Here is a 56,195-nt window from a genome sequence, read left to right as displayed (position 1 = left end):
GTTTTCTGAATCCCCCGCCCCTGACAACTTGGACAAGGCTCACAGAGCACCTGTTCCAAACTTTCGCGGGTACGTTTGCGGGTCATCTGCACCAAGCCCAGCTCGGTGATGCCAATGATGTTGGTTTTGGCGTGATCGCGTTCGAGCTGCTTTTCCAGGGTCCGCAGTACCTGGCGCTGATGATCCTCGTCTTCCATGTCGATGAAGTCGATGATGATGATCCCGCCCAGATTGCGCAGGCGCAGTTGCCGGGCAATCGCCGTGGCCGCCTCAAGGTTGGTCTTGAAGATGGTTTCCTCAAGGGTCCGGTGTCCGACAAAGGCCCCGGTATTGACGTCGATGGTGGTCATCGCCTCGGTCTGATCGATCACCAGATGGCCGCCGGACTTGAGCATGACCCGCCGCTCCATGGCCTTCTGGATCTCATCCTCGACCCCATACAGGTCAAAGATCGGTCGCTCGCCAGGATAGTGCTCGAGCTTTTCCTCGATGCCCGGCATCAGCTCCTGAACGAACTGCTCGATCTTCTGGAAGGTTTCCCGCGAGTCGATCCGGATCTTCTCGATCCGCGGATTGACCAGATCGCGGAGGGTGCGCAATGCCAGGGCCAGATCCTCGTACAGCACCGAAGGTGCCGGGGCCTGGCTCATCTGCTGGGAGATCTGCTGCCAAAGCCGGCGCACATAGCGGATATCGACCAGGATATCTTCCTCCCGCGCAGCCTCGGCAGCGGTACGCAGAATGAAACCACCGGCCTCTTCCACGCCTTCATCTTCGACACAGTGGGCAACGATCTGCTTGAGCCGCTCACGCTCGGCTTCATCTTCGATTTTCAGCGAAATCCCCACATGCGGGGTCTTGGGCATATACACCAGATAACGCGAAGGTACCGACAAGTGGGTGGTCAGCCGTGCGCCCTTGGTACCGATCGGGTCCTTGGTCACCTGCACCACCAGCGACTGGCCCTCATGTACCAGCGAACTGATCGGCTCGACCGCCGGCCCTTCGCGCTCGGAGATTTCCGAGGCATGGATAAAGGCTGCGCGTTCCAGGCCGATATCGACAAACGCGGCCTGCATGCCGGGCAGAACCCGCACGACCTTGCCTTTGTAGATATTGCCGACGATACCACGACGCAGGGTTCGCTCGACATGGACCTCTTGCAACACCCCGTTTTCGACCAGGGCCACCCGGGTTTCCATCGGGGTGACGTTGATCAGAATTTCTTCGCTCATAGGCTCTCCCGCTCAATTCATACTGGCAGAATACCGGTGAATCGAGCTGTGCAACAGCGATCACTGAGATAGAGTCAGCCAATCAACCGATTCGTTGAAGGCGGGTTGGGAGTTCAGCCGGCCGCCGGGGCTAGGGTCTGTTGACGTTTCATCGCAAGCCGCGTTGCTGCCAACAGGCAACCCCGAACTGGGCCAGTAATTGTGCAGTTTCCATCAAGGGCAATCCGACCACAGCGCTGTAGCTGCCGTCGATCCGCTCGACAAAGACCGCCCCCAGTCCCTGAATGCCATAGCCCCCGGCCTTGTCGCGCGGCTCGCCGCTGGCCCAGTAGGCCTCGATCTCGGCCTCGCTCAGACCCCGGAACCAGACCCGGGTTTCCACCAACTGGCTCAGGCAGCGCCCGTGCTGGGCCACGGCGACCGCCGTGAGCACCCGGTGCTCACGCCCGGATAGCGCCCGCAACATCTCCAGCCCCTGCTGGCGATCGACCGGCTTGCCGAGAATCTGCTCGCCCAGCACCACGGCAGTATCCGCCGCCAGCACCACCGCGCCATCGGCAACCTGTGCCAGCCCGGCTTGAACCTTGTCGGCCGTCACCCGTAACACATAGACCTCAGCCGACTCGCCTGCCAGTTGCTGCTCATCCACTGAACATACCAGCCGCTGGCAAGGCACACCGATCTGGGCCAGCAGTTCACGCCGGCGCACAGAAGCAGAGGCCAGGTACAGGGGTTCAGTAGACATGGAAGCGTTTACGCAGCACCGACAGGACCGACGACACCCAGGGCCAGAGGAATACGCTGACCAGCGCCGGCATCAGGAACAGCAGGGTCGGCGGCCGGTTGCCGCTCAGGCTGTTGAGCCACAGCAGAACCATCTGGGCGATGCCCAGAACCGGCAGCATCACCAGACTCTGCTGCCACAACGGGAAACGCCGGATACGCTGATGCAGCAACAGCACCAGCCAGGCCACCAGGGTCATGACCAGTGCATGCTGGCCAAACAGCTCGCCGTACAGTACATCGGTCGCCAACCCACTGACCCAAGCGGTCAGCAGACCGACCCGGTGAGGCAGGGCCATCACCCAGTAGGCCAGCACCATCGCCAGCCACATCGGCCGCCCCAGATCCAACGGCGAGGGCATCGGCATGATGCTCAATAGCAGAGCGGCGAGAATGCTCAAGGCGATCAACAGACTATTGCGCATCGCCATTCTCCTCTGAAGCCTGGTCGGCCGCGTCAACTGCTACCGGCTCGGCAACCTGCTCGCCCTCATCCTGTGCGCCATTCTTTTCTTGCTCACTCGCCAACTCCAGCGCAGGCAGCACTTCGCCATAGGCACTTTCCGGGCTGAATACCAGCAACATGTAACGACTGCGATTGAGCTGCGCAGTGGGCGCCACCTTGACCTCGGCAAACGGATGCCCAGGATCGCGATCCACAGCGACCACCCGGCCAACCGGGTAACCGGCCGGGAAACGCTGCCCCAGACCGGAGCTGACCAGAATGTCGTCGACCCGAATATCGGCGGTATCGCCGACATAGCGCAATTCCAGATATTCGTTGTTGCCGGTCCCGGCGGCGATGGCACGCAAGCCGTTGCGGTTGACCTGCACCGGCAGACTGTGGGCGGCGTCGGTAATCAGCAGAACCCGGGCGGTATGCGGCATGACCTCGACCACCTGGCCCATCAGGCCGCTGGCGTCCAGCACTGGCTGGCCAAGGAACACGCCATCGCGCTCACCCTTGTTGATCATCAGGCGCTGGGTAAAGGGATTGGGGTCGACACCGATCAGTTCAGCCACCAGCACCCGCTCATCTACCAGCGAGGAGGAATTGAGCAGTTCACGCAGACGCACGTTCTGCTCGGTCAGCGAGGCCAGCTTCTGCAGTTGACGCTGAATCAGCAGCGACTCGGCGCGCAGCCGTTCATTCTCGGCAATCAGCTCGGCCCGGCTGGAAGTCAGTTGGTGAAAGGTATCCCAGGTCCGGGCCGGGACTTCAGCCACGTAATACAACGGCGTCAGCAGCAGGCCAAGCTGAGCGCGCAGCGGTTGCAGCGCCGCGAACCGAGCGTCGATAACCATCAACACAACGGACAGCACCGTCAGTGCGAACAGCCGTACGCCCAGTGACGGTCCCTTGATGAATAGCGGTTTAATGGCGGGTCTCCCATTGCGCCACGGGTTGACAACCACAAGTCCGGCAGACTGCCACCAGGCGAGCCTGCCGGATCACAGCGAATCACTCGGTGGAGAGCAGGTCCATGCTGTGCTGATCCATCATTTCCAGTGCCTTGCCACCGCCGCGGGCAACGCAGGTCAGCGGATCTTCGGCGACGATTACCGGCAGGCCGGTTTCCTGCGCCAGCAGCTTGTCCAGATCACGCAGCAGCGCCCCGCCACCAGTCAGGATCAGCCCACGCTCGGCGATATCCGAGGCCAGTTCCGGCGGCGACTGCTCCAGTGCGCTCTTGACTGCCTGGACAATGGAGGCCAGCGACTCCTGCAGCGCTTCCAGCACCTCGTTGGAGTTCAGGGTGAAGCTGCGCGGCACACCTTCAGCCAGGTTGCGACCACGGACATCAACCTCCAGCACATCGCCGCCGGGGTAGGCCACACCGATTTCCTGCTTGATCCGCTCGGCAGTGGATTCACCAATCAGGCTGCCATAGTTACGCCGCACATAGGTCACGATCGCCTCATCGAAGCGATCACCACCGACCCGTACCGATTCGGCGTAGACCACGCCGTTGAGCGAGATCAGGGCAATCTCGGTGGTACCACCACCGATATCGACTACCATCGAGCCGCGCGCCTCTTCTACCGGCAGACCGGCACCGATCGCCGCAGCCATCGGCTCCTCGATCAGGAACACCTCGCGGGCCCCGGCGCCCAGCGCCGATTCACGAATCGCCCGGCGCTCGACCTGGGTCGACTTGCACGGCACACAGATCAGTACTCGCGGGCTGGGCTGAATGAAGCTGTTTTCGTGAACCTTGTTGATGAAGTACTGGAGCATCTTTTCGCAGACGCTGAAGTCGGCGATCACGCCGTCCTTCATGGGCCGAATGGCCTGGATGTTGCCCGGGGTACGGCCGAGCATGCGCTTGGCCTCGGTGCCGACAGCAACCACGCTTTTCTGGTTGCCGTGGCTACGAATCGCGACCACTGAAGGCTCGTCAAGAACGATGCCGCGATCGCGGACATAAATCAGGGTGTTGGCCGTGCCCAGGTCGATGGACAGATCGCTGGAAAACATGCCACGAATTTTTTTGAACATGGGTAAACAGTATCCCGAGACGCGTAAAGAAAAATAATAAATTGTAGGGAAACACGGATAAGCTACCTGATAAGCAGCACAGACCAGCAGCGATCACTCACAAAGACAGCGGCAACCCGCATGACTGGCCGGACAATATCACTCTCACAGGTAACTGATCGGTACTTCCGGAAGTGTCGCAACTCTAACAATGGCGGGGTTTTTGGGCAAGGCGCGGATGTGGTAAATTCGCCCCTTTGTCCGGTTTCCCCGCGCCATTACGGCCGATATCGGTAACATCCGCGCCAATTGACCGGAATCATTCCCGGCTTCATGGAGAACAGCACATGGCCTTTGACCGCTCCGATGTGGAAAAGATCGCCCATCTGGCCCGCATCGCCATCAGCGAGGACGAGATCCCCGCCACCACTGCCAAGTTGTCCGGCATTCTCGGTCTGATCGACCAGATGCAGGCCGTGGACACTACCGGCATCGAGCCGCTGGCCCATCCTCTGGAAACCACCCAGCGCCTGCGTCCGGACAGCGTGACCGAGCAGAATCAGCGCGATGCCTACCAGGCCATCGCTCCGGCGACCGAAGCCGGGCTGTATCTGGTACCCAAGGTGATCGAATAATCCGTCGCGACGAGAGCTTCCCCATGCATGAGAAAACCCTGGCCGAGCTATCCCAGGCCCTGCGCAGCAAGGCGATTTCCAGCGTCGAGCTGACCCAGCACTACCTCAAGCGCATCGAGCAGTTCGATGGCGCGCTCAACAGCTACATCACCGTAACCCCGGAACTGGCCCTGGAACAGGCCCGTACCGCCGACGCGCGAATCGCCGCCGGTGACGCTGGCCCACTGACCGGCATTGCCCTGGCACACAAGGACCTGTTCTGCACCCAAGGCGTGCGCACCAGTTGCGGCTCTAAGATGCTCGACAACTTCATTGCCCCCTACGAATCCACCGTGACCCAGCGTTTTATCGACGCCGGCACAGTGATGCTGGGCAAGACCAACATGGACGAATTCGCCATGGGCTCGTCGAACGAATCGAGTTTCTATGGCCCGGTGCGCAACCCTTGGAACAGCGAACACGTCCCCGGTGGCTCATCCGGCGGCTCGGCGGCTGCCGTGGCCGCCCGGCTGTGCGCAGCGGCCACCGGTACCGATACTGGCGGTTCGATCCGCCAGCCGGCTGGCTTCACCGCCCTGACCGGACTCAAGCCGACCTATGGTCGGGTCTCGCGCTGGGGCATGATCGCCTACGCCTCGAGCCTCGACCAGGGCGGCCCTATGGCCCGCAACGCCGAAGACTGCGCCCTGTTGCTGCAGGCCATGGCCGGTTTCGACCCTAAGGACTCGACCAGTGTCGATGCGCCGGTGCCGGACTACTCGGCCAGCCTTAACGACTCACTCAAGGGTTTGCGCATCGGCCTGCCTAAGGAATACTTCAGCGCCGGGCTGGACAGCGCTACCGCCGCCGCTATCGAAACCGCCGTCCAGCAGTTCCAGGCCCTGGGTGCCGAGATCAAGGAAATCAGCCTGCCCAATGCCGAGCTGGCGATCCCGGCCTACTACGTAATCGCCCCGGCCGAGGCCTCGTCCAACCTGTCACGTTTTGACGGCGTGCGTTTCGGCTATCGCTGCGACAACCCGGCAGATCTGACCGACCTCTACACCCGCTCGCGCGGCGAAGGCTTCGGCGCCGAGGTCAAGCGGCGGATTCTGGTCGGCACCTATGCGCTGTCGGCCGGCTACTACGACGCCTACTACCTCAAGGCCCAGAAGATCCGCCGGCTGATCAAGAACGACTTCATGGCCGCCTACGAGCAGGTCGACGCGATTCTCTGCCCAACCTCACCAACCCCGGCCTTCCGCATCGGCGAGAAAATCGACGACCCGGTCAGCCTGTACCTGACCGATATCTACACCATCACCGCCAACCTCGCCGGCGTGCCGGGCATCGCCCTGCCGGCCGGGTTCGCCAATGGTCTGCCGATTGGCATGCAGTTGCTCGGGCCCTACTTCAGCGAGGCGCGCCTGCTGAACATTGCCCACCAGTACCAGCAGCACACCGACTGGCATACCCGCGCACCCGCAGGTTATCGAGAGGACTGAGGACAGACTATGCAATGGGAAATCGTCATCGGCCTGGAAATCCACGCCCAGTTGACCACCGCCTCGAAGATCTTCTCCGGCAGCGCCACCACCTTCGGTGCCGAGCCTAACACCCAGGCCAGCCTGGTTGACCTGGGCATGCCCGGCAGCCTGCCGGTGCTCAATGCCCAGGCGGTGAAGAACGCAATCAAGTTCGGCCTGGCGGTGGATGCCGAGATCGGCATGACCAACGTGTTCGCGCGCAAGAACTACTTCTACCCTGACCTGCCCAAAGGCTACCAGATCAGCCAGATGGAACTGCCGATCGTCGGCAAGGGCCACCTAGATATCACCCTGGAGGATGGCACGGTCAAGCGCGTCGGGATTACCCGGGCACACCTGGAAGAAGACGCTGGCAAGAGCCTGCACGAAGACTTTCACGGCATGACCGGCATCGACCTGAACCGCGCCGGCACTCCGCTGCTGGAGATCGTCTCCGAACCGGACATGCGCAGCGCCAAGGAAGCGGTGGCCTATGCCAAGACCATCCACTCGCTGGTGCGCTATCTGGGCATCTGCGACGGCAACATGGCCGAAGGCTCGCTGCGTTGTGACTGCAACGTCTCGGTACGACCCAAGGGCCAGACCGAGTTCGGCACCCGCTGCGAGATCAAGAACGTCAACTCGTTCCGCTTTATCGAAAAGGCCATCAACCATGAGGTGCAGCGCCAGATCGACCTGATCGAGGACGGCGGCGCCGTGGTCCAGGAAACCCGCCTATATGACCCGAACAAGGACGTCACTCGCTCCATGCGCAGCAAGGAAGAAGCCAACGACTACCGTTACTTCCCCGATCCGGACCTGCTGCCGGTAGTGATTGAGCCGGCGTTCATCGAGGCAGTGCGTGGCGAGTTGCCGGAACTTCCGGCGCAAAAGCGCGAGCGTTTCGAAAGCCAGTTCGGCCTGTCGGCTTACGACGCCAGCGTCCTGTCGGCCCAACGTGAATTGGCTGACTACTTCGAACAGGTCCAGCAGAGCTGCGGTGACGCCAAGCTGGCGGCCAACTGGGTCATGGGTGAGCTGTCCAGCCTGCTCAACAAAGCCGATCTGGAGATCGATCAGTCGCCGGTCAGCGCCACACAACTGGGCGGTCTGATTCAACGGATCCAGGACAACACTATCTCCGGCAAGATTGCCAAGATGGTGTTCGAGGCACTGGCCAATGGCGAGGGCGACTCGGCCGATGCGATCATCGAAGCCAAGGGGCTCAAGCAGGTGACCGACAGCGGCGCCATCGAAGCCATGCTCGACGAGGTGCTGGCCGCCAACGCTGCTCAGGTCGAACAGTATCGCGCCAGCGACGAGGCCAAGCGCGGCAAGATGTTCGGCTTCTTCGTTGGCCAGGCGATGAAAGCCTCCAAGGGCAAGGCCAACCCGCAACAGGTCAACGAGTTGCTGAAGAAAAAGCTCGAAGGCTGAACCGTAGGCGTCCGGGCGTGGTCACAGATCACGCCACGGCACTGGCTCATTTAAGGTAGGAGGCTGTCATGCGCCGGACTGCGCTGCTTGGTGTGCTGTTAACCCTGCTGGCCTGCACCAGTGCGCCAGCTGTGGCCAGCCATGGCAACAGCATTGAGGCCGACTGGAGCGAAGTCGGCAAGGCCTCGTTCTACTCTTCCCGCCTGCACGGCCGCCGCACCGCCAGCGGCGAACCCTACGACCAGGGCAGCATGACCGCCGCCCACCCGAGCCTGCCGTTCGGCACCCTGGTGCGGGTCACAAACCTCAACAACGGCCGCAGCGTGGTGCTGCGGATCAATGACCGTGGACCTTTTGTCGGTGGCCGGGTGATCGATGTTTCTCGGGTTGCCGCCGAACAGCTCGGCATGGTCCGCGCCGGCAGCGTCCGGGTCCGGGTCGAACTGGAGAACGAAGACACGCTCTGACCCCCTCCGGTCTGCCCCTTAGTATCTGCCCGCTATACTGAACGCAACGTTCACTGGCCGCGCCCCCAGCGGAACGGCCCGGCATGCCAAGGATTTTGCAATGACCGACAAACCGCTCTGGAAGACCACCATTCTCGTTCCGGTATTCGCTCCGGCCGTCATCGTCGCCCTGCTGCTGGTGATTGGTACCATCAGCAACCCGGACCAAGCTGGCAAGGCGTTCTCTGCAACGCTGGCCTTCATCACCGAAACCTTCGGCTGGTTCTACATGCTGGCGGTGGCGATCTTTCTGGTATTCATCGTCGGTATAGCCTGCACATCCTGGGGCAATATCAAGCTCGGCCCCGACCATGCCGAGCCGCAATACAGTTTCCCGGCCTGGTTCGCCATGTTGTTCTCAGCCGGTTACGGTATTGCCCTGCTGTTTTTCGGAGTTGCCGAACCGGTACTGCACTACGCATCGCCGCCGGCCGGCGCGGCTGAAACCGTTGACGCGGCCAAGCAGGCGATGCAGATCGCCTTCTTCCACTGGGGCTTCCATATCTGGGCGATCTACGGTCTGGTGGGGCTGGTACTGGCCTATTTCTCGTTTCGCCACGGTCTGCCACTGTCGATCCGCTCAGCGCTCTATCCATTGATCGGCGAGCGTATCTATGGCCCGATCGGCCATGCAGTCGACGTGTTTGCCATTCTCGGCACCCTGTTTGGCATTGCCACCACCCTGGGGTTGTCAGTGGCCCAGATCAATGCCGGCCTGAACTATCTGTGGGACAGCATACCGGTGAGTGTCACAGTACAGATCATCGCCATCGCGGCCATCACCGCCCTGGCATTGATTTCGGTAGTGGCCGGCCTGGACAAGGGCGTCAAGCGGCTATCGATTCTCAACATGGTGTTGGCCGTATCCTTGATGTTGTTCGTGTTCGTGGTTGGCCCCAGCATCATGATCCTTGAGACCTTCCTGCAGAACACCGGCAGCTACCTGAACCACATCGTCGAGCGCACCTTCAATCTGCAGGCCTATACCCGTAGTGACTGGATCGGTAACTGGACCCTGTTCATCTTTGGCTGGACTATTGCCTGGGCACCATTCGTCGGCCTGTTCATCGCCAAGATCAGTCGCGGCCGGACAATTCGCCAGTTTGTTTTCGGCGTGATGCTGGTACCGACCATGTTTACATTTTTATGGTTCTCGATCTTCGGCGACACCGCTCTGCACCTGATCATGAACGAAGGCTACACCGCTCTGATCAGCGAGGTGCAGAACGATACTGCAATCGCCCTGTTCAAACTCTACGAGCGCCTGCCGCTAACGTCGATCGTGTCCTTCATCACCGTAGTGCTGATTATCACTTTCTTCGTCACCTCTTCGGACTCAGGCTCACTGGTGGTCGACTCGCTAGCCTCTGGCGGCGCACTGCAAACTCCGGCCTGGCAACGGGCTTTCTGGGCGATTCTAGAAGGCGTGCTGGCCTCGGTCCTGCTGCTGGCCGGTGGGCTCAGCGCATTGCAAACCATGACTATCGCCAGCGCCCTGCCATTCGCCATCATCATGCTGATCGCTGCGACTGGGATGTGGCGCGCGCTGACCATCGAAGGCCACCGTGACGCCAGCCTGCAGTACGCCATGCAGAGCGGTCGCCACAGCAGCGGCCGCGATCCTGGCCACTGGAAGAAACGACTGGCCGGTATGCTGCACTTTGCCAGCCGCGAGCAGATTGAAAGCTTCATCTCGGGCACTGCGATGAAAGCCATGCAGCAGGTCAGCCGAGGTCTGCAGGAGCAGGGCTGGCCAGCCAGCGTAAGCTTCGATCAGGAACATTGCCGGGTCTATCTGGAAGTCAGTCGCGACGACGAGCTGGATTTTATCTACGATATCCGTCTGCGTGACTACGCCCGGCCCAGCTTCGCCTTCCCGGAACAGGATCGCAGTCCCGCAGGCGACGCCCACTACTACCGCGCCGAAGTGTTTCTGCGTCGGGGCGGACAGTCCTACGATGTGCATGGTTACGATGAGCAGGAACTGATTGGCGATCTGCTCGATCAGTTCGAAAAATACCTGCATTTTCGCCACATTTCCCCCGGCACCCTGCCGTGGAACATGGCCGAACATGATGAGATGCTGCAACCTGCCGAGTTGCAGCCGGATCACAAAGACCCGGGTAGTTGAAGGCCGGCCGCCGCCTCGATCAGCAGGCGGCGGCCATCAAGGTGTTGCGGGCCGTGCTCAGCGTTGCAGTATCTCGACGATGGTGGGGTCCTGAAACACCCGGGTCAGCGCGTCACTCATGACCTCTGTCACCAATCGGGTATTAGTCGCCTGATTGGGTGCATAACCGAACCGGTGCTGGGCCGAAGCGCTGTAACGTCCCTGGTACTGCTGATTACTCGAGCGAGCCTCGGCGGCAAAAGTCGCGCTGATATCAGCCTGGGTCACATAGGCGCTACTCTTGGGCGACTGATAACGCAAGTCAGCCAAGCTGACCGTCAGGCGGTTGGCGTTCGGCGTACCTTCGGGCACCACATTAAAGCCGAGTTGACGCACAGCCTGTTCAACCTGATGACGCACCTGCCCCAGGCTCTGCTCATTGATGGTGATGTTGCTGGAGTCGGGGTAGATCCCACCCCGGGTACCAAGCACCTTTGAAGGACGGGTATCCTGCACCACCACCACGACCGGCTGCTGCCGGGCGACTGGGTTGAGCGGCACCTGCACTTGCGGCTGCACATTCAGTTGTTGCGGGCTATGGGCACAGCCCACCAGCACCAGGGCCATCGCGGCCACTACCAGCATCCCCAAACGACCAAACATGAATCAACACTCCTGCATCAAGTTGAGGTAACACCATAAAACCTGCTTTGTGCCTGCGGTTTGACTCATCCGAGGCCAACACGGTTCCACCGCTCTCACCGTCATCAACTTGCAATGCCCCGCATCGATACTGGCGGCATTACCTGATCAGGGGAGATGGGCTGATGATCGGTTTACTGTTGCGGCGCGCACCGATGCGCCACTTTGCCCGGCTCGACAACCAGGGCCGCTGCCAGTCGCTGTGGCAACTGGCCGAGCCACCCGACAGCGGGCACTGGGTCGAAATCACTCACAGCGATCCTCGCTGGCTTGGCCAGACCATACCGCCCGACGCCCTGGCGCCGATGCCTGGCGCCCGGCGCCAGCGGCAATCCTGGCAGGCCCAGCCAGTCTGAACCTCAGCGAGCGCCTGCCGCCTCCAGTACTGTCACATAGTCACCGCCCAGGGCGTGCTCACGGACATGCTGAAGGAAAGTCCGGCCTTGGCCGTCGGTGGCATTGAGATCATGTCCCGCCGCCTTGAACATCACCAGAAAACGCTCAAAATCATCCACCCGCAGGCCGCGGTAGGCCCGGGTCAGGATATGCAGTTCTACCGACTCGTCTGCCGCATAGGGCCGAGCCTGCAGAAACGCGGCAACCTGCTCGTCGCTCATCTCCTCGCCAATGACCTTCTTCTTGTCCTTACGCACGCCACACCTCATTCGCAGATTCGCCAAAACGCCATTGTACCCAGCCGCCCTAACAGCCGCTAGCGACTGACCGGTCCGCCATGCACATCGGCCCAGACCGTGCCGTTGCCATGGAAGCGGGCTTGTACATAGCTCGGGCCGGCCTGATCCAGAACCCGCAACAGGGTATCGATATAGCTGAGCGGATAACTCAGATGCAGGGTCTGACTGCGACTATCGAGCCGGGTCGGGCGGGTTCGGGTGCCTGCATCAACAAAGCTGATTTCGGCCCGCCGGACCGGGCTGCCCGAAATCAGTGAGCGCCCCTCCAGCAACAGCCAGACTCCATGCCCGGCGCCCACCTGGGTTGCTCCCGGGCGCTGTTCCGTACCCACAGTCAGGCGATAGTGTTCAACCTGGAACAGCATCTGCTCGGGCTTGTCCCGGCGCACGCCGTAAACATCCTCAGGCATGAACTCGTCATGCGGCAAACTGACCGGATTGGCCAATACCGCACTGCCGAGTACACTCAGGAGCATTCCAACAAAGTAATGGCGAATGGTACGCACGGGCTTTTCCTCGTTGCCGGGCCGTGAATCACTCCGCTGTATTAGCAGTAAGTCGAGTTGTCATTCAAGCCCCATCGCCGCACAGTCCCTTTGATTCCCTCTGGAACAGGATGCCCCATGGCGACTCCCCGGCGTTTTGCCTTGCCGTTGTTCAGTGCCCTGCGTGACAGTTATCAGGGCTACGGGCTGGCTGCCCTGCGCGGTGACCTGCTGGCCGGAATCACGGTCGGGATCATCGCCATTCCACTGGCCATGGCGCTGGCCATCGCGGTCGGAGTGGCGCCTCAGCATGGTCTCTATACCGGAATCGTTGCCGGCCTGATCATCGCGGTGACCGGAGGCTCGCGTTTCAATATTTCCGGCCCTACCGCCGCCTTCGTGGTGATTCTGCTGCCCATCACCCAGCAATACGGCCTCGGCGGCCTGTTGCTGGTAACCATCATGGCCGGCCTGATTCTGATGACCCTGGGGCTGGCCCGACTTGGCAACCTGATCCAGTTCGTACCCTACCCGGTGGTGATGGGCTTTACCGCTGGTATCGGGATCGTCATTGCCATCTTGCAGGTCAAGGACCTGTTCGGCTTGCAGCAGGTTGGCCAGCACAGCCATACCCTGGAACAGTTGCAGGCGCTGGTTTCGGCCCTGCCAAGCCTGCAACTTGGGGATACCCTGGTCGGTCTCAGCACTCTGGCGGTTCTGATTCTCTGGCCACGCCTGACCAAACGCATCCCCGGCCACCTGATCGCTCTGCTCGCCGGCTCGCTACTGGCCGCCAGCCTGCTGTACTGGGACATTCCAGTGGCAACCCTGGGCTCACGGTTCAGCTACGAAGTCGATGGCGTACTGCATGCCGGCATCCCGCCCTTCGCCCCCCAATGGGTACTGCCCTGGCAGTTGCCAGGCGCCGACGGTCAGCCCTTGCTGGTTAACTTCGCCCTGCTACGCGAATTGCTGCCCTCAGCCCTGGCAGTGGCCATGCTCGGGGCCATCGAATCGCTGCTCTGCGCGCTGGTCGCCGACGGCATGGCCAATACCCGTCACGATCCCAATGCCGAATTGATGGGCCAGGGTTTGGGCAATCTGGTCGCCCCCTTCTTCGGCGGCATCACCGCCACCGCGGCCATCGCCCGCACCGCCACCAGCGTCCGCAGCGGCGCACGCTCGCCCCTGGCGGCAGTGATCCACGCACTGGTCATGCTACTGGCAGTGGTGTTGCTGGCTGATCTGTTCGCCTACCTGCCAATGGCCTCGTTGGCCGCCATGCTGCTGATGGTCGCCTGGAACATGAGTGAGGCTCCCCATGTTCTTCATGTACTGCGCATTGGCCCACTCCAGGACGTGGTGGTACTACTGGTCTGCCTGCTGCTGACCGTACTGTTCGATATGGTGCTGGCTGTAGGGGTTGGCCTGCTGCTGGCCTCGGCGCTGTTCATTCGCCGCATGGCCGGGCTCAGTCGTGGCCAGGCACTGCCCTTGCAGCGCCACCAGGCGCTGGCGAACCTGCCGGACAGCGTGGCGCTGTATCGAATCGACGGGCCGCTGTTCTTTGCCGCCGCCGACAAGGCGCTGGATGCGATCAGCCGCTTCGATGACCGGGTTGTACATTTGGCTCTGGACATGCAGGCGGTACCAAGTATCGATATGAGCGCGCTGGTCCTGCTGGAGAAAGCCCTGCAGGACCTGCAGCGGCGTGGCATCAGAGTCTACCTGATCGGCGTACGGGCGGAACTACGCCTGAAACTCAAACGCGCCGGGCTGGGTGCCAGGACAGGAGAACGTTACTACCTGGCCACCCCGGAGCGGGCGGCGCAGAAAATTCAAGAGTATCTGGCTCAGGACTAAACGCCCTGGGCCAGACCAGCGCAAGTCAATGTCCCTTGAGCGCGAAGATCCCTGCCGCGTTGCGCCAGTAGCCCTTGTAATCCAGGCCGAAACCGAAGATGTAGCGGTCCTCCACCTCCAACCCGGTAAAGTCGGCGCGCATGCCCGGATAGGCCTTGCGGTCGTGTTTTTTGTCCAACAACACAGCAGTCAGCACCTGCTCGGCACCGGCATCCTTGCAGTATTCGACGATCGCCGCCAGGGTATGCCCCTCATCGAGAATGTCGTCGATGATCAGCACCGTGCGACCCACCAGCGAGTGTTCGGCCTTGGCTTTCCAGAACAACTCACCGCCGGACAGCTTGTTGCGATAGCGGGTGGCATGCAGATAGCCCACTTCCATAGGGAAATCCAGCCGGGTCAGCAACTGTCCGGCAATGATCAGCCCGCCATTCATCACGCTATAGACAATCGGATTGCTGTCGCCCAGAGCCTGGTTGATTTCAGTGGCCATGCTTGCCATGGCCGCCTCGACCTGCTCCTGACTGAACAGGCAGTCGGCCTCGGCCATTACCTGCTTGACGTGTTCCAGATCGATCGACATAGCTAAACTCCGGGGAAGGTCTGAAAAAGGGGCGAAAAATACTGATCTTGTCGCAGAAACGCAAGTATAGCGGGACTTTCCCGACAGATAGACGGGTGACCGCAGTGGCTCATTGGTTTAACCTATGGCGATTTTGTCTGCGCCCTGCATGAGAGCCCGTCTGCATGAATATCAAAGAAATTCGCCATCCGCTGATACGCCACAAGCTCGGACTAATGCGCCGCGCCGACATCAGCACCAAGAACTTCCGTGAGCTGGCTCAGGAAGTAGCTGCCCTGCTGACCTACGAGGCCACCCAGGATATGCCGGTTGAGACCCACAGCATCGAAGGCTGGTGTGGTCAGGTCGAAGTGGAAAAGCTGTCCGGCAAAAAGGTTACCGTGGTGCCGATCCTGCGCGCCGGCCTGGGTATGCTCGATGGGGTACTGAGCCTGATTCCAAGCGCCAAGGTCAGCGTCATAGGTCTGGTTCGCAACGAGCAAACCCTGGAAGCCGATGCCTACCTGGAAAAGCTGGTCGGCGAGCTGAACCAACGCATGGCGCTGATCATCGACCCGATGCTGGCCACTGGCGGCTCCATGGTTGCGACTATCGACATGCTCAAGCGTGCCGGTGCCCGGGAAATCCGCGCACTGGTACTGGTGGCTGCGCCTGAGGGTATCGAGCGGGTCAACGCTGCCCATCCCGATGTACAGATCTACACTGCCTCAATCGATCAACGCCTGAATGAGCACGGCTACATCATTCCAGGCCTGGGCGATGCCGGGGACAAGATCTTCGGCACCAAACAGAAGGACACGCACTGATGCAGGACCTCGAAACCCACGGCTGGCGCACCGCCCTGGCCGGCTCGCAGATGCTGTTCGTGGCGTTTGGCGCGCTGGTGCTGATGCCACTGATCACCGGCATGGACCCCAGTGTCGCCCTGTTCACTGCCGGCCTTGGCACCCTGCTGTTCCAGTTCACCACCCAGCGTCAGGTGCCGGTGTTTCTGGCTTCCAGCTTCGCCTTTATCGCCCCGATCATGTACAGCAACCAGACCTGGGGGCTACCGGCCACCTTGGGCGGCCTGCTGGCGGCCGGGATGGTCTACATACTGCTGAGTCTGCTGGTTCACCTGCGCGGCCCCGGCTTCATTCAGCGTCTGTTGCCACCGGTGGTGGTTGGCCCGGTGATCATGGTGATCGGCCTGGGGCTGGCCTCGGTGGCAGTTAACATGGCCATGGGCAAGAGCGGCGACGGCGCGACGCAACTGGTGGATTACAACCTGGCAATTCTAATCGCCCTGGCCTCTCTGGTAACCACCATCGTGGTGGCGGTCTTCGCCAAGGGGCTGTTTCGGCTGGTACCGATTCTGGCCGGGGTCGTGGTTGGCTACGGCCTGTCCTGGGCCCTGGGCATCGTTGATTTCAGTCAGGTCAACGAGGCCAACTGGCTGGCCATGCCCGGCTTCGTCACTCCTGAGTTTCAACTGGCGGCAATTCTGTTCATGATCCCGGTGGCCATCGCTCCGGCCATCGAACATATCGGCGACGTGCTGGCGATCGGCTCGGTCACCGGCAAGGATTACATCCGCAAGCCAGGTCTGCAGCGCACCCTGCTGGGTGACGGGGTGGCTACCTCGGCTGCGGCCCTGCTCGGCGGGCCACCAAATACCACCTACTCGGAAGTGACCGGGGCCGTGATGCTGACCCGCAACTTCAACCCCAATGTGATGATCTGGGCTGCGGTGTTCGCCATCGGCCTGGCCTTCGTCAGCAAGTTCGGCGCAATACTGCTAAGCATGCCGGTACCGGTCATGGGCGGCATTCTCTGCCTGCTGTTCGGCTCGATCGCAGTGGTTGGTATCAACACCCTGATCCGCCATCAGGTGGACCTGAGCCAGGCCCGCAATCTGTGCATCGTCTCGGTCACGCTGGTGTTCGGGATTGGCGGCATGGTGATCGGCAACCAGAGCATCAGCCTGCAGGGCATCAGCCTGTGCGGGGTGGTGGCCATCGTGCTCAACCTGATCCTGCCCCAAACCAGCCCCGCGGCAGAGACCAAGCCCGGCGAAGAGGCAGCCTAACGGCGCCAGCACTTCGGCTCGGTCGGCGTTCGCCGGCCGAGCTGATCCAGCCCATAGTGGGCACATGCATCCTGCGCCATCATCCCGCCAGGGGTAGCGATGGCTCTCAGCTGAAAAGTCTCTGCCGTTCGCTCCAACTGAATATTGAATAGCGCCGGACCTGACGCCGGACTCTGACTCACCAATCCGACGACCTGACCGCTATCATAACGGCCATGGCGGGTGTAATGACGCTCCAGAAGCTGGGCGTTTTCCAGTAGCAGGGCACCCACTTCGGCACGCCGGGTCTGACGTACGTGCTCCTGATACGAGGGATAGGCCAGACTGGCCAGAATCGCCACGACCACCAGCACAATCAACAATTCCATCAGGGTGAAGCCTGTCGTCCGCGTCGGCACAAGAACCCCCTACATCAGTTGGCGCCAGAGCGCCTGGGTAAAGCGGCAGTTGTTGGTCAGCCGCTGCCGGGCCAACCCGCCACTGCCCGGCGTTATTACCTGCTGTTCGACACAGGCTGGCCGCCGATGCTCGCTAAGGCATGCACTGGCCCGCTCCGGGCACTGACAGGTTTCACGCCGGTTGTCGCAAAACAGCCCCTGACCACCACCCGAGACCGGTTGCCCGGTTTCATCCAGCGCCAGATCCGGCACATCGAGCAACAGGATCTCGCCAGGCAGGCCAACCCCCTGCTCCAGCCCGGCGATGGCACTACCGGTTTCATCACCGTTTTCATCACCCTGCCCATCAGTAGCGCTGCCGAGCAGCGCTGTGGGCAGCATTGCCCCCGAATAAAGATCCAGAACCATCAACCAGCCGCCCGCCTCGCTGAGACAGGCATCCTGCCCATCGCTGCGCAGGTACGCGGTAGTGAACAAAACCCGCCCCGCGCTCACCTGCGCCGTACGCGTGACCCGCTCGCCCGCGCCCCCCAGCGGCAAATACCAGCCACGCTGAGTACTCCAGTCAACCCGCTCCTGACTGACCTGACGAGACTGCCCCTGGGCGGTATCGAACTCATCAGTGATGCGCTGGGCCAGCAGATCCGCAGGACCAATCGCCGGCTGCCCGCCCGGCCGATCCCAAATCGCATAAAACGCCTGCCCTTCGAGATCCGTGCGATCAGCCGCTTCAAGGAACTTGCCGGTACCAAACAGCAGCAGATGACCACCTTGCGGATGCCTGACTGCTACCGGCACCACGCTAATCGGCTGACCGGCGGCAGCCTGGAATAAAGGCTCGCCTGCGAACGCCACCCGCCAGCCCGCTGCGCCGCCGCTCAGTTCGAACTTCCACAACCGGCCCTGCAGGTCACCGGCGTAGGCCACCTGCACCTGCCCTTGGGCATCATGCACCAGCACCGGGGCCGACAGCCCATTAGCCCCCGCCTCTCCGACGTCCAGCTGGCGTAGCAGCTGACCATCATCCAGCGCCAACACATACAGGGCGGCCTGAGCCCGACGACTGCCGTAGCCATTGCCACTGATCACCACCCAGCGGCCATCCAGATAAGCAACCTGAGGCTGGCCATAGCTATACCCCAGATCGGCATAAGCGGGGTCACTGGCATGCACATCCCACAACCCGCCCAAGGCGCCGGCACCACGTGCCTGATCGAACAGGCGCACTGCCGACAGGCCCTGACCACCCGCGCCCATGCCGGCGACAGCGACTGTGGACCACTGACCGGCAATCTGCGCATCGGCCAGGGTGATCGGCCCATCCATACCGGAGCGGTGTTCAGCACTATGGCCATAATCGACCCGCGCCCGCTGCTCCAGCCCGGTAATCGCAGCCGCTGGCAGGTAAGCCAGCTGTGGATTGCCGGTCTCGGCATCAAGAACATGAAGAAAACCGTCATTGGCGCCCAGCACCAGGAGCGAGGTCATACTGGTCTGCTTGAATTGCCAGTAGCCGGTGTAACCAGCAACCCCGTAATCGTGGGCAACCTGTGCCGGGGCGGCGTAGCGCAACTCAGCATTGATTACATCCCCCAGCAGCCGCTGCCGTGGACGCAGTGACGCTACTGTCTCGCCCCTGGCCCAGTCCAGTAGGGCCTGATCTTGCCCGGCTGGCAATCCGGCCCGCTGTGCGGCCTCGCTCAGTTGCTGGCGCTGAGCCGGCCCGAAACTATCGGCGGTAAAAGCATCCAGAGGCACCGCCGCGCCAGCGAGCGCACCCACGGCCTGACGCCAGGTCTGGTACAGCCGGGGCTGCTGTATCGGGGTCAAACGCTCATCGCTGCTCCATAGTCGCCGCCCCAGTTCGCCGCCCTGCTCCAGGGCATAGGCTTCGACTCGGCCACTCCAGTCTTGCCGATCGAAGCTGGTGCGAAACAGCCGACTGTCAGCCAGCAACTCACCCGTGCTGAGCGCAGCCTGGCTGGTCGCCGTCGTGCAGCCCGTCAAGGGGCCACTCAACGGGTTGAAGGCCTGTGCCGGCCAAGGTATGGCCATCCCCACCAGCAGCCCTAGCCAGCCAGCCGCCAATCGGCGAATCAACCCTGTCTCAGATTCCTCCACCAAGGACATACATGCTCTCCAATACAATCCGTGTATTGCCACTGAGCCCAACCACCACGACCCGATACAGGTGGGCGGGCGCCTCGCCCGGCGCCTTAACTGGCACCAGACTTTCCCCCAGGCTGTAAACCTGATACCAGAGCTGCACGCCATTGACGGACTGATCATGCTCCAATTGCCGCCAGCCAATGCCGGCCAAACCCTGGGCATCCAGATCCAGCACTTGCGGGGCAAGTTCACAGGTTTCCGCCTGACAGGGGGCCGGCAGGGGCCGGTTATTCAGCACCTCCGAGCGCAGCAACTCCTCTACCCGGCGCAGGCCCGCCTCGGCAGCCTGAAACCCGTCATGCCGTTGTCTGCTATTGGCGGCCATGCGTTCCTGCAAGGTCGACATCTGAATGCCGGCACTGCTGATCAGGCTCAACAACAGCAAAAACACCAGGCTGGCCACCAGTGCCGCGCCGCGCTGACGCGGTCCTGCGCCCATACCGGCATCCACTTCACAGCACCAGGTTGCGGATAGCTACCACCATCCGATAGTCCTGTGCCCGAACTCGACCCGCATCCGGTGCCTGCGGGTTATCGCTCAGGCGCAACGCCAGCCGCACGCTGCGAATCCGCGCCAGATCCGTGCTGGCCAGTGTGCTGACATACTGGCCGCTGACCGCCGAGTCCTCAGCACTAGCAGCCAAACCAAAGCTGAACTCAAGGCTGACCACGCCTCCCAGCAGGGTCTCGAAGTTGCCGCTGCCATTGAGCCGAGACTGCACCTGATAATTGCGTAACCGATACTCCTGCAGTCGTACCGGTATCACCATGTCACCGGGCTGAATATCGAGACTGGCATCCTCGACCAGGCGAAAATCGTTGCCGTCCCGACAGTTGCTCGCAATCAGCCAGCGGGCGTTGTAATCCTGCGGGCTGCGCACACTCGGGCTGGCAAACAGTTCGCCGGTGGGGTCAGCGGTGATCAGCGACAGCACCTCGCCATCGAAACGAATCGGAGTAGCGAACTGCGCCGGTACCCAGGCACGCTGCTCATCCGGCAAACGCGTCAAGTCCAGGCAACCATACATGCCGACCATGCGCAGCTCACGCGTCAGTCGATTGAGAATGAAACGCGCATCCTCCTGAACCCCAGCAGACAGACGCTGCACCTCGAACGATTGCTTGCTGGCGACAAACAGCTGGACCACACCAAGCACCAACACCACACCAAGCACCATGGCAACCAGCAATTCGACCAGCCCTACCCCAGACTGGCGACTGGACAGGCAAGCTCGCCTACTCACAAACCTATCTCACTGGAGACGACAAACCGGGTATCGGTCTGGCCGGCCACAATACGCGTTTCGGACCAGGCGATAGTCACAATGACCCGCGCGCCCTGACGCTCAACCGTAGCGGTACCACCAGGCAAAAGGCAGCTTACAGCTTCATGCAGGTCGGCCAGATCACGGGCCAGAATATCCTGCGCGAACGCAGGCACCCGTTGGCAGTCACCACTGATCTGGGTGACATACTGGTCAAGCTGCTGATAGTTGGCCCGCATCCGATCAAGGATGTCATAGGCAATGAAACTGGCCAGAGTGCTATGCGCAGCACTGGCATTGAAGCGCAAGGCATTCAGTTGCAGTGATGCGGCCCCGAGCACTCCGATGGCCAAGACCAGTACGGCGATCAACACTTCCAGCAGACTGGAGCCGCGCTGGCAGGATAGACATGACATGATGACCCAGCCTCCCCGTCTGATGACCTGGCCAGATGCCAGATCAAGGCTCGGGGAGACTAGAAGCAAGCCAGGGGGCTGACTATCCCCCAAACAGGCGAGACACTATTGATACATGTCTCAAAACAGAGATTTTTTAGCTCACCACCCGCAATGACTGCCCGGCGAAAAAACCCGCCAGATTCTCAGCCATCTGTCCGACAATGCGCTGACGCGCCTCACGACTACCCCAGGCACTATGCGGCGTGATCACCAGGTTGGGTAATTGGGCATCGAGCAGTGGATTGCCATTGACCGGTGGTTCCTGAACCAGCACATCAGTAGCGGCCCCAGCCAGATGACCACTGCGCAGGGCAGCCAGCAACGCCGCCTCATCGACAATTCCACCGCGGGCGGTATTCACCAGCAGACTGCCGGGCTTCATCCGCGCCAGAGCGGCGGCGTCGATCAGGCCACGGGTCTGCTCAGTCAAGGGGCAATGCAGACTGAGTACATCAACCTGTTCCAGCAGCTCGGCCAGCGCCAGCCGCCCCGAATTCTCCCGCCCCGGCAAGGCTCCCACCAGCACACGCATACCGAAGGCTTCGGCCAGCCGGCCCACCGCCTGGCCCAACTCGCCGTAACCGAGAATACCTAGAGTACGACCGTGCAGCTCGCCAATCGGAAAGTCGAGCAGACAAAACTGGCTGCTGCGCTGCCAGGCCCCCTCGCGTACCGCCTGACGATAGGACTCGAAGCGGGTGATCAAGACCAGCATCAGCATCAGGGTGTGCTGAGCCACCGAGGGCGTACCGTAACCCCGGCAGTTGCATACCGTGATACCGCGGCGCCGGGCGGCGTCCAGATCGACATTGTTAGTGCCGGTTGCGGCCACCAGGATCAGCCTCAGATTGGGGCAGGCCTGCATCACCGCGTCATCGATCACCACCTTGTTGGTGATGACCACCGGGTGCCCGGCAATGTGCTCAAGCACCTGTTCCGGAGCTGTTGCGGGGTACAGTTGCAAGTGCCCGGCCTGACGCCGTAGCGGGTCCAGGTCGAGGTCGCCGAGATCGAGAGACGCATGATCGAGAAATACAATCGAATCGAGTTCAGACATGAATCTGTATCTACCTTGCGGGGGACAAGCTCTCTAGAATGAGGACTTTGCCGGGAGACGTCCATGTATTTGAATGAGTTTTTGCTGGTGGCGCTGGTCCATCTGCTGGCGGTAATGAGCCCTGGGCCGGACTTTGCCGTGGTAATTCGCAACAGCGTTGGTGCCGGTCGCCAGGCCGGCTTGCTGACCGCCGCGGGGGTCGGCAGTGGCATCCTGCTGCATGTCGGTTATTCGCTGCTGGGTATTGGCCTGATCGTGTCGCAGTCGGTCTGGCTGTTCAACCTGCTCAAATGGCTGGCCGCCGCCTACCTGCTGTATATCGGCATCCGTGCCCTGCGGGCCAAACCCCAACTGCTGCCCGACGGCCATACTCCTCCGCTGGCCATGGCGCCCGGCAAGGCCTTCATCAACGGTTTCATCACCAATGGTCTGAACCCCAAGGCCACCCTGTTTTTCCTGTCCCTGTTCACCGTGGTGATCAATCCGCAGACCCCACTGGCGATCCAGGCCGGCTACGGGCTGTATCTGGCACTGGCGACCGCCGCCTGGTTCTGCCTGGTGGCCCTGCTGTTCAGCCATCACAGTGTCCGCCGGGGTTTTGCCCGACTGGGCCACTGGTTCGACCGGTTGATGGGCGCCATCCTGGTCGGTCTGGGCCTGCATCTGGCCTTGTCCGAATGGCTTCGGCGTTAGTGTCCCGTAACTAGCAACACTCAGGCCGCTCGCGGCGTGGTCCGACACCACTGGGCCAGGGTTGCAACCCACTGCGGGTGGTCGTTCAGACAGGGGACCAGCACCAGCTCCTGGCCGCCCGCTTCAATAAACTGTTCGCGGGCCCGGTCGCCAATCTCCTCCAGCGTCTCGATGCAGTCGGCCACGAACGCCGGACACAGCACCAGCAGGCGCTTGACCCCCTGTGCCGCCAACTCGTCGATCCGGGTTTCGGTATAGGGCTCGATCCACTTGTCCCGTCCCAGCCGCGACTGGAAAGCCTGCGACCACTGCTCCGGCGCCAGCCCCAGGCGCTGGGCAAACTGCTTGCTCACCGCTGTGCACTGGGCCCGGTAGCAGGTTGCATGGGCCGGTGACGGACGTTCGCAACAGTCGGGAGAGGCCAGGCAATGTGAGCCGGTCGGGTCGGCCTTCTTCAAATGCCGCTCCGGCAAGCCATGGTAACTCAGCAGCACATGGTCGAATGGCTGCTCGAAGTAGGGTTTGGCACTGGCCACCAGCGCCTCCAGATAGTCGGACCGGTCATAAAAGGCCGGCACCACCGTCAGAGTCAACGGCAATTGATGCTTGGCAATGACCCGCTGCGCCTCTCGAACTGAAGTGGTAATGGTACTGTCGGCATGCTGAGGGTATTGCGGCATGAACAATACCTCGCGCACCCCAGGCTGCTGCGCCAGTTTCAGCAGGCCCTGCTCAATCGAAGGCTGGCCGTAACGCATGGCCAGTTCGACCGGCATATCCAGTTGCGCCTGCAGCGCCTGCTGCACCCGGCGACTGATCACCACCAGGGGCGAGCCTTCATCCCACCAGATCGAAGCATAGGCCTCGGCCGAGGCCTTGGGTCGGCGCAGCAGAATCATGCTGACCAGCAGGCGGCGCAACGGCCAGGGCAGGTCAACTACCAGAGGGTCCATCAGAAATTGATTGAGATAGCGCCGCACATCGGCCACCTCGGTACTGGCAGGCGAGCCGAGATTGACCAGCAAGACCCCACGATCAGACATGTAACCTCTTCCCCAACATCAAGATGAATGCAAAATATCCGTCAGCGCCTCGTCGAGGTGCTGATAACGAAAGTCAAAACCCTGCTCCTGTGCCCGCTTGGGCAAAGCATTCTGCCCAGTCAGCAGCAACCGTGACATTTCCCCCAACCCCAGCTTCAATACCGGAGCCGGCAGCGGCATAAAGGCCGGGCGCTTCAGGGCCCGGCCCAGGCTGCGGGCAAACTCACGATTGGTCACCGGGTGCGGCGCACTGCCATTGAAAACCCCACGGCACTCGGGATTGCTCAGCAGCCATACGATCAGTTCGATCAGATCAGCCCGGTGAACCCAGGGAATATACTGCCTGCCGGAACCCAGCGCGCCACCCAGCCCCAGCTTGAACGGCAGCAACAGACGCTTGAGAAAACCACCGTCGGCCGCCAGCACCAGGCCGGTGCGCAGCAGGCAAACCCGCACGCCATAGGCCGAGGCCCGCCGCGCCGCCGACTCCCAGGCATCACAAAGCATATGGGTGTATTCAGGATGAGCAGGGCTGTCTTCCGTCAACGGCTGGTCACCACCATCGCCATACCAGCCGACTGCCGAGCCACTGATTAACACCTCGGGCTTTTGCGCCCGCGCGCCCATCCAGGCCACCAACTGTTCAGTCAGGGTCACTCGGCTGGACCAGAGTTCGGCCTTGCGCTTGGCGGTCCAGGGCCGGTCAGCGATCGGCGCCCCGGCCAGATTGACGACCGCATCGAGATGTTCGCCATCCAGTTGCGCCAGGCTCGATACCCCACGAACCTGAGCCCCACACAGCGTGCCCACCTGATCCGCCCGACGACTCCAGACACTCACTTGGTGACCATCCGCCAACAGTCGCTGACAGAGCGCTCGTCCGATCAAGCCGGTGCCACCGGTAATCATTATGTGCATAGCCCACCCCCATCCTCGGCGTGACAGTTGGTTCATCAAGCTTAACAGCTACGACTGCATTCGGCTTGCAGGCTGGTTCCAGATCGGGGATGCTATACAGACCGCGTGCGATGTACAAGTTCTGTCCAACAGATAGGCACCATAGCGAACCTCTATCAGTCATCCGCCCCGATCACTTCCTCGCCTGCACGGATACCATGGCCATGACCCACAACCACAATATTGCCATCATTGGCGCCGGCCTGGCTGGCATCAGCGCCGCACAGGCCCTGACCCAGTCCGGTCACCGCGTCACCCTGTATGACAAGAGCCGCGGCAGCGGTGGGCGCATGTGCAGCAAACGCACGACTGAAGGCGATTTCGACATAGGCGCACAGTACTTCACCGCGCGCGACAGCCAATTCCGTCAGGAGGTCAAACGTTGGCTGGATCAGGGCTGGGTCACCGAATGGAACCCGCGTCTATACCGCTACGACGACAACGGCCTGACACCGTCGGAGGACGATCAGCAGCGTTTCGTCGGCACGCCACGCATGACCGCCTGGTCCCGCCACCTGCTCGAAGGTCTGGAACTGGTTGGTGAAACACGCATCGTCCGGCTGCACCCCGAGGCCGACCGCCAGTGGCTGCTGGTCGACGAGCATGACCGCCATTACGGCCCCTACGACCGGGTCGTGATCGCCACCCCGGCCCCGCAGGCCGTGCCGTTATTGGAAGCCGCGCCACAACTGGCGCAGACTGCCGCACAGGTTCAGATGGAAGCTGGCTGGGCCGTGGCCATGGCCTTTGAACAGCCGCTCACAACCAGCGTCGATGCCTGTTTTGTACGCACCGGCCCACTCGACTGGGTCGCCCGCAACAGCAGCAAACCCGGCCGGGCCGGGCTCGACACCTGGGTAGTGCAGTCCACCGCGAGCTGGGCCGAAGGTCACCTGGACCTCAAGCCCGAAGCAGTCACCCAGCAACTTGGCCAGGCTCTGGCTGAGGTTCTGGGCCTGCACCTGCCGCCCCCGGTGCAAAGCCACGCCCATCGCTGGCTGTATGCCCGCCCCAATGGCGAATACAACTGGGGAGCACTGGCAGCCCCGGAACTGGGCGTCTATGTCTGTGGCGACTGGTGCCTGGGCGGACGGCTGGAAAATGCCTGGCTGAGCGGACTACAGGCGGCTCGCACCCTGACCTGAGGCAGCATAGAAAAACTTGTACAAGATGACAGAGTGATGCACACTAAAACTTATACAAACTAAGCAATACGTATAAGTTTGAGGTTCCCATGCGCACTGTCAGTCGCACCATCCCCATAGGCATCAGCGCCTGCCTGGTTGGGCAACCGGTTCGCTTCAACGGTGGCCACAAGCATTCGTCGCTGTGTACCGCTCAACTGGGGCCAGCCTTCACGCTGGTCCCGTTCTGCCCAGAGGTTGCGGTCGGGCTCGATACTCCGCGCCAACCCATCCGCCTGGTCGGCGAGCCTCAGGCGCCGAGAGTACTTGGCAGCCAGGATCCTACGCTTGACCTGACCGAACCCCTACAGCGCTATGGTGCCCAGGTAGCCGCCAACCATCCGGAACTGTGTGGTTTCATCCTGATGCAGAAATCTCCCAGTTGCGGCCTGCAACGGGTCAAGCTCTATCAGGCCGATGGCCAGTTGCAGCCCAAAACCAGCAGCGGCGCCTTTGCCAGCGCGCTACGCCAGGCCAACCCCTGGCTGCCGATCGAAGAAGAAGGGCGACTGCACGATCCGGTACTGCGCGAAAATTTCATCACCCGGGTTGAAGTCTATGCCCAATGGCGCCAGCAACTCGAGCCGCAGCTCAGCGCCGCCGCTCTACTGGCCTTTCATGCCCGGCACAAATATCTGCTGCTGGCCCATCACCCCGAAAGCTACCGCCGCCTTGGTCAACGTCTGGCCAACCTGCGCCGGGCCGACCTGGGCGCGACAGCACAGGCCTATTTTCAGGAGTTGATGGAAGCACTCAGCCGCCCGGCCAGTCGCCAGCGCCACAGCAACGCCCTGGAGCATATCGCCGGGCATTTCAAGCGCGCCCTGAATCCGGCCGAGAAACATGAACTGGCGGAGCTGATCGGCCATTACCGACAGGGCCTGGTTCCGCTGGTGGTGCCAATCACCCTGCTCAAACACCACCTGCTCAAGCACCCGGACAGCTACCTGCAACAACAAAGCTATCTGCAGCCACACCCACCCGAACTCAGCCTGCGCAACGCGATTTAAGCCGGAGACGATGATGAACGCCATTCAGCTGTGCTGGCTGCGCAACGACCTGCGCTGCACCGATAACCAGGCACTCTGGCACGCCAGCCAGCAAGGCCCGGTGGTGGCGGTCTGGCTGATCAGCGGCGACACCTGGAAAGCCCATGACGACGCACCGGTCAAGATCGACTTCTGGTTGCGCAACCTCAGGGAGCTGGGCCTGAGTCTGGCCACCCTGAATATCCCACTGCGCATCATTGATGTCGGCACCTGGAGCCATTGCGCCGAAGCGCTGCTTGAGCTGGCCAGCCAGCTCAATGCCCAAGGCCTGTTCTTCAATGACGAATACGGAATCCACGAACAGGCCCGCGATGCCGAAGTCGAACGCAAGTTTCAGCACGCAGGGCTAGATTGCCGGCGCTTCACCGACCAGTTGCTGTTTGCTCCGACCAGCCTGAAGACCCAGGCCGGCACCCCGTTCAAGGTCTTCAGTCAGTTTCGCCGCCAGGCCTATGCCCAACTGCACAGCCACCTTCCAGCCTGCCTGCCGGCGCCGCAGCGCCAGTGTGCGCTGCCGCTGACCAGCGACACGCCACCAGCCCAACTGGATGACTTCCCTGCGGCCAGCCCCTTGCAGCAACAGCTCTGGCCAGCCGGCGAGGCAGCGGCCCAGCAGCGGCTTGAGCAGTTCTGTCATGACGCACTGATGGACTATCACGCAACCCGCGACCGGCCTGACCTGCAAGGCACCAGCCAGCTGTCACCCTATCTGGTCAGCGGCATATTATCCGTGCGCCAATGCCTGCACGCAGCCTTGCGGGTCAATCAGGGCGAATTCGCCAGCGGCTCGCCCGGTGCCGTGGCCTGGATCAACGAACTGCTGTGGCGCGAGTTCTATAAATACATCCTGGTTAACTTCCCTCGGGTATCGCGCCACCGGGCCTTTCGCCCGGCCACCGAAGCCATCCCCTGGCGTAATGATCCGGCCGCCCTGGAGGCCTGGCAACAAGGCCGCACCGGCTTCCCGATAATCGATGCAGCCATGCGTCAACTGGCGACCACCGGCTGGATGCACAACCGGCTACGGATGCTCTGCGCCATGTTTCTGAGCAAGAACCTGCTGCTTGACTGGCGCAGCGGTGAGCGCTGGTTCATGCGTCAGTTGATCGACGGTGATCTGGCAGCCAACAACGGCGGCTGGCAGTGGAGCGCCTCCACCGGTACTGATGCCGCGCCCTACTTCCGGCTATTCAACCCGATCAGCCAGGCCCGCAAGTTCGATCCCCAGGGCGATTTCATCCGCCAGTGGGTCAGCGAGCTGGCCAACACCCCAACCGTCAGCATCCATGCGCCGCAGCCCGACAGCCTGTTGAAAGACAACGACTACCCGGCGCCGATCATTGATCTGGCCAGCAGCCGTGAACGCGCGCTGACCGCCTTCCGGGAGCTCGCTACCCCATGAACACGCACTCGGCCTTCGCCCAGCAGTTTGCCGATACCTTCGCGCGCCTGGATCGCGACAACCTGCATTTGCTTGAACAGATCTACAGCGAGGATCTGCACTTCAGCGACCCCCTGCACGAGTTGCACGGGCTCAGCGCCATGCGCCACTACTGCGAAGCGCTGTATGCCAATGTCAGCCTGATCAGCTTCGAGTTTCAGCAATGCCATGAACTGACCCAGGATCAGGCCGTGCTGCGCTGGATCATGACCTACCAGCACCCGCGCCTGGCCGGTGGCCGACCGATCCAGGTACCCGGTTGCAGCTTTATCGAATACCACGACCTGCGGGTCCACCGACATGCCGACTATTACGACGCCGGGGCCCTGCTGTACGAGCACGTGCCGCTGCTTGGGCGGGTTATCCGTTATTTGAAAGCGAGACTGATATGACTCAGCAACGGGAGAAAGTCTGATGCGTATCGCCATCGTGGGCAGTGGTATTGCCGGGCTGGCTTGCGCTCATCTGCTGGCACGCCGGCATCAGGTCCAGGTTTTTGAGGCCGCTGAACGACTGGGCGGACACACGCATACCGTCACGATTGAACTGGACGGGCAACGCTACGCAGTCGATACCGGCTTCATTGTGTTCAATGACTGGACCTACCCAAACTTTATCCGCTTGCTGGAGCAGCTCGGCGTTGCCTCACAACCAACCGAGATGAGCTTCTCGGTACAGGACCCACTCAGCGGTCTGGAATACAACGGGCACAATCTCAATACGCTGTTCGCTCAGCGGCGCAACCTGCTATCACCCGGTTTTATCGGCATGCTGCGCGACATTCTGCGCTTCAATCGCCAGGCTCCATACGATCTCGAACAAGGGCTGCTAAGTACGACCACGACCCTCGGTGACTACCTGCGGGCAGGCAATTACGGCCAGCGTTTCATCGATCATTACATCGTGCCGATGGGCGCGGCCATCTGGTCGATGCCACTGGCCAGCATGCTGGAGTTTCCGCTGTACCTGTTCGTTCGGTTCTTTCGCAACCACGGCCTGCTGTCGGTCAACCAACGCCCGCAGTGGCGGGTGATCAAAGGTGGCTCAAGCGCCTACCTACCGGCCCTGACCAAGCCCTTTCACGACACTATTCAACTCAACTGCCCGGTGCGAACAATCCGCCGGGACGCCAAGGGTGTAACCCTGATCAGCGTGCGTGGCGAGGAGCGCTTCGACAAGGTGGTGCTGGCCTGCCACAGCGATCAGGCCCTGGCCCTGCTGGAGCAACCCAGTCAGGCTGAACAGAGCATTCTCGGCGCCATCCCCTACGCCGACAACGACGTGGTGCTGCATACCGACACCCGGCTGCTGCCGCGCAATCGGCGCGCCTGGGCCAGCTGGAACTATCGCTTGAGCGGCAACCCCGCGCAGCCGGCAGCAGTAACCTACGATATGAACCGACTGCAAGGCATCCAGGCCAGTCACACCTTCTGCGTCAGTCTGAACCAGACCGTGGATATCGCCGAGGACAAGATCCTCGGCCGCTTCCGCTATGCCCACCCACAGTTCAGCCTGGCCAGTCAGGCCGCCCAAGCCCGCTGGCAGGAACTACTCGGCGTCAACCATACCTATTTCTGCGGCGCCTACTGGGCCAACGGGTTCCATGAGGACGCGGTGGTCAGCGCACTGCGGGTCGCCGCTGATTTCGGGGAGCAGCTCTGATGCCCCTGGCCAGCGCTCTATACCGTGGCCGGGTGTGGCACAAGCGCCGCAGCCCCCGGGTTCACGCCTTCAGCTACCGGCTCAGCCTGCTGTGGCTTGATCTGGATGAGCAGGCCCAGGTGTTCGGCCTCAGCACCCTGTGGTCCGGCCACTGGTATTCACCCATGCGCTTTCGCGAATCAGACTACCTAAGCCGTCACCGCCATGCCCATGAGTCGCTGGCCTGCTGCGCCCGCCGGTTGGCCCGCGAGCACCTGGATCTGCCGCTCGATGGCCCGGTCAGACTGCTGACTCAGGTGCGCAGCTTTGGCTTATTGTTCAATCCGGTGTCGTTCTTTTACTGCTACCACGCCAACGGTCAGCTCGGTGCGATCATTGCAGAGGTCAGCAACACCCCCTGGAATGAACGCTTCTGCTACCTGCTACCCGCCCAGCCGGACTCAGCGGCTCAGAGCTTCAGCCTGGACAAGGCCTTCCATGTCTCACCGTTCATGCCGTTAAGCCAGACCTACCGGATGCGTTTCAGCACGCCAGACCGGCAGGCACGGGTGCTCATTCAGAGTCAGCAAAACGGCCAACCAGTGTTCGACGCTGCATTGCAACTGCAACGCCTGCCATTGAGCCCCGCCGTACTACGTCGTGAAGCCCTGAGTTTCCCGTTCATGGTCATCAAAACCGTCACTGGTATCTACTGGCAAGCCTTGCGCCTGTGGCTCAAACGCACTCCTGTTTTCTCTCACCATCCTGCCGCCAACAACGCCCTGGCCGCTCGCCAGCCGCCGCCCAACGACATCTCTTGAGGGAGCACACGCCCATGAGCCAAGTCAATTCCAGCAGCACTAGCCGGCCCGGCAGCGACCGGCCGCAACTTCAGCAACGAACGACTGAGCAGTCCCGCTGGCTGATCAGCCTGTGCCGCCGACTGGTCCTGCGCCAGCTCGCCACCCTGCGCTATGGCTGCATCAACATCCATGAAGCCGGTCAGGTCAGCCGTTTTGGTCAACCAGCGGACGATGGCCTGCAGGCCGAGATTCATGTGCACGACCCGGCGGCCTACTCGATGATTACCTGCAATGGCAGCGTTGGCGCCGGCGAATCCTACATCCACGGATTCTGGAGTAGCCCGGACCTGACTGCGGTTACCCGCATCTTTGTCCGCAACCTGGAGGTGCTCGATGGCCTTGAGCGTGGTCTGGCGCGCCTGGGACTGCCAGCGCTGAAATGGCTGCACTGGCTCAACCGCAATACTCTGGCCGGTTCCAGACGCAACATTCGCGCCCATTACGATCTGGGCAACGAGTTGTTCGAGAACTTCCTGGACCCGACCATGATGTACTCGGCGGCGGTTTTCCCCATCGGCTGCGATAACCTTGAACAGGCCCAGCGCCATAAGCTAGAGCGCGTCTGCCGCAAGCTCGAACTGTCTCCCCAGGACCATCTGCTGGAGATCGGCAGCGGCTGGGGCAGCATGGCGATTTACGCAGCCCAGCATTATGGCTGCCGGGTAACCACCACGACCTTGTCCCAGGAACAATATCGTTACGCCCAGGCCCGGATTCGCGAGCTCGGGCTGGAGCAGCGGATAACCCTGCTGTTGCAGGACTACCGCGAGTTGACCGGGCAGTATGACAAACTGGTCTCGATCGAGATGATCGAAGCCGTCGGTCATGACTACTTTCATACTTACTTCAAGACCTGCTCGAACCTGCTCAAGCCGCACGGGCTGATGCTGCTGCAGGCGATCACCATCCGCGATCAGCGCTATCAGCAGGCGCGCCGCAGCGTCGACTTCATCCAGCGCTACATATTCCCCGGCGGATCGCTGCCGTCGGTCAGCCTGATCGCCGAACTAACCCGCGAACACTCCGATCTGGCCATGCTGCATCTGGAAGATATCGGCGGGCACTACGCCAGAACCCTGCGTCATTGGCAGCACAATCTGAAAACCGCCCACGGCCATCTGCAACAACTGGGGTATGATGATGCTTTCTTCAGGCTCTGGGAGTTCTATCTGTGCTATTGCGAGGGTGGCTTCATCGAACGGTCGATTGGCGCAGCACAAATACTGCTAAGCAAACCTCAGGCACGTCCGACACTGGCGTTCACAACCCAGGGGTTCTGACATGGCGGTAAAAACTGGCGCGAACGCCGTTCTGTTCGTGCTCGGCGCCCTGACCTGCCTGCTCGCCAGCGCCAATCCCTGGTGGCTGCTGGCCCCCGTCGCCATCCTGCTGGTCCACTTCAGCTGGATCAGTTCCTGGGCACGCGAAGGCAAGCTGGTTGTCAGTGTACTGCTGGCAGGCTCGGCACTGGACTCCTTTCTGTTACAGCTGGGAGTGTTCGAATTTCCCGGTGACGCCACCCTGATCCCGGCCTGGCTGGCGCTGCTCTGGGCCCTGCTCGGCACCACTCTGAATCACTGTCTGGCCTGGACCGCCAAACGCTGGTGGCTGGCCAGTTTGGTCGGGCTGGTGATCGGCCCCTGCGCCTACCTGCTCGCTCAGGCCTGGGCCGATCTCAGCCTGGTCCACGGGCCACAGACCAGCCTGCTGATCCTGATCCCGATCTGGGCCGCTGTACTGCCCCTGCTGCAGGGGTTTGCCAACCTATATCAGGAGCAGTACCGGCTTCGCCAACTGGGCCGCCGGCCACCCAAAAACTGAGTGGCAGGCAGTTCCATGCTGGGGGCTCAGAAACTGTAGCGGTAATGCAGGGCCGTGGTCTCGATCCCGTTATTGGGATTTTTCAGCCCGGCATTGGAGTAGTGGTAGACCCGAAGACCGACTTCGGAGCCGGAAGCGAAGCGAACGCCTGCCCCGAGCCGGTCTTCAAACTGAAACTTGGAACCCAGGTCACGATCATGGTCCAGATCGGTTTTGGTGAAATACGACACCCCAATGCCGGCTTCGATGTAAGGGGTCCAACTGGCCTGAACCGGAAAGCTCAATACAAATACCGGCGCCAGGGCAAAGGTGGTCGCATCCAGCCCACTCCAGCGAATCACCCCCGTATCCCAGTAACCGCCCAAGTGCACACCGCCAGATTGGCTCTGCCACAGGGTCCGACCAAAATCGAACTGAGCCCCCAGACGGTAAGTGGTGGTCGACTCGGAGCTGTGCCCAATCTCCAGGGTCAGACCATCGATAGCCGAAGCTACCGGACTCAAAGCCAGCACAGACAACGCGGTTGCCATCACCAGTACGGATTTCTTCATGGACATTTCCTTATTGATTGATGCGTATTTCTCAAATACTGCGCTTGAATGCAAAGTGCGCTTTTTTTAAACCGGCAATCGCTCGACCTTACCCCCTTCCCCCCAGAGTAGCGGCAGAATCGTCGCCATGCTCTGAGGATCGGCGCTGGTCCAAAAACGCGTAGCCACTCCCGCCTCACCACTAAGCAATCCGGTTTCCCCCAGGCGCACCTGCAACTGCCGGGCAACGGCTGCACCGGTATCGATCAGCCGGACTGAAGCAGGCAACAATCGCTGCAGGGCCGGGCGAACAAAGGGATAGTGGGTGCAACCTAAAATCAGGGTGTCGCAGCCAGCTGCCAGCAAAGGTTCGGTATAGCGGCGCAACAGGGCTTCGACGTCAGGGCCTTCAAGCTCCCCCCGCTCAATACACTCGACCAGCCCCGGACAAGGCTGGGTCACCACCTTGACCGACTGGGCAAAACGGTCGAGCAAGGCCGCAAACTTGGCGCTCTGCAAAGTGCCGGTGGTAGCCAGCACGCCGACCACGCCATTACGGGTGGCCAATGCCGCCGGCTTGACCGCCGGTTCCATGCCGATGATCGGCAGGTCGTACAGCCCACGCAAATCGTTGATCGCTGCAACCGTGGCGGTATTACAGGCCAGTACCAGCGCCTTGGCACCCTGCTCCAGCAGAAAGCCGGCAATCGCCTGACTGCGGGCCCGGATCTGTTCCGGCGTTTTCTCGCCATAGGGCACATGGCCGCTGTCAGCGACATACAGCAGCGACTCATTGGGCAGCAGTCGACGAATCTCAGCCAGCACCGAGAGCCCACCCACCCCCGAGTCGAAGACCCCAACCGGCGCCTGATTCATGCCGACACCCCTCGTTGAGCACAGCAGGTGCAGGCAGGGTCGCGGCGAACCTTGAGTTCGCGAAAACGGCTACCCAGCGCATCGATCAGCAGCAGCCGCCCCACCAGCGGTTCACCAAATCCGGCCAGCAGCTTCAGCGCCTCCAGCGCTTGCAGACTGCCGACCAGTCCGACCAGCGGCCCGACCACCCCGGCTTCGCTACAGCTCAAGGCAGTGTCGTCACCTTCGCCGTACAGACATTGATAGCATGGGCTGTCGGCCCGGCGCGGATCAAATACGCTGAGCTGGCCTTCCAGGCGAATGGCAGCGCCCGACACCAGCGGTTTCCCTTCGACCATGCAGGCTGCATTGATGGCCTGGCGGGTAACAAAGTTATCGGTACAGTCGAGCACCAGATCGACGCTGGCCACCGCCTGGCTCAGCGCCCGATCGGCCAGCCCTTGCTCCAGGCAGCGAACCTTGACCTCGGGATTGATCGCTCGGACCCGCTCGGCGGCCGAACTGACCTTGGCCCGGCCAATGTCGGCCTGATGATGGATCACCTGACGCTGTAAATTGGTCAGATCGACCTGATCATGATCGGCCAGGACCAGTTCACCGACCCCGGCAGCGGCCAGATACAAGGCCACGGGCGCCCCCAAGCCACCGAGGCCGACAATCAACACCCGGCTGTCGAGCAGCCGCTGCTGACCATCGATATCGATCTGCGCCAGCAGTATCTGCCGGCTGTAGCGCAGCAGTTGCTGATCATTCATCGGCACGTCCTCCACTGACCCGCTCATGTCCACCCAAATCGTGCCAGGAATCGACCTCAACAAACCCGGCAGCCACCAACAACTCGCGCACTGCCGCCGCCTGTTGCCAGCCATGTTCGAGCAGCAGCCAGCCACCAGGCGTCAGGTGGCGCCGAGCCTGACTGACGATCCGACGAATATCATCCAGCCCGTCACTGCCACTGACCAGCGCACTATGCGGCTCATAGCGCACATCCCCCTGCTGCAGATGCGGGTCATCGGCGGCAATATAAGGCGGATTGGACACGATCAGGTCGAAGCGGCCAAGCGGTAGCTGGGCAAACCAGTCGCTCTGAACGAAGTTGGCGTTGCCAATCCCCAGGCGCTGACGATTTTCCTCAGCCAAGGCCACTGCCTCGGCCACCCGGTCACAGCCAAATACCTGCCATTGCCTACGCTCACTGGCCAGCGCCAGGGCAATCGCACCAGTACCGGTCCCCAGGTCCAGTACCCTGGCGTCCTCTGCCGGCCCCAGACGCAAAGCCAGCTCGACCAGCAGTTCGGTGTCCGGACGTGGAATCAGGGTGCTTGAGGCGACTTTCAGATCCAGATTCCAGAAGCCTCGCTGACCAAGCAGATAGGCTACCGGCTCACCGGCACGGCGACGGGCCAACAACTCAGCGAAGCACTCGAGCTGCTCGGTACTCGGCACGTGCTCCGGCCAGGTCCGCAGGTAGCTGCGCGGCTTGTCCAGCACATGCGCCAGCAGCAGTTCGGCATCCAGCCGAGGGCTGTCGGAATCCGGCAGCTCGGCCTGGGCCAGCAGCTCGGCGATGCTGCTCATGCGTTGTCCAGGGCCGCCAACTGATCGGCCTGATATTCACGCAGCAAAGGCTCGATAACGTTATCCAGACTGCCCTGAATCACCTCATCGAGGCTGTACAGCGTCAAATTGATGCGATGGTCGGTCACCCGGCCCTGAGGGAAGTTGTAGGTGCGGATGCGCTCGGAGCGGTCGCCTGAGCCAACCAGCAGCCGTCGGGCATCGGAGACTTCCTTCTCCTGGGCTTCGCGCTGCTGGCTGACCAGCCGCGACTGCAGCAGGCTCATCGCCTTGGCCCGGTTCTTGTGCTGCGAACGCTCTTCCTGGCATTCAACGACCATTCCGGTCGGAATATGGGTAATCCGGATCGCCGAGTCGGTCTTGTTGACGTGCTGACCACCGGCACCGGAAGCCCGGTAGGTATCGACGCGCAGGTCAGCCGGGTTGATCTCGATGGCGGCCTGTTCGTCCATTTCCGGCAGAATCGCCACAGTACAGGCCGAAGTGTGGATACGTCCCTGCGATTCGGTCTCCGGCACCCGCTGCACCCGATGGGCTCCAGACTCGAACTTGAGTTTGGCGTAGACGCCTTGCCCCTCGACCCGGGCGATCACTTCTTTATAGCCGCCATGCTCACCTTCGTTTTCCGACAACACTTCTACCCGCCAACCCTGCCGCTCGGCGTAGCGCGAATACATGCGAAACAGGTCACCGGCAAACAGCGCCGCCTCATCACCACCGGTCCCTGCCCGCACCTCAAGGAACACGTTGCGCTCATCATTGGGGTCCTTGGGCAGCAGCAGCCGGTTGAGTTCGGCATCCAGCGTCGCCAACTGCTGTTCGCAACTGGCGGCATCGTCCTCGGCCATGGCCCGCAGATCCGGATCGCTGTCCTTGAGCAGACTGCGCGCCTCTTCCAGGTCGTCCTGCACCTTGCGCCACTCTATGTAGCACTGGATGGTCGGCTCCAGCTCGGCATACTCCTTGGAGTAGGCGCGAAAACGGCTCTGGTCGCTGATAACTTCGGCGTCACTGAGCAGCGCCGACAGCTCTTCGAAGCGTTCACGCAGGCTGTCCAGTCGATTCAACAAAGATGGCTTCATGATCTGCCTTGTGCATTGTGGGTGTCATCCAGGGCAAACAGTTCCTGAGCCAGGGCCAGCGCTTCGGCACGCCCCTCGGCACTCATCTGTTTCAACTGAACGCTGGGGTCATGCAGGAGCTTGTTGGTCAGCGCCCGGGCCATTTCGCTCATCAGCGCAGCCGGGTCACCACCACGTTCCAGTTTGCCTAACGCCTTGCTCAATTCCTGATCCCGGAACTGCTCAGCGCGCTGGCGGTAGCGCCGCAACACATCGACAGCCGCCAACGCGCGCAGGCGCTGCATGAATTCGTCGGTGCCGATCTCGATCAGACGCTCGGCGGCTTCGGCCGCCCCCTGGCGCGAACGCAGGTTTTCTTCAATCACCTCGTGCAAATCGTCGACGGTATACAGATACACATCCCCCAGACTACCCACTTCAGGTTCGATATCCCGCGGCACGGCGATATCGACCATGAACATTGGTCGGTGCTTGCGCTGCTTCAGGGCCCGCTCGACCGCGCCCTTGCCCAGAATCGGCAAGGGGCTGGCGGTGGAACTGATGACGATATCGCAGTGGGCCAGCACCTCGGGAATCTGATTGAGAATGATCGCCTGCCCGCCCAGCGGCTCACTCAGCAGTTCAGCCCGCTCAAGAGTACGATTGGCCACGATCAGGCGCTTGACGCCCTGCTCGAACAAATGCCGGGCGACCAGCCCGATGGTTTCGCCGGCCCCGATCAGCAATGCGGTGCTGCGCTCCAGGTCCGAGAAAATCTGCCGAGCCAGGCTGACGGCGGCAAAGGCAACCGACACGGGGTTCTCACCAATCGCGGTGTCGGTACGCACCTGCTTGGCGGTATTGAAGGTGCTTTGGAACAGCCGGTCCAGATAGGGCCCCAGGGTACCCGCCGTACGTGCTGCCTGCCAGGCATCCTTCATCTGCCCAAGGATTTGCGGCTCACCGAGCACCATCGAGTCCAGCCCGGCCGCCACCCGCATCATGTGCCGAACGGCACCAGCCTCGCGGTGCAGATAGCTGCAGCGACGCAGTTCCTCGACCGACAGGCCGTGAAATCCGGCCAACCAGTCGATCAGCGACTGGTCGTTGAGCTGGTCCTGGGCACAGTAGATTTCGGTCCGGTTGCAGGTGGACAAAATCGCCACCTCCTGGGTCCGCGTCTCATCACGTAAACGCTGCAGGGCATCCGCCAACTGTTCAGGCGAAAAGGCGACCCGCTCGCGCACGTCGACCGATGCCGTCTTGTGATTGATGCCTAGTGCCAGAAAACCCATGCTGCCTCGTTTATCCTGGGACGGATAGATTCAAACGTGTAATTGTCCTATGTATGCCAGCGCCGATCAATTACCAGGAGCGGTTCGCGATAAAGCGGCAACAGCCCCAACTTGCGCGCTATGGGTTTGCACGAGATCCTGTGTCATGATGAGCATTACGCCGAAACGATTCGAGATTCCATGAAGGCTTCATTCAATCGCACCCTGCTCGCGCTGGGCCTGAGCCTGTGGTTAGGCGGCTGCGCGGTTACCGGCCAGCAGGCCGAAACCCCGGACCACAGCGCGCCGGACTACGATCTGAGCAGCGAAGCGCAGCCCCCCGTGGTCTACGGCCAGTTCAGCAAGGACAGCCTGTTCGCTTTGCTGACCGCCGAGATTGCCGGCCAGCGCAACCGCTTCGATATCGCCCTGGGCAACTATCTGGATCAGGCTCGCCAGACCCGCGACGCGGGTGTAACCGAACGCGCTTTGCGGGTTGCTGAATTCCTCGGCGCCCAGGATCAAGCGCTGGAGATGGCCGAGTTGTGGGTCAGCATCGCCCCCGACAATCCCGAGGCGCTGCGCGCTGCCGCACTGCATCTGGCGCGCGCCGGGGAACTCCAGCAAGCCATGGCGATGATGCGCCAGGTATTGGAACTGCATGGCGAAACCCATTTCGATTTCCTCGCGCTGGCCGCCGTGCAAACCGACCCACCAACCCGCGCCGCCCTGCTCAACACCTTGCAACAATTGCTAGGCGAGTACCCGGACAATGCCCAACTGGTCTTTGCCCAGGCCTTGCTGCTGCAGCAGGAAGAGCGTGACGACGAGGCTCTGGCCCTGTTTCGCAGCCACCCTCAGGCCGCCAAGGCCCCAGCCGCAATTCTGTTGCAGAGTCGGCTGCTGACCGCCCGCGGCGACAGCGCCCAGGCCATAAATTTGTTGCAGGGCGGTTTGCGCGAACACCCGAATGATCAACGCATGCGCCTGCTGCTAGCCCGTCTGCTGGTCGCCGAGGGCGAACTGCAAGCCGCCGCCCGTCAGTTCAGTCTTCTGCAACAGGACAACCCTGACGACCCTGACCTGCTGCTGACTCTGGGGCTGATCAACCTCGAAGCCGGTAACAGCCAGGCAGCCATCGAGCAACTGGAACAGGCCCTGGCCATCGACCCGGACAACAACACCGCTCGCTATCATCTGGGCCTGGCCTATGAGGACCAGGGCCAACAGCAGCAGGCACTGGAGATCTGGCAGGCGGTCGGTAGCGGCAACGAGTTCCTGAGTGCCCGGCTGCGCGTCAGCCAGGCGCTCAGCCAGCAAGGCCGTACCGATGAGCTGCACGATTATCTGGAAAGCGAGCGGGCCGCCTACCCGGGAGCGGCCCTGCAACTGCACCTGATCGAGATCGAAACCCTGGTCGAGTCCGATCCAACCCTGGCCATGCAGCGGGTCAACCAGGCTCTGCAGCGCTTCGAACTGGACAGCAATCTGCTCTATACCCGCGCCCTGCTGGCCGAGCGCCTGGGCCAGCCAGACACCCTGGAAGCCGACCTGCGCAGCATCCTCGAACGCGAGCCGGACAATGCCATGGCCCTCAATGCCCTGGGTTACACGCTGGCCGACCGTAACGAACGGCTGGAAGAGGCCCTGGAGCTGATTGAGCGGGCCATGGCTCTGAACCCCAACGACCCCGCTATTATCGACAGCCTCGGCTGGGTTCACTTCCGACTCGGTAATCTGGAGCTGGCTGAAGAGCTACTGCGCCGCGCCTATGCCGCCTTCCCCGACCAGGAAGTTGCCGCACATCTGGGCGAGGTCCTCTGGGTCCAGGGCCGCCAGCGCGAAGCACGCAAGATCTGGGACGAAGCCCTGAAGAAAGACCCGGATAGTCCGCTGGTGCGGGAAACCCGTCAACGCCTGGAACAACGCTGATTCATGTCCATTATTCGCCTTTGCACCGTAGTTGGCCTGAGCCTGGCCCTGGCCGCCTGTAGCAGCTTTCATCAACGTGAGACCCTGGAACTGGGCGGCGACAGTCGCGCCTGGCAACAGCACCGCAACAGCGTCGAACCTCTGACCGCCTGGACTCTGCAAGGCAAGATCGGCGTGCGCGCGCCACAAGAGTCGGGCAGCGGCACCCTGTTCTGGCTGCAGCAGCAGGACTACTATGACATTCGCCTGTCCGGCCCGCTGGGCCGTGGCGCCACCCGCATCCAGGGTGACCGCGAAGGTATCGTGCTGGATATCGCCGGCCAGCAAACCCTGCGTGCCGCCTCAGCCGAAGACCTGCTGGAGCAGGAAATTGGTTGGCGTCTGCCGGTCGATCACTTGCTTTGGTGGGTCCGCGGCCTGCCCGCTCCCGACAGCCCCAGCCGCCTGCAACTGGACACCGAAAGCCGCCTGGCCCGACTCAGCCAGTCCGGCTGGACCATCGAATACAGTCGCTACCAACAAGTAGGCGAGCGGCAGCTGCCGCAACGCCTGCAACTGTCCGGACACGATGTCTTGCTGACCCTGGTAGTCACCCAGTGGGATCCGCGCTGAACCATGTCTGCTCCCACTCTGAGCCTGCCCGCCCCGGCCAAACTGAACCTTTTTCTGCATATCACCGGACGCCGTGCCGACGGTTACCACACGCTGCAGACGCTGTTCCAGTTTCTCGATCATGGCGACACCCTGCACTTCAATGCTCGCCCTGACGGCCAGATCACCCTGCAACCCGAACTGCCCGGCGTGCCGGCCGAGGCGAATCTGATCGTTCGTGCCGCCCGCCTGCTGCAACAGGCCAGCGGCACCTCACAGGGAGCCGACATTCAACTGGACAAACGCTTGCCCATGGGCGGCGGCATTGGTGGCGGCAGCTCGGATGCCGCCACTACCCTGGTTGGTCTCAATCATCTCTGGCGTACCGGCCTGAGCCTTGAACAACTGGCCGAACTGGGCCTGAGCCTGGGCGCGGATGTGCCGGTCTTTGTCCGCGGCCACGCCGCCTGGGCCGAAGGGGTCGGCGAACAACTGACGCCAGTGACCCTGGATGAGCCCTGGTATCTGGTGGTGGTTCCACCCTGCCAGGTCAGCACTGCGGAAATTTTTTCCGACCAGAGGTTGACGCGCGATTCTCCGGCCATTACATTAGCGGCCTTCCGTGAGCACGGTGGTCGGAATGACTGCTTGCCGGTTGTTGCAGCGCGTTACCCAGAAATTCGTAACACGTTGATCTTGCTAAACAAATATTGTGAGGCTAAGATGACCGGGACTGGCAGTTGCTTGTTTGGGGCCTTCCCAAACGAACGCGAAGCTGATAAAGTTCGCGCCCGGTTGCCAGCCACACTGCAAACCTTTGTTGCACAGGGTTGTAACGTTTCACCGTTGCATGCCCAGCTCAACAAAGCGGCGTATTAAGGATGCAACCGAGCATCCGGACAGTTACAGGGGCGTAGCCAAGCGGTAAGGCAGCGGGTTTTGATCCCGCCATGCGTTGGTTCGAATCCAGCCGCCCCTGCCATTTTCTCTCCGGCAGCAATCAAGACATCGTGAGACCGAAGTATTCGGCCGGATGGCTTTGCCGTTTCCGTCGAACCTCGCTCTCCAATCGCCTCGACCACTACCCAAGTTAAAGGTATTGCAGCGTGTCCAAGATGATGGTTTTTACGGGGAACGCCAACCCCGATCTGGCACGACGCGTCGTGCGTCAACTGCACATTCCCCTCGGTGATGCCTCGGTTGGTCGCTTCAGTGATGGCGAAGTCGCCATCGAACTGAACGAAAACGTGCGCGGCAAGGACGTCTTCATCATCCAGTCCACCTGCGCGCCAACCAACGACAACCTGATGGAGCTGGTGGTCATGGCCGACGCCCTGCGTCGTTCCTCTGCCAGCCGCATCACCGCAGTGGTCCCCTATTTCGGCTACGCCCGTCAGGATCGTCGCCCACGCTCGGCCCGTGTACCGATCAGCGCCAAGGTCGTAGCCGACATGCTCGACGTCGTCGGCGTTGACCGCCTGCTGACCGTCGACCTGCATGCCGACCAGATTCAGGGCTTCTTCGATATCCCGGTCGACAACATCTACGGCTCGCCTGTTCTGGTCGATGACATCATCAGCCAGCGCCATGACAACCTGATGATCGTATCCCCGGATATCGGTGGCGTAGTCCGCGCCCGCGCCGTGGCCAAGCAGCTGGGCGTTGACCTGGCAATCATCGACAAGCGTCGGCCCAAGGCCAACCAGTCGGAAGTGATGCACATCATCGGCGACGTTGAAGGTCGTACCTGTATTCTGGTCGATGACATGGTCGATACCGCCGGCACTCTGTGCCATGCCGCCAAGGCCCTGAAAGAGCACGGTGCCTCCAAGGTTTTCGCCTATTGCACCCACCCGATCCTGTCGGGCAAGGCCATCGAGAACATCAGCGGCTCGGCACTCGACGAACTGATCGTCACCAACACTATTCCGCTGTCGGCGGCCGCAACGCATTGCGAACGCATCCGCCAACTGGACATGGCGCCGATCGTCGCCGAAGCCATGCGCCGGATCAGCAACGAAGAATCCATCAGCGCCATGTTCCGCTAAGGAGCAGGCACTGGGTAAACAGCCCGGACAGGTGTCCGGGTTTTTCATCAATCATCCGCCGCGTTGGTCGCAAACGCCCGGATGTTTTAGCAAGGAGACTACAATGGTCGACTTCACTCTGAATGCGAAAGCGCGTAATGACCTGGGGAAAGGTGCGAGCCGCCGCCTGCGTCGTAACGCCGATCTGGTACCGGCCATCGTTTACGGTGGCGAGCAAGAGCCGCAGAGCATCGCTCTGGAAGCCCGTGAACTGAAAAAGGCCCTGGAAAACGAGGCGTTCTACTCCCACGTTATCAGCCTGTCGGTTGATGGCAAGAGCCAGGAAGTTCTGCTCAAGGCCCTGCAACGTCACCCGGCCAAGTCGCACGTCATGCACGCCGACTTCCTGCGCGTCGTTGCCGGTCACAAGGTTACCGTTCTGGTACCCCTGCACTTCATCAATGAAGATGCTTGCGTTGGCGTCAAGAAAAGCGGCGGCGTGATCTCCCACACCATGACCGAAGTGGAAGTATCCTGCCTGCCCAAAGACCTGCCGGAGTTCATCGAGGTCGATATGGCCAAAGTTGAACTGGGTCAGATCGTTCACCTGTCCGACCTCAAGCTGCCCAAAGGCGTGACCGCCGTTGCCCTGACCCAGGGTGCCGATCACGATCTGCCGATTGCCAACGTCCACGCTGCCCGCGTAGCTTCTGGCGACGCCGCTGCTGAAGGCGAAGAGTCGGCTGAGTAATTGATCCGCTGACCCAAGAGGGGCGCCGGTTGTGACGCAGGGAATCAGGATGTTGGTGGGGCTGGGCAATCCCGGCACTGAATACGCACTGACCCGTCACAATGCCGGCGCCCTTTTTGTTGAGCGCCTGGCCGCGCAGCACAATACGTCGCTACGCGCCGAAAGCAAGTTTTTCGGCCTCACCGGCCGCCTGACCCTCAAGGGCCAGGATATCCGCCTGCTGATCCCCACCACCTACATGAACCGCAGTGGCCAGGCCGTGGCCGCACTGTCGAGCTTCTACCGTATCGAACCCGAACAGATTCTGGTCGCCCATGACGAACTGGACCTGCCGCCGGGGGTGGTCAAATGCAAGAAAGGGGGCGGCCATGGCGGTCATAACGGCTTGCGCGACATCATCGCCAAGCTGGGCAACAACAACGCTTTTCATCGCCTGCGCCTGGGCATCGGTCATCCCGGTCACAGCTCACAGGTCACCAGTTACGTACTGGGCCGCGCCCCCAAAGACGAACAGCAGGCCCTGGATGACTGCATCGATGCGGCCATCGCCGAATTGCCTGGCATGATCGACGGCGACTGGACCCGGGTCATGCAACGCCTGCACAGTTTCAAAGCCTGAACTTTACCCGCCGGACACGGCAGAGGACACGATTATGGGATTCAATTGCGGTATCGTCGGCCTGCCCAATGTGGGCAAATCGACCCTGTTCAACGCCCTGACCAAAGCCGGCATCGGTGCCGAGAACTTCCCGTTCTGCACCATTGAGCCGAACAGCGGCATCGTGCCCATGCCCGACCCACGCCTGAGCGCACTGGCAAGCATCGTCAAGCCGGAGAAGGTCATTCCCACCAGCATGGAATTCGTCGACATCGCCGGTCTGGTCGCAGGCGCCTCCAAGGGTGAAGGTCTGGGCAACAAGTTCCTGGCCAACATCCGCGAGACCGACGCCATTGCCCACGTGGTCCGCTGCTTCGAAGACGACAACGTAATCCACGTCTCCAACAGCGTCGACCCCAAGCGCGATATCGAAATCATTGATCTGGAACTGATCTTTGCCGACCTCGACAGCTGCGAAAAGCAGTTGCAGCGCGTCAGCCGCAACGCCAAGGGTGGCGACAAGGAAGCGCTGGCCCAGAAAGCCCTGCTGGAGCAACTGATCCCTCACTTCACCGAAGGCAAGCCGGCCCGCTCACTGCTGAAGAATCTCAGCCCGGAAGAGCGCACCCTGGCCAAGGGTTTTCACCTGCTGACCAGCAAGCCGGTGATGTACATCGCCAACGTCGCCGAGGACGGCTTCGAGAACAACCCGCACCTTGATGTGGTCAAGGCCATTGCCACTGAAGAGGGCGCCGTGGTGGTACCAGTGTGCAACAAGATCGAAGCGGAAATCGCCGAGCTCGATGACGACGAGGAAAAGCAGATGTTCCTCGAAACCATGGGCATGGACGAGCCGGGCCTGAACCGGGTAATCCGCGCCGGCTACGAACTGCTCGGCCTGCAGACCTACTTCACAGCCGGGGTTAAGGAAGTCCGCGCCTGGACCGTCAAGATCGGCGCCACCGCCCCGCAGGCAGCCGGCGTAATCCATACCGACTTCGAAAAGGGCTTCATCCGCGCCGAAGTGGTCAGCTACGACGACTTCATCCAGTACAACGGCGAAGCCGGCGCCAAGGAAGCCGGCAAATGGCGCCTGGAAGGCAAGGAGTACATCGTCAAGGATGGCGACGTGATGCATTTTCGCTTCAACGTCTGATCAGCAGCCATCCTGGAAAGCCGCTTGCTCAAGCGGCTTTTCTGTTTTTGTCCGGTCCTGTTGCAGCCCTGCCTGACGCCAAACGTGCCATACTCTGACGGACCGGTTTATGGAGAAGTCTGTCCATGGAAGAGCGCGCCAAATCCATCGCCACCAAACTGCTGATTGCCCTGTTCCTGTATTGCCTGCTGGGTTTTCTGCTGGTCCCCGGCATCATCCTGCATACCCTCAACCATCAGCTCAGCAAACTGGCGCTGGTCCCGGCCAAGGTCAGACAGGTGGAGTTCAATCCGTTTACCCTGGAGCTGACCCTCTGGCATTTTCACCTGGGCGAACCGGACAGCCCGCAACTGGCTTTCCGCCGCCTGCACGCCAACCTGCAACTCAAGAGCCTGTGGAGCGGTGCCCTGCATCTGGCCGATGTCGAACTGGAACGCGCCCACGCCGAAGTATTGTTCAACGCTCAGGGCACCCTCAACCTGACCCAGTTGTTCGAGCTGCCGGCCAGCGAACCCGAGAACGACAAGCCAGAACAAGACGGCATCTTCCCCCTGCGCATCGATCGCCTGAGCCTGATCAGCAACAGCCTGCACTTTCAGGATCTGCGCCCGCAGGAGCCGGTTGAATTCGGCTATGACGCCCTGGACCTGACCCTTTATAACCTCAGCACCCTGCCTGAAGATCGCGCCGACATGCGCCTGCTTGCCGAAGGCCCCTATGGTGCACAACTGCAATGGCAAGGCCAGGTTAGCCTGAGTCCACTAGGCTCTACCGGCCAGCTACAGCTCAGCGACATTCAGTTTGCGCCGTTCTGGCCCTATGTCCTGGAGACAATTCCTCTGCACCTCAAGGATGGCCAGGGCGAGTTCAGCAGCCACTACCAGCTTGATCTGGCACAAGGCACCGAACTACGCCTGGAAAACGCCCAACTGCAGGTGACCAACCTGGCGCTCGACAGCGCCAGCGCACAGCCCCTGCTGCGCCTGGGCAATCTGGAAATCGATATCAGCCAGGCAGACCTGGCCGCTCAGCAGGTGCTGATCAGCCGCCTTGCCAGCCAGGATCTTGAAGCTTGGGCTGCACGCGAGGCCGATGGCGAACTGGACTGGCTTAAACTCCTGCCCAGTGACAACGGCACGCAGCCACCTGCCGAGCAAGACCACGAAAGCAGTGAGGCCAGCACTACCACCCGGCCCTGGCAACTCATCGTCGAACAGGCGCAATTGAGCAATTACCACCTGCATCTGCAGGACCGCCAGCCCGAGCAACCGGTAGCCCTGGAGGTCGGGCCGCTGAACCTGACGCTGAGCGACTTCGACAGCCTGAGCGAAAGCCCATTCAACCTGGTTCTGGACACCGGCCTGGGGCCCCAGGGCCAGCTTAAGCTGCAAGGACAGGCTGGCCTCAACCCAATCAGCGCCAACCTGCAAACCGTACTCAGCGACATAGACCTGCGCCTGAGCCAGTCCTATATCGCTCCCTTCATCAATATCGACCTGCGTAGCGGCCTGCTCGACAGCCAGTTGCAGGTCGCACTGAACGCGCTGGAACCACTGAACCTGAATGTCAGCGGCGATGCTCGTGTACGCCAACTCCATGTACGCGATTCGGCACGCGAGCGCGACCTGCTCAAATGGCAGCAGCTCAGCGTGGAGGCCATCGACTACCGCTCAGACCGACTCAAAACCGGCCTGATTCGTATCCACCAGCCCTATGCCCGTTTGATCATCAATGACGACCTGAGCACCAACTTCAGCGAGTTGCTGGTTCCACAGCCCGAGTCCACCAGCAGCGCAAACGACCCCGGTCAGCCCCTGGCCATCCAGATTGCCGGCATCGTCATCGAAGACGGCTCAGCCAACTTCGCCGATTTCAGTCTCCGGCCGAATTTCGCCACCGCCCTGGAACAGCTCAACGGCCGCATAGGCACGCTCGACAACCAGCGTAATCTGGCAGCCAGTGTCAACATCACCGGCAAGGTCGACCGCTACGCACCGGTCGAAATCAAGGGCGAACTGACCCCCTTCGATCCACTCAACAGTCTCGACATCGCCACTACCTGGCGCAATCTGGAACTGACCACCCTTACGCCCTACTCCGGCAAGTTCGCCGGCTACCGAATCCGCAAGGGCCGGCTCAATCTGGATCTGCATTACCGTATCCAGCAAGGCCAGCTGAATGCCGCCAACAAGCTGTTGCTAGAAGACTTGCAACTGGGCGAACGGGTCGACAGCTCGGATGCCGTGAACCTGCCGATTCGCCTGGCCGTAGCTCTGCTCAAGGACACCCGTGGCAATATCGATATCGAACTACCAATCAGCGGCGACTTGAACAACCCAGAATTCAGCGTTATGCCGATTGTCTGGCAAACCCTGCGCAACCTGGTACTGCGGGCAACCCAGGCGCCGTTCAAATTCATCGCCGGGCTGGTTGGCGCCAGTGACGCCGACCTCAGCCAGATCAGCTTCGCACCGGGCAGTGTCGAACTCGACACCAATGCACTACAGGCCCTCGACACCCTGGCCAACGCTTTGAACGAGCGACCCAATCTGGCACTTGAGGTTGAGGGCACCAGCGCTCAGGACAGCGATGGCCAGTACATTGCCGAGCGACGATTGGAACGTGCCTACCAGGAACTTTGGTATCAAACCCTGCAGAGCAGCGGTCAGGCCGTACCCGCCACAGCCGCCGACCTGCAGGTCGATGACAAACAGAAGCCGGTGCTGCTGGAAGCCATCTACCGCTCAGAGCTTGGACAGCAACCCCCGGAAGAATGGCAGGAGCTGAACCGGGAAGAGCGCAGCAACCAGCTGCGCGAAGCACTGCTGACCTATTGGGGCCACAGCTCACAACTGCTACGCCGCCTGGCCCAACTACGCGCCAACAGCATCAAGGATTACCTGGTAGACCGGGCCGGGCTGGACGCCGAACGTATCTATATGGTCGATGTCAGCAGCGCCACCCCTGCCACTGACGGCAGCATCGCCAGCCTCTTGCATCTGGACAGCCGCTAGCCTCGGCACCAGGTTAAGCACTTGAAATGGCAGACAAAAAAATGCGGACAAAGACTTGACTTTAGGCGCTGGCAACTGAATAATGCGCGCCTCGGATGGCTACATAGCTCAGCTGGTTAGAGCACAGCATTCATAATGCTGGGGTCCCTGGTTCAAGTCCAGGTGTAGCCACCAACCTTTTCAAGGGCTTAGCTTCGGCTTGGCCCTTTTTTATTGCCCGCTAACCAGCCCAATGCTACGACCCTAGTCGCTGATCAACGACTCACAACCGCCGCAACACCTCACGTTCCAGAGTCAGCGTAGTGCTCCGCCCAAGCTCAAGACTACCAAGGCTCTCCAGCGTAGCAGCCACCGCGCTCTCAAGTCGTTCAGCCAGTTCCGGCAACGCCCAGTGATGGCGTAACAGCAAGGCAGCACTGAGCAGCGCCGCCAGCGGATTGGCCTGACCGGTACCGGCAATATCCGGGGCACTGCCATGCACCGGTTCGGCCAGGGCGATACCCTCCCCCAGATTCAGTGACGGCGCCATACCCAGACCACCGGACCAGTAGCAGGCCAGGTCGGAGAGGATGTCGCCAAACAGATTGGTGGTCAGCAGAATATCGAACGCGTCGGGACGCTCGACCAACTGCAGCGCTGCCACATCCACCAGCCGCTCATCCACCAGATGATCGAGCCCCTGCTCGGTCAGAATCTGCCGACAACTATCGCGGAACAGCCCGCAAGTCAGCGGCAGCACATTGGCCTTGTGAACCAGGGTTATCCGCCGCGCCGAGCGCTGACGAGCCACCTGCGCGGCAAAACCGGCGATCCGTTCACTGGCCTGGCGGCTGATGTGTCGCTCGGCTATTGCCTTGTCAGGCCCCGACATGGACTCGCGCCCGACATACAGACCTTCACTGTTTTCCCGCAGGATCAGCATATCGATGCCCGCCCGGGGTGATACCAGCGGCCAACTTCTGACCGGACGAAGATTGACGGCCAACCCCAACTGCTGACGCAAGGTCAGGATCGCACTGCGGTAACCTTCGACCGGCCGGGTCGGTGAGGACACTGCACCAAACAAGCCAGCCCCGCACTCTCGCATCGCCGCCAGGGTCGCTGCCGGAACCACCTCACCGCTACGCTGAAAGCAGTCCCAACCGGCCTGCGCCTCGATAACTTGCAGCTCGGGTAACAAACGCATCAAAGCGCCGACCGCGACCGGAACCACTTCACAGCCAATGCCATCACCAGGGATTACACACAGCCGCATCAATGACTCCTGCGCCCTGACCAGGTCGCCAACAGCAAGCCGAGGAAGGTCAGAACACCTCCCAGCAGATGGAACCAGCGCAAATGCTCACCCAGCAACAGCACCCCGAGCAGAGCAGCAAAGACCGGCATCAGATAACTGAACAGTGACGCAGTTGCCGGGCCCAGGACCCGGACTCCATTGTTCCAGGCCCAGTAGGCCAGCAGCGAGGCGAACACTGCGGTATATGCCACCGCGCCCAAAGCAGGCAAACTCAAGGGCATGCCGCCGACCCGCGCCAGCTCCCACAGGTAGAACGGCAGCAGCAGCGGCACTCCGCACAACAGCATAGCTGCCAACAGCGTCAACCCTGGCACCGCCACCGGCCAGCGCCGCAGCAAGACCGAGTACAGCCCCCAAGTCATGACCGCCAGCACCATGATCAGGTCGCCATTGTTGAAGGCCAGTTCCAGCAGATTGGCCGGCTGACCGGAAGTCAGAATCACCAGCAGGCCACAGAACGACAACAGCGTGCCGGCCAGGGTCAACAGACTTGGCCATTCGCGCAGCAACAGCACTGACCAGATGAATGCCGCTACCGGCAAGCCGGTGTTGACCAGAGTGATGTTGATCGCCGTGGTACTCTGGGCCGCTAGATACAGCAGCGTGTTGTAGGAGGAGATACTCAGCGCCGCCAGCACTGCGACCCGCCAGCGCTGACGCCATAGCGTTTGCCGGTGCAGCCATAGCCCCTGTGCAGTAAAAGGTAACAGCAACAGCAGCGCCGTGGTCCAGCGCCAGAAAGACAGCCCGATCGGTGGCAACAGCCCGGCAGTGGCACGAGCCAGCAAGGCATTCCCGGCCCAGGCCAGAGCGCAGACCACCAGGCCTACCATGGCCATGTGCCGGGCAGAAAGCATCAAGGCAAGCTCAACCGGTACTGTTCGGGAATCTGCTCCAGCCCCCGGACAGTTACATTGAGGTTTTTCAGATGGCCGTCCTTGATCCCATAAATAAAGCCATGCACCGCTAGATCCTGACCGCGGTGCCAGGCATTCTGGACAATGCTGCTGTGACTGACATTGGCGACCTGCTGAATCACATTCAACTCGCACATCCGATCAAGCTTGGTTTCGTCGTCCGGCAGTTTCTCAAGCCGATCCCAGTTTTCGTAGTACAGATCGCGAATCGAGCGCAGCCAGCCATCGATCAGTCCTAACTGGCGGTTGCGCATCGCCGCCTGCACGCCGCCACAACCATAATGGCCGGTGACAATGATGTGCTTGACCTTGAGCACATCGACGGCGTATTGCATGACCGACAGACAATTGAGGTCGGTATGCAACACCACGTTGGCAACATTGCGATGGACGAACAGCTCACCCGGCAACAAGCCAACGATTTCATTGGCCGGTACCCGCGAGTCAGCGCAGCCGATCCACAGATACTCGGGGGCCTGCTGGCCAGCCAGCTTGCTGAAAAACTCGGGGTCTTCTTCTTTGATCGCTTCGGCCCATTGCCGGTTATTGACGAACAACTGCTTCAGATCCGGCATCATCCGCTCCCTTTTGATTGGTTACCGGTGTCGGACGCCGATAGCTCCAGCCACGTCACCTAATCAAGCAACGAGTAGGCCATGACCAGGGCATCCTCACGCCCACCGACTGCCGGGTAATAGCCTTTGCGTCGACCAATTTCGTTAAAACCAAAACGCTCATAGAGACGGAAAGCACTCTGATTCGATTCACGCACTTCCAGAAACGCCACCTCAGCCTGGCGTGCCCGGGCCTGCTGCATCAAATGCTCGAGCAACTGCAAACCCAGGCCATTGCCCTGATTCTCCGGCTTGACAGTGATATTGAGCAGATGAGACTCATCGCCAGCCGTCATCAGCACACCATGCCCGACTTGCTGATCGCCGGCAAACATCAGCCAGCACTCGTAACCGGATTTCAGGCAATCGAGAAAAATTCCCCGGGTCCAGGGATGGCTGAAGGCGGCAAACTCGACTTTCAGAACCGCATCGATATCGGCCTCGGTCATCGGCCGAAAACGCACTGCACTCATTCACGCTCCTGCCAGCGCCGCATGACCCGGCGCAACAACGCCCATAGCCGGGCCTTTTCTGCTGGTTCATTCATCAGGCTCTGCAGCTCCGGGCAGAACCAGGCCGGAGCCAGTTGATCCAGAGCCAGCTCACGCTGGAACAGCTCAAACGCCTGCTCAGGGACCGGCTCGCCCAGCAGCGCCGCACGCGGACCGAAGCAGCCGATCGACACCACCCCTTGTTCTTCCAGGCGTCCCTGCATGAAGGCCTGCAAGGCCAGATGCGCCGCCTGGGCGCTGCGATCAAACTGCGGATTGCGGTTTAGCGGCCAGCGGAAATCAGCCAGCAGACGCAAACCGGGCAACCCTGCCGCCCGAACAATATCGTCCAGCAAGCGCCGCACCGGCATGCCACTTTCCAGGCCCGGTTCCGGCAGTTCCAGCAATAGGGCACAGGGGCCGGCCAGCCATAGCTGCAGATAGAACGGCTCCAGCGCAACCTGGCTGCGAGCGTCCTCGGGTTCAATTGGCGGTTCGACTACCGGGGGGACTGGTGCTTCGACCGCCCGCCCCGGACGAACCAGTTCAGGCCGGCGCCGGACCACTGGAGTCTCAGCGGGCGACAGGTTTTCACGGACGGGCGGCGCCGCGATCTCGGGCTCCTGCGGCGGCTGCGCCAGTACCGGCCACTCGGCCGGCAAGCGTGGCGGCGCGTGCGTCAGTGGCTCGCGTGGCAGCCAGGAGCTGACTCCCATGGCTTGCAGATATCCCAGTCGGGTAGGCTCCAGCATCAAACGTCAGCCGCCTGCGGATGAGCTTTGTAAGCCCCAGCCTGCATCAGGTTCAGCGCATTGATATAGGCCTTGGCCGATGCCACGACGATATCGGTATCGGCCCCGTTGCCATTGACGATTCGCCCGGCCTTTTCCAGCCGCACGGTCACTTCACCCTGGGAGTCGGTGCCTTCGGTAATCGCATTGACCGAGTACAGTTGCAGGGTGGCCTGCGAACCAATGATCTTCTCGATGGCCTTGAACGTGGCATCGACCGGCCCGGAGCCCTGGGCCCTGGCCTCGCGCTCTTCGCCATCGACACTGATCTGGACATAGGCCTCGGGCACCTCGCCCATCCGTGAGGCCACTTCCAGATGCACCAGCCGGGTGTGTTCGACCACCTCGGTCAAGGTATCGCTGACCAGCGCCTGCAGATCCTCGTCGAAGATCTCGTGCTTGCGGTCAGCCAGTTGCTTGAACCGGGCAAAGGCTGCATTCAGCTCTTCACCGCTGAGCTGAATACCCAACTCTTCCAGCCGTGAGCGGAAGGCGTTGCGCCCGGACAGCTTGCCCAGCGACAGCTTGTTAGTGTGCCAGCCGACCGACTGGGCACTCATGATTTCGTAGGTTTCGCGATGCTTGAGCACCCCGTCCTGATGAATCCCGGACTCATGGGCAAAAGCGTTGGCGCCGACAATCGCCTTGTTCGGCTGGACCGGGAAACCGGTAATGCCCGACACCAGGCGCGAGGTACTGAGAATATTTTCGGTGACGATCCCGGTGCTGACACCCAATACGTCATGGCGGGTCTTAATCGCCATGACAATCTCTTCCAGCGAGGCATTGCCGGCCCGCTCGCCCAGACCATTGATGGTGCATTCGACCTGACGCGCACCAGCCGTCACTGCCGCCAGCGAGTTGGCCACCGCCAGCCCCAGATCATTATGACAGTGCACCGAAAAGATCGCCTGATCGGCATTCGGCACCCGCTCGATGATCGCCCGGATGGTCTCGGCGAACTGGTGCGGAATGGCGTAGCCAACGGTATCGGGAATGTTGATGGTGCGAGCGCCGGCAGCGATGGCAGCCTCGATGATCCGGCACAGGAAGTCGATTTCCGAGCGCCCGGCATCTTCGCAGGAGAACTCCACATCCGCGCACAGGTTGCGTGCACGCTTGACCGCACGCACCGCCTGCTCGACAACCTGATCAGGCTCGAGCTTGAGCTTGTACTGCATATGGATCGGGCTGGTGGCAATGAAGGTATGAATGCGGCCACTGTTGGCCCCGGCCAGCGCCTCGGCGGCGCGATCGATATCGGCATCCACCGCCCGTGACAGACTGCACACGGTGCTGTCTTTGATGGTATCGGCAATCGCCTTAACCGCCTCGAAATCGCCGGGACTGGCAATAGCGAAGCCGGCCTCAATCACATCGACCCGCAGCTTCTCCAGCGCCTTGGCAATACGCAGCTTCTCTTCTTTGGTCATGGACGCGCCGGGGCTCTGTTCACCATCGCGCAGAGTGGTGTCGAATATGATCACACGGTCCTGACTCATCGGTCTGTCTCCTCGATTTTGCATCCCCATACTATAACTCATCCACTATGAAGACGGTGCTTTGAGCCGGCGTGCAAGCGGACTACCTGCGTTACAGTTATGACCGGACAACACCCGTGTGACTGGCTGTTCACAGCGTGACGCAGCAGGGTTTAACCTAGGGCCATACAACCTTGATCCAGATAACGACAACCAGTACGGCAAGGGGGCTAAGGCATGTTCGATCGGCACTATCAGGTATGGCCGGATCAGGTACCCAGGCAGCTTGAACTGCCCAACACCAATCTGTTCCACAACATCACGGTATCGGCGCTGCGCTACCCCGAGCACCCGGCGATCCTGTACTACGGCTCGGCAATCAGCTATCGCCAACTGCTCACCGAGGCCGAAGCACTGGCTGGCTATCTGCAGCAGGCCGGCGTCAAGGCCGGCGACCGTGTCCTGCTGTATATGCAGAACAGCCCGCAGTACATCATCGGCTTCTTCGCCATCCTGCGCGCCAATGCTGTCGTGGTGCCGGTCAACCCGATGAACCGCAGCGCCGAACTGGCCTATCTGATCGACGATACCCAGGCCCAGGTCGCACTCTGCGCCGAAGAACTGCTGGAGTTCATCGCCCCGCAAGTAGGCATCAGCCATCTGCGAGAAATACTGGTCACGGCCTATAGCGAATACCTGAGCGAGCCGACCGACTTGCCGCTACCCGAAGCGGTTCTGCTCAAGCCCAGTGCTAGCGTTTCAACTGGAGTGACCCGCTGGCAACAGGCCCTGGCAGCCGCTTGTGCACCACCACCTCTGAGTGCCGGCCCCGATGATCTGGCGGTAATCCCCTACAGCTCCGGCACCACAGGCAATCCCAAGGGCTGCGCCCACACCCATCACAGCGTACTGGCCTCAGCGGTATACGGTGCGGTCTGGACCAACGCCCAGCATGACGTGGTACACCTGGTCTCAGTCCCGATGTTTCACGTCACCGGCATGCAGTCGTGCATGAACAGCACCCTGTATGTCGGCGGCACGCTTGTGGTGATGACTCGCTGGGACCGCAAGGTCGCCGCCGAACTGATCCAGCGCCACCAGGTCACCACCTGGCGCAACATCTCGACCATGGTAGTCGACATGCTAAGCGACCCAGATATCGATAACTACGATATCAGCAGCCTGCGAGGCATCGGTGGTGGTGGCGCGGCCATGCCAGCCGCCGTTGCACATAAGCTAGAGGCCAAGACCGGGCTGATTTACATGGAGGGCTATGGCCTATCGGAAACCATGGCCGCCACCCACGCCAATCCGTTCCAGGCCTGCAAGGCCCAGTGCCTGGGTATCCCAACCATCGGAGTGGATTCGCGAGTGATCAACGTCGATACCCTGGAGCAGCTTGGCCCGCATGAAACTGGCGAAATCGTCATGGCCGGCGAGCAGATCTTCCAAGGCTACTGGAACAAGCCCGAAGCCACCGCCGAAGCCTTCATCGAACTGGATGGCAAGCGCTTCTTCCGCTCCGGCGATCTGGGCTATTACGACGAACAGGGCTATTTTTTCCTGGTCGACCGGGTCAAACGCATGATCAACGCCTCTGGCTACAAGGTCTGGCCCGCCGAAGTCGAGTCGCTGATGTATGCCCACCCAGCCATCCGCGAGGTCTGCATCATATCTATGCCGCATCCTCGCCGGGGTGAAACGGTCAAGGCAGTTGTGGTCCCGGCCGCCGATCAGCAACCCAGCGGCGAAGACATCATCACCTGGTGCCATGAACACATGGCTGCCTACAAGTGTCCGGAAGTCGTCGAACTGGTCGACAGCATCCCGCGCTCGGCGACTGGCAAGATCATGTGGCGTCAGCTACAGGAACAGGAATGGGCCAAAGCCACTCAGCCGGCCTGACCCAACTCGCGCCAACATGCCCAACACGCTCCCCCACGGGTTGCACAAAGGTGCCGGTTGCCATTGATGCGAGGGAATCCGGGCAAAATCTGCCAATCAGTAAGAGAGGGTTTTCATAAGCCCAATAAAAAACCCCGCCGATTGGCGGGGTTTTCTATTTGGTGCTTGACGATGACCTACTCTCAC

At 61.3% G+C, this 56,195-nt stretch carries 56 protein-coding genes and 2 tRNA genes (1 of these 58 running past the window's edge); 29 read left to right on the top strand and 29 right to left on the bottom strand.

Features of this window, described 5'->3' with window-relative positions; genetic code table 11:
* The 5 genes from rng to mreB all read right to left on the bottom strand — a co-directional run.
* On the bottom strand, positions 1–1,235 hold the 5' portion of the coding sequence (gene rng, locus C2846_RS17090; protein ID WP_080048364.1) for a ribonuclease G. The gene continues 223 nt to the left of window position 1, outside the view; the window shows 1,235 of its 1,458 coding nt (coding positions 1–1,235); it begins with the start codon at positions 1,233–1,235; its stop codon lies beyond the left edge, outside the window.
* A gap of 148 nt (positions 1,236–1,383) precedes the next feature.
* Positions 1,384–1,980 carry a Maf family protein gene (locus C2846_RS17085; protein WP_080048365.1) on the bottom strand — a complete coding sequence of 199 codons (597 nt, stop codon included), beginning with the start codon at positions 1,978–1,980 and terminating at the stop codon, positions 1,384–1,386.
* On the bottom strand, positions 1,970–2,443 hold the full coding sequence (mreD, locus tag C2846_RS17080; protein WP_095626766.1) for a rod shape-determining protein MreD: 474 nt from the start codon (positions 2,441–2,443) through the stop codon (positions 1,970–1,972). Before mreD ends, C2846_RS17085 begins: the two co-directional genes overlap by 11 nt.
* Positions 2,433–3,368 carry a rod shape-determining protein MreC gene (gene mreC / locus C2846_RS17075; RefSeq protein ID WP_231705640.1) on the bottom strand — a complete coding sequence of 312 codons (936 nt, stop codon included), beginning with the start codon at positions 3,366–3,368 and terminating at the stop codon, positions 2,433–2,435. Before mreC ends, mreD begins: the two co-directional genes overlap by 11 nt.
* 112 nt (positions 3,369–3,480) lie before the next feature.
* Positions 3,481–4,518 carry a rod shape-determining protein MreB gene (gene mreB / locus C2846_RS17070; protein ID WP_080048367.1) on the bottom strand — a complete coding sequence of 346 codons (1,038 nt, stop codon included), beginning with the start codon at positions 4,516–4,518 and terminating at the stop codon, positions 3,481–3,483.
* A 326-nt stretch (positions 4,519–4,844) separates the two neighbouring features.
* On the opposite strand from mreB, the gene gatC reads away from it, so the two are divergent.
* The 5 genes from gatC (at position 4,845) to C2846_RS17045 (ending at position 10,711) form a co-directional block, all read left to right on the top strand.
* Positions 4,845–5,132 (top strand): Asp-tRNA(Asn)/Glu-tRNA(Gln) amidotransferase subunit GatC, encoded by a 288-nt coding sequence (gene gatC / locus C2846_RS17065; RefSeq protein WP_095626767.1) that lies wholly within the window; start codon positions 4,845–4,847, stop codon positions 5,130–5,132.
* A 23-nt stretch (positions 5,133–5,155) separates the two neighbouring features.
* The gene (gene gatA / locus C2846_RS17060) at positions 5,156–6,616 is read left to right on the top strand and encodes an Asp-tRNA(Asn)/Glu-tRNA(Gln) amidotransferase subunit GatA (protein ID WP_119702039.1); all 1,461 of its coding nucleotides are present in this window, start codon (positions 5,156–5,158) and stop codon (positions 6,614–6,616) included.
* A gap of 9 nt (positions 6,617–6,625) precedes the next feature.
* Positions 6,626–8,074 carry an Asp-tRNA(Asn)/Glu-tRNA(Gln) amidotransferase subunit GatB gene (gatB, locus tag C2846_RS17055; RefSeq protein ID WP_119702038.1) on the top strand — a complete coding sequence of 483 codons (1,449 nt, stop codon included), beginning with the start codon at positions 6,626–6,628 and terminating at the stop codon, positions 8,072–8,074.
* Positions 8,075–8,142: 68 nt separating this feature from the next.
* The gene (locus C2846_RS17050; RefSeq protein WP_119702037.1) at positions 8,143–8,541 is read left to right on the top strand and encodes a septal ring lytic transglycosylase RlpA family protein; all 399 of its coding nucleotides are present in this window, start codon (positions 8,143–8,145) and stop codon (positions 8,539–8,541) included.
* Between the two features lie 100 nt (positions 8,542–8,641).
* A complete protein-coding gene (locus tag C2846_RS17045) occupies positions 8,642–10,711 on the top strand; it encodes a BCCT family transporter (RefSeq protein ID WP_080048372.1) in 2,070 nt (689 codons plus the stop codon).
* 57 nt (positions 10,712–10,768) lie between these two features.
* Here C2846_RS17045 and C2846_RS17040 read toward each other — a convergent pair whose 3' ends face one another.
* The gene (locus C2846_RS17040; protein WP_080048373.1) at positions 10,769–11,353 is read right to left on the bottom strand and encodes a YajG family lipoprotein; all 585 of its coding nucleotides are present in this window, start codon (positions 11,351–11,353) and stop codon (positions 10,769–10,771) included.
* A gap of 164 nt (positions 11,354–11,517) precedes the next feature.
* On the opposite strand from C2846_RS17040, the gene C2846_RS17035 reads away from it, so the two are divergent.
* Entirely contained in the window at positions 11,518–11,748 is a 231-nt protein-coding gene (locus C2846_RS17035) for a hypothetical protein (protein WP_080048374.1), read from the top strand.
* Between the two features lie 3 nt (positions 11,749–11,751).
* Here the strand turns inward: C2846_RS17035 and C2846_RS17030 are convergent, their stop codons facing one another.
* Complete coding sequence (locus tag C2846_RS17030) at positions 11,752–12,045, bottom strand: PA4642 family protein (protein WP_080048375.1); 294 nt, start codon at positions 12,043–12,045, stop codon at positions 11,752–11,754.
* A 59-nt stretch (positions 12,046–12,104) separates the two neighbouring features.
* Positions 12,105–12,593, bottom strand: coding sequence for a hypothetical protein (locus C2846_RS17025; RefSeq protein WP_119702036.1), 489 nt, complete (start codon positions 12,591–12,593; stop codon positions 12,105–12,107).
* A gap of 117 nt (positions 12,594–12,710) precedes the next feature.
* Here C2846_RS17025 and dauA point away from each other — a divergent pair, with 117 nt between their 5' ends.
* Positions 12,711–14,435: a C4-dicarboxylic acid transporter DauA gene (gene dauA / locus C2846_RS17020; RefSeq protein WP_119702035.1), complete on the top strand. Its 1,725-nt coding sequence runs from the start codon at positions 12,711–12,713 to the stop codon at positions 14,433–14,435.
* A 25-nt stretch (positions 14,436–14,460) separates the two neighbouring features.
* Here dauA and C2846_RS17015 read toward each other — a convergent pair whose 3' ends face one another.
* A complete protein-coding gene (locus C2846_RS17015; RefSeq protein WP_080048378.1) occupies positions 14,461–15,018 on the bottom strand; it encodes a hypoxanthine-guanine phosphoribosyltransferase in 558 nt (185 codons plus the stop codon).
* A 164-nt stretch (positions 15,019–15,182) separates the two neighbouring features.
* On the opposite strand from C2846_RS17015, the gene upp reads away from it, so the two are divergent.
* Together upp and C2846_RS17005 are read left to right on the top strand one after the other, a co-directional pair.
* Entirely contained in the window at positions 15,183–15,824 is a 642-nt protein-coding gene (upp, locus tag C2846_RS17010; RefSeq protein ID WP_080048379.1) for a uracil phosphoribosyltransferase, read from the top strand.
* A complete protein-coding gene (locus tag C2846_RS17005; RefSeq protein ID WP_080048380.1) occupies positions 15,824–17,086 on the top strand; it encodes a uracil-xanthine permease family protein in 1,263 nt (420 codons plus the stop codon). Before upp ends, C2846_RS17005 begins: the two co-directional genes overlap by 1 nt.
* Here C2846_RS17005 and C2846_RS17000 read toward each other — a convergent pair.
* From C2846_RS17000 to C2846_RS16975, 6 genes are all read right to left on the bottom strand, one after another.
* Positions 17,083–17,484 carry a type IV pilin protein gene (locus C2846_RS17000; protein WP_276310926.1) on the bottom strand — a complete coding sequence of 134 codons (402 nt, stop codon included), beginning with the start codon at positions 17,482–17,484 and terminating at the stop codon, positions 17,083–17,085. The two genes, C2846_RS17005 and C2846_RS17000, sit on opposite strands and share 4 nt — an antisense overlap.
* A gap of 9 nt (positions 17,485–17,493) precedes the next feature.
* The gene (locus C2846_RS16995) at positions 17,494–19,614 is read right to left on the bottom strand and encodes a pilus assembly protein (protein ID WP_165443855.1); all 2,121 of its coding nucleotides are present in this window, start codon (positions 19,612–19,614) and stop codon (positions 17,494–17,496) included.
* Complete coding sequence (locus C2846_RS16990) at positions 19,592–20,092, bottom strand: pilus assembly PilX family protein (RefSeq protein WP_119702032.1); 501 nt, start codon at positions 20,090–20,092, stop codon at positions 19,592–19,594. The genes C2846_RS16995 and C2846_RS16990 overlap by 23 nt, the downstream gene beginning before the upstream one ends.
* Positions 20,093–20,105: 13 nt before the next feature.
* On the bottom strand, positions 20,106–20,897 hold the full coding sequence (locus C2846_RS16985) for a prepilin-type N-terminal cleavage/methylation domain-containing protein (protein ID WP_080048384.1): 792 nt from the start codon (positions 20,895–20,897) through the stop codon (positions 20,106–20,108).
* On the bottom strand, positions 20,894–21,334 hold the full coding sequence (pilV, locus tag C2846_RS16980) for a type IV pilus modification protein PilV (protein ID WP_080048385.1): 441 nt from the start codon (positions 21,332–21,334) through the stop codon (positions 20,894–20,896). The genes C2846_RS16985 and pilV overlap by 4 nt, the downstream gene beginning before the upstream one ends.
* Positions 21,335–21,470: 136 nt before the next feature.
* Positions 21,471–22,433 carry a 2-hydroxyacid dehydrogenase gene (locus C2846_RS16975; RefSeq protein WP_119702031.1) on the bottom strand — a complete coding sequence of 321 codons (963 nt, stop codon included), beginning with the start codon at positions 22,431–22,433 and terminating at the stop codon, positions 21,471–21,473.
* 63 nt (positions 22,434–22,496) lie between these two features.
* On the opposite strand from C2846_RS16975, the gene C2846_RS16970 reads away from it, so the two are divergent.
* Positions 22,497–23,126 (top strand): LysE family transporter, encoded by a 630-nt coding sequence (locus C2846_RS16970; RefSeq protein WP_080048387.1) that lies wholly within the window; start codon positions 22,497–22,499, stop codon positions 23,124–23,126.
* Between the two features lie 20 nt (positions 23,127–23,146).
* Here the strand turns inward: C2846_RS16970 and hemH are convergent, their stop codons facing one another.
* Together hemH and C2846_RS16960 are read right to left on the bottom strand one after the other, a co-directional pair.
* A complete protein-coding gene (hemH, locus tag C2846_RS16965; protein ID WP_080048388.1) occupies positions 23,147–24,169 on the bottom strand; it encodes a ferrochelatase in 1,023 nt (340 codons plus the stop codon).
* A gap of 18 nt (positions 24,170–24,187) precedes the next feature.
* On the bottom strand, positions 24,188–25,087 hold the full coding sequence (locus tag C2846_RS16960) for a TIGR01777 family oxidoreductase (protein ID WP_119702030.1): 900 nt from the start codon (positions 25,085–25,087) through the stop codon (positions 24,188–24,190).
* Positions 25,088–25,290: 203 nt separating this feature from the next.
* Here C2846_RS16960 and C2846_RS16955 point away from each other — a divergent pair, with 203 nt between their 5' ends.
* From C2846_RS16955 to C2846_RS16920, 8 genes are all read left to right on the top strand, one after another.
* Positions 25,291–26,271: an NAD(P)/FAD-dependent oxidoreductase gene (locus C2846_RS16955; protein WP_119702054.1), complete on the top strand. Its 981-nt coding sequence runs from the start codon at positions 25,291–25,293 to the stop codon at positions 26,269–26,271.
* Between the two features lie 89 nt (positions 26,272–26,360).
* Positions 26,361–27,320, top strand: coding sequence for a YbgA family protein (locus tag C2846_RS16950; protein WP_080048391.1), 960 nt, complete (start codon positions 26,361–26,363; stop codon positions 27,318–27,320).
* Between the two features lie 13 nt (positions 27,321–27,333).
* Positions 27,334–28,761: a deoxyribodipyrimidine photo-lyase gene (gene phrB / locus C2846_RS16945; protein ID WP_119702029.1), complete on the top strand. Its 1,428-nt coding sequence runs from the start codon at positions 27,334–27,336 to the stop codon at positions 28,759–28,761.
* Positions 28,758–29,192: a nuclear transport factor 2 family protein gene (locus C2846_RS16940; protein ID WP_080048393.1), complete on the top strand. Its 435-nt coding sequence runs from the start codon at positions 28,758–28,760 to the stop codon at positions 29,190–29,192. The genes phrB and C2846_RS16940 overlap by 4 nt, the downstream gene beginning before the upstream one ends.
* Positions 29,193–29,214: 22 nt before the next feature.
* Positions 29,215–30,462, top strand: coding sequence for an NAD(P)/FAD-dependent oxidoreductase (locus C2846_RS16935; RefSeq protein ID WP_119702028.1), 1,248 nt, complete (start codon positions 29,215–29,217; stop codon positions 30,460–30,462).
* Between the two features lie 5 nt (positions 30,463–30,467).
* A complete protein-coding gene (locus tag C2846_RS16930; RefSeq protein ID WP_119702053.1) occupies positions 30,468–31,262 on the top strand; it encodes a DUF1365 domain-containing protein in 795 nt (264 codons plus the stop codon).
* Positions 31,263–31,276: 14 nt separating this feature from the next.
* On the top strand, positions 31,277–32,584 hold the full coding sequence (locus C2846_RS16925) for an SAM-dependent methyltransferase (protein ID WP_119702027.1): 1,308 nt from the start codon (positions 31,277–31,279) through the stop codon (positions 32,582–32,584).
* A gap of 1 nt (position 32,585) precedes the next feature.
* The gene (locus C2846_RS16920) at positions 32,586–33,125 is read left to right on the top strand and encodes a DUF2878 domain-containing protein (RefSeq protein WP_080048396.1); all 540 of its coding nucleotides are present in this window, start codon (positions 32,586–32,588) and stop codon (positions 33,123–33,125) included.
* Positions 33,126–33,151: 26 nt separating this feature from the next.
* On the opposite strand, the gene C2846_RS16915 is transcribed toward C2846_RS16920, so the two are convergent.
* From C2846_RS16915 to hemA, 6 genes are all read right to left on the bottom strand, one after another.
* Positions 33,152–33,676, bottom strand: a complete 525-nt coding sequence (locus tag C2846_RS16915) for an acyloxyacyl hydrolase (RefSeq protein WP_080048397.1) — start codon at positions 33,674–33,676, stop codon at positions 33,152–33,154.
* Between the two features lie 66 nt (positions 33,677–33,742).
* Positions 33,743–34,531, bottom strand: coding sequence for a glutamate racemase (murI, locus tag C2846_RS16910; protein WP_119702026.1), 789 nt, complete (start codon positions 34,529–34,531; stop codon positions 33,743–33,745).
* The gene (locus C2846_RS16905; RefSeq protein WP_080048399.1) at positions 34,528–35,286 is read right to left on the bottom strand and encodes a molybdopterin-synthase adenylyltransferase MoeB; all 759 of its coding nucleotides are present in this window, start codon (positions 35,284–35,286) and stop codon (positions 34,528–34,530) included. The genes murI and C2846_RS16905 overlap by 4 nt, the downstream gene beginning before the upstream one ends.
* Positions 35,279–36,109, bottom strand: coding sequence for a peptide chain release factor N(5)-glutamine methyltransferase (prmC, locus tag C2846_RS16900; protein WP_080048400.1), 831 nt, complete (start codon positions 36,107–36,109; stop codon positions 35,279–35,281). Before prmC ends, C2846_RS16905 begins: the two co-directional genes overlap by 8 nt.
* Positions 36,106–37,191: a peptide chain release factor 1 gene (gene prfA, locus C2846_RS16895; protein ID WP_080048401.1), complete on the bottom strand. Its 1,086-nt coding sequence runs from the start codon at positions 37,189–37,191 to the stop codon at positions 36,106–36,108. Before prfA ends, prmC begins: the two co-directional genes overlap by 4 nt.
* Positions 37,188–38,465, bottom strand: coding sequence for a glutamyl-tRNA reductase (gene hemA / locus C2846_RS16890; protein WP_080048402.1), 1,278 nt, complete (start codon positions 38,463–38,465; stop codon positions 37,188–37,190). Before hemA ends, prfA begins: the two co-directional genes overlap by 4 nt.
* A gap of 180 nt (positions 38,466–38,645) precedes the next feature.
* On the opposite strand from hemA, the gene C2846_RS16885 reads away from it, so the two are divergent.
* The 10 genes from C2846_RS16885 (at position 38,646) to C2846_RS16840 (ending at position 48,687) form a co-directional block, all read left to right on the top strand.
* Positions 38,646–40,376, top strand: a complete 1,731-nt coding sequence (locus C2846_RS16885; RefSeq protein WP_080048403.1) for a tetratricopeptide repeat protein — start codon at positions 38,646–38,648, stop codon at positions 40,374–40,376.
* 3 nt (positions 40,377–40,379) lie between these two features.
* Positions 40,380–40,988, top strand: a complete 609-nt coding sequence (gene lolB, locus C2846_RS16880; RefSeq protein WP_080048404.1) for a lipoprotein insertase outer membrane protein LolB — start codon at positions 40,380–40,382, stop codon at positions 40,986–40,988.
* Positions 40,989–40,991: 3 nt separating this feature from the next.
* Positions 40,992–41,846 (top strand): 4-(cytidine 5'-diphospho)-2-C-methyl-D-erythritol kinase, encoded by an 855-nt coding sequence (ispE, locus tag C2846_RS16875; RefSeq protein ID WP_080048405.1) that lies wholly within the window; start codon positions 40,992–40,994, stop codon positions 41,844–41,846.
* A gap of 28 nt (positions 41,847–41,874) precedes the next feature.
* Positions 41,875–41,949: transfer RNA gene (locus tag C2846_RS16870), tRNA-Gln, on the top strand.
* A 124-nt stretch (positions 41,950–42,073) separates the two neighbouring features.
* Positions 42,074–43,015 carry a ribose-phosphate pyrophosphokinase gene (locus C2846_RS16865; protein ID WP_080048406.1) on the top strand — a complete coding sequence of 314 codons (942 nt, stop codon included), beginning with the start codon at positions 42,074–42,076 and terminating at the stop codon, positions 43,013–43,015.
* Positions 43,016–43,118: 103 nt separating this feature from the next.
* A complete protein-coding gene (locus C2846_RS16860) occupies positions 43,119–43,745 on the top strand; it encodes a 50S ribosomal protein L25/general stress protein Ctc (protein ID WP_119702025.1) in 627 nt (208 codons plus the stop codon).
* Positions 43,746–43,794: 49 nt separating this feature from the next.
* The gene (gene pth, locus C2846_RS16855) at positions 43,795–44,364 is read left to right on the top strand and encodes an aminoacyl-tRNA hydrolase (protein WP_119702024.1); all 570 of its coding nucleotides are present in this window, start codon (positions 43,795–43,797) and stop codon (positions 44,362–44,364) included.
* Between the two features lie 34 nt (positions 44,365–44,398).
* Complete coding sequence (gene ychF / locus C2846_RS16850; protein ID WP_080048409.1) at positions 44,399–45,499, top strand: redox-regulated ATPase YchF; 1,101 nt, start codon at positions 44,399–44,401, stop codon at positions 45,497–45,499.
* Positions 45,500–45,624: 125 nt separating this feature from the next.
* Positions 45,625–48,513 carry a DUF748 domain-containing protein gene (locus tag C2846_RS16845; protein WP_119702023.1) on the top strand — a complete coding sequence of 963 codons (2,889 nt, stop codon included), beginning with the start codon at positions 45,625–45,627 and terminating at the stop codon, positions 48,511–48,513.
* A gap of 97 nt (positions 48,514–48,610) precedes the next feature.
* Positions 48,611–48,687 (top strand) — tRNA-Met (locus tag C2846_RS16840).
* An 88-nt stretch (positions 48,688–48,775) separates the two neighbouring features.
* Here C2846_RS16840 and C2846_RS16835 read toward each other — a convergent pair.
* Genes C2846_RS16835 through C2846_RS16810 form a run of 6 tightly spaced genes read right to left on the bottom strand, consistent with a single transcriptional unit; the run spans position 48,776 to position 54,125 of the window.
* Positions 48,776–49,768: an isocitrate/isopropylmalate dehydrogenase family protein gene (locus tag C2846_RS16835; protein WP_165443854.1), complete on the bottom strand. Its 993-nt coding sequence runs from the start codon at positions 49,766–49,768 to the stop codon at positions 48,776–48,778.
* Positions 49,768–50,667, bottom strand: a complete 900-nt coding sequence (locus C2846_RS16830; RefSeq protein ID WP_080048412.1) for a DMT family transporter — start codon at positions 50,665–50,667, stop codon at positions 49,768–49,770. Before C2846_RS16830 ends, C2846_RS16835 begins: the two co-directional genes overlap by 1 nt.
* Positions 50,667–51,302 carry a carbonate dehydratase gene (can, locus tag C2846_RS16825; RefSeq protein WP_080048413.1) on the bottom strand — a complete coding sequence of 212 codons (636 nt, stop codon included), beginning with the start codon at positions 51,300–51,302 and terminating at the stop codon, positions 50,667–50,669. The genes C2846_RS16830 and can overlap by 1 nt, the downstream gene beginning before the upstream one ends.
* 59 nt (positions 51,303–51,361) lie before the next feature.
* A complete protein-coding gene (rimI, locus tag C2846_RS16820) occupies positions 51,362–51,814 on the bottom strand; it encodes a ribosomal protein S18-alanine N-acetyltransferase (RefSeq protein WP_080048414.1) in 453 nt (150 codons plus the stop codon).
* Complete coding sequence (locus tag C2846_RS16815) at positions 51,811–52,584, bottom strand: energy transducer TonB (protein ID WP_119702021.1); 774 nt, start codon at positions 52,582–52,584, stop codon at positions 51,811–51,813. Before C2846_RS16815 ends, rimI begins: the two co-directional genes overlap by 4 nt.
* Positions 52,584–54,125 carry a 2-isopropylmalate synthase gene (locus tag C2846_RS16810; protein WP_119702020.1) on the bottom strand — a complete coding sequence of 514 codons (1,542 nt, stop codon included), beginning with the start codon at positions 54,123–54,125 and terminating at the stop codon, positions 52,584–52,586. Before C2846_RS16810 ends, C2846_RS16815 begins: the two co-directional genes overlap by 1 nt.
* Positions 54,126–54,341: 216 nt before the next feature.
* Here C2846_RS16810 and C2846_RS16805 point away from each other — a divergent pair, with 216 nt between their 5' ends.
* Entirely contained in the window at positions 54,342–56,009 is a 1,668-nt protein-coding gene (locus C2846_RS16805) for a long-chain-fatty-acid--CoA ligase (RefSeq protein WP_119702019.1), read from the top strand.
* The last annotated feature ends 186 nt before the right edge of the window (positions 56,010–56,195 follow it).

The organism is Pseudomonas jilinensis, assembly GCF_003586265.1.
Classification (GTDB): domain Bacteria; phylum Pseudomonadota; class Gammaproteobacteria; order Pseudomonadales; family Pseudomonadaceae; genus Halopseudomonas; species Halopseudomonas phragmitis.
This window is presented reverse-complemented; position numbering and strand designations above follow the sequence as displayed.

What these genes read in the sequence shown, in the direction of transcription:
- gatB (WP_119702038.1), top strand. Translation starts at nt 6,626, where the DNA reads ATGCAATGGGAAATCGTCATCGGCCTGGAAATCCACGCCCAGTTGACC.
- C2846_RS16995 (WP_165443855.1), bottom strand. Translation starts at nt 19,614, where the DNA reads ATGTCCTTGGTGGAGGAATCTGAGACAGGGTTGATTCGCCGATTGGCG.
- C2846_RS17015 (WP_080048378.1), bottom strand. Translation starts at nt 15,018, where the DNA reads ATGTCGATCGATCTGGAACACGTCAAGCAGGTAATGGCCGAGGCCGAC.
- ispE (WP_080048405.1), top strand. Translation starts at nt 40,992, where the DNA reads ATGTCTGCTCCCACTCTGAGCCTGCCCGCCCCGGCCAAACTGAACCTT.
- C2846_RS16860 (WP_119702025.1), top strand. Translation starts at nt 43,119, where the DNA reads ATGGTCGACTTCACTCTGAATGCGAAAGCGCGTAATGACCTGGGGAAA.
- C2846_RS17040 (WP_080048373.1), bottom strand. Translation starts at nt 11,353, where the DNA reads ATGTTTGGTCGTTTGGGGATGCTGGTAGTGGCCGCGATGGCCCTGGTG.
- C2846_RS17005 (WP_080048380.1), top strand. Translation starts at nt 15,824, where the DNA reads ATGCAGGACCTCGAAACCCACGGCTGGCGCACCGCCCTGGCCGGCTCG.
- C2846_RS16975 (WP_119702031.1), bottom strand. Translation starts at nt 22,433, where the DNA reads ATGTCTGAACTCGATTCGATTGTATTTCTCGATCATGCGTCTCTCGAT.
- can (WP_080048413.1), bottom strand. Translation starts at nt 51,302, where the DNA reads ATGCCGGATCTGAAGCAGTTGTTCGTCAATAACCGGCAATGGGCCGAA.
- C2846_RS16955 (WP_119702054.1), top strand. Translation starts at nt 25,291, where the DNA reads ATGACCCACAACCACAATATTGCCATCATTGGCGCCGGCCTGGCTGGC.
- C2846_RS16815 (WP_119702021.1), bottom strand. Translation starts at nt 52,584, where the DNA reads ATGCTGGAGCCTACCCGACTGGGATATCTGCAAGCCATGGGAGTCAGC.
- C2846_RS16915 (WP_080048397.1), bottom strand. Translation starts at nt 33,676, where the DNA reads ATGAAGAAATCCGTACTGGTGATGGCAACCGCGTTGTCTGTGCTGGCT.
- C2846_RS16990 (WP_119702032.1), bottom strand. Translation starts at nt 20,092, where the DNA reads ATGGGCGCAGGACCGCGTCAGCGCGGCGCGGCACTGGTGGCCAGCCTG.
- C2846_RS16970 (WP_080048387.1), top strand. Translation starts at nt 22,497, where the DNA reads ATGTATTTGAATGAGTTTTTGCTGGTGGCGCTGGTCCATCTGCTGGCG.
- C2846_RS16845 (WP_119702023.1), top strand. Translation starts at nt 45,625, where the DNA reads ATGGAAGAGCGCGCCAAATCCATCGCCACCAAACTGCTGATTGCCCTG.
- C2846_RS16920 (WP_080048396.1), top strand. Translation starts at nt 32,586, where the DNA reads ATGGCGGTAAAAACTGGCGCGAACGCCGTTCTGTTCGTGCTCGGCGCC.
- C2846_RS16940 (WP_080048393.1), top strand. Translation starts at nt 28,758, where the DNA reads ATGAACACGCACTCGGCCTTCGCCCAGCAGTTTGCCGATACCTTCGCG.
- C2846_RS16925 (WP_119702027.1), top strand. Translation starts at nt 31,277, where the DNA reads ATGAGCCAAGTCAATTCCAGCAGCACTAGCCGGCCCGGCAGCGACCGG.
- C2846_RS17035 (WP_080048374.1), top strand. Translation starts at nt 11,518, where the DNA reads ATGATCGGTTTACTGTTGCGGCGCGCACCGATGCGCCACTTTGCCCGG.
- prmC (WP_080048400.1), bottom strand. Translation starts at nt 36,109, where the DNA reads ATGAGCAGCATCGCCGAGCTGCTGGCCCAGGCCGAGCTGCCGGATTCC.
- phrB (WP_119702029.1), top strand. Translation starts at nt 27,334, where the DNA reads ATGAACGCCATTCAGCTGTGCTGGCTGCGCAACGACCTGCGCTGCACC.
- C2846_RS17050 (WP_119702037.1), top strand. Translation starts at nt 8,143, where the DNA reads ATGCGCCGGACTGCGCTGCTTGGTGTGCTGTTAACCCTGCTGGCCTGC.
- prfA (WP_080048401.1), bottom strand. Translation starts at nt 37,191, where the DNA reads ATGAAGCCATCTTTGTTGAATCGACTGGACAGCCTGCGTGAACGCTTC.
- mreD (WP_095626766.1), bottom strand. Translation starts at nt 2,443, where the DNA reads ATGCGCAATAGTCTGTTGATCGCCTTGAGCATTCTCGCCGCTCTGCTA.
- upp (WP_080048379.1), top strand. Translation starts at nt 15,183, where the DNA reads ATGAATATCAAAGAAATTCGCCATCCGCTGATACGCCACAAGCTCGGA.
- pth (WP_119702024.1), top strand. Translation starts at nt 43,795, where the DNA reads ATGTTGGTGGGGCTGGGCAATCCCGGCACTGAATACGCACTGACCCGT.
- C2846_RS16905 (WP_080048399.1), bottom strand. Translation starts at nt 35,286, where the DNA reads ATGAATGATCAGCAACTGCTGCGCTACAGCCGGCAGATACTGCTGGCG.
- C2846_RS16950 (WP_080048391.1), top strand. Translation starts at nt 26,361, where the DNA reads ATGCGCACTGTCAGTCGCACCATCCCCATAGGCATCAGCGCCTGCCTG.
- C2846_RS16805 (WP_119702019.1), top strand. Translation starts at nt 54,342, where the DNA reads ATGTTCGATCGGCACTATCAGGTATGGCCGGATCAGGTACCCAGGCAG.
- C2846_RS17045 (WP_080048372.1), top strand. Translation starts at nt 8,642, where the DNA reads ATGACCGACAAACCGCTCTGGAAGACCACCATTCTCGTTCCGGTATTC.
- C2846_RS16810 (WP_119702020.1), bottom strand. Translation starts at nt 54,125, where the DNA reads ATGAGTCAGGACCGTGTGATCATATTCGACACCACTCTGCGCGATGGT.
- C2846_RS16830 (WP_080048412.1), bottom strand. Translation starts at nt 50,667, where the DNA reads ATGCTTTCTGCCCGGCACATGGCCATGGTAGGCCTGGTGGTCTGCGCT.
- mreB (WP_080048367.1), bottom strand. Translation starts at nt 4,518, where the DNA reads ATGTTCAAAAAAATTCGTGGCATGTTTTCCAGCGATCTGTCCATCGAC.
- dauA (WP_119702035.1), top strand. Translation starts at nt 12,711, where the DNA reads ATGGCGACTCCCCGGCGTTTTGCCTTGCCGTTGTTCAGTGCCCTGCGT.
- hemH (WP_080048388.1), bottom strand. Translation starts at nt 24,169, where the DNA reads ATGTCTGATCGTGGGGTCTTGCTGGTCAATCTCGGCTCGCCTGCCAGT.
- ychF (WP_080048409.1), top strand. Translation starts at nt 44,399, where the DNA reads ATGGGATTCAATTGCGGTATCGTCGGCCTGCCCAATGTGGGCAAATCG.
- C2846_RS16835 (WP_165443854.1), bottom strand. Translation starts at nt 49,768, where the DNA reads ATGCGGCTGTGTGTAATCCCTGGTGATGGCATTGGCTGTGAAGTGGTT.
- gatA (WP_119702039.1), top strand. Translation starts at nt 5,156, where the DNA reads ATGCATGAGAAAACCCTGGCCGAGCTATCCCAGGCCCTGCGCAGCAAG.
- rimI (WP_080048414.1), bottom strand. Translation starts at nt 51,814, where the DNA reads ATGAGTGCAGTGCGTTTTCGGCCGATGACCGAGGCCGATATCGATGCG.
- C2846_RS16960 (WP_119702030.1), bottom strand. Translation starts at nt 25,087, where the DNA reads ATGCACATAATGATTACCGGTGGCACCGGCTTGATCGGACGAGCGCTC.
- lolB (WP_080048404.1), top strand. Translation starts at nt 40,380, where the DNA reads ATGTCCATTATTCGCCTTTGCACCGTAGTTGGCCTGAGCCTGGCCCTG.
- gatC (WP_095626767.1), top strand. Translation starts at nt 4,845, where the DNA reads ATGGCCTTTGACCGCTCCGATGTGGAAAAGATCGCCCATCTGGCCCGC.
- C2846_RS16935 (WP_119702028.1), top strand. Translation starts at nt 29,215, where the DNA reads ATGCGTATCGCCATCGTGGGCAGTGGTATTGCCGGGCTGGCTTGCGCT.
- C2846_RS17085 (WP_080048365.1), bottom strand. Translation starts at nt 1,980, where the DNA reads ATGTCTACTGAACCCCTGTACCTGGCCTCTGCTTCTGTGCGCCGGCGT.
- pilV (WP_080048385.1), bottom strand. Translation starts at nt 21,334, where the DNA reads ATGTCATGTCTATCCTGCCAGCGCGGCTCCAGTCTGCTGGAAGTGTTG.
- murI (WP_119702026.1), bottom strand. Translation starts at nt 34,531, where the DNA reads ATGAATCAGGCGCCGGTTGGGGTCTTCGACTCGGGGGTGGGTGGGCTC.
- C2846_RS16885 (WP_080048403.1), top strand. Translation starts at nt 38,646, where the DNA reads ATGAAGGCTTCATTCAATCGCACCCTGCTCGCGCTGGGCCTGAGCCTG.
- hemA (WP_080048402.1), bottom strand. Translation starts at nt 38,465, where the DNA reads ATGGGTTTTCTGGCACTAGGCATCAATCACAAGACGGCATCGGTCGAC.